The 57,671-nt window shown below is 72.9% G+C and carries 50 protein-coding genes and 1 pseudogene (2 of these 51 running past the window's edge); 16 read left to right on the forward strand and 35 right to left on the reverse strand.

All coding sequences use genetic code 11. From position 1 onward, the window contains the following. Positions 1-928: the 3' portion of a purine-cytosine permease family protein gene (locus GD880_RS14630; protein ID WP_152232348.1), read on the forward strand. Its footprint begins 530 nt before the window's first position; only the last 928 of its 1,458 coding nucleotides appear in the window; its start codon lies beyond the left edge, outside the window; it ends in the stop codon at positions 926-928. Beyond that, positions 925-1,752 (forward strand): annotated as a pseudogene (locus tag GD880_RS14635) (nitrilase-related carbon-nitrogen hydrolase); the annotation flags it as partial. The gene GD880_RS14630 and the pseudogene GD880_RS14635, both read left to right, overlap by 4 nt. 44 nt (positions 1,753-1,796) lie before the next feature. Here GD880_RS14635 and GD880_RS14640 read toward each other — a convergent pair. Beyond that, positions 1,797-2,882: a DNA polymerase IV gene (locus tag GD880_RS14640; RefSeq protein ID WP_152232349.1), complete on the reverse strand. Its 1,086-nt coding sequence runs from the start codon at positions 2,880-2,882 to the stop codon at positions 1,797-1,799. Between the two features lie 199 nt (positions 2,883-3,081). On the opposite strand from GD880_RS14640, the gene GD880_RS14645 reads away from it, so the two are divergent. From GD880_RS14645 to GD880_RS14665, 5 genes are all read left to right on the forward strand, one after another. Next, complete coding sequence (locus tag GD880_RS14645) at positions 3,082-5,424, forward strand: glycosyltransferase (RefSeq protein WP_193314536.1); 2,343 nt, start codon at positions 3,082-3,084, stop codon at positions 5,422-5,424. Then, positions 5,421-7,844: a sensor domain-containing protein gene (locus GD880_RS14650; RefSeq protein ID WP_152232351.1), complete on the forward strand. Its 2,424-nt coding sequence runs from the start codon at positions 5,421-5,423 to the stop codon at positions 7,842-7,844. Before GD880_RS14645 ends, GD880_RS14650 begins: the two co-directional genes overlap by 4 nt. A 437-nt stretch (positions 7,845-8,281) precedes the next feature. Further along, positions 8,282-8,659, forward strand: a complete 378-nt coding sequence (locus GD880_RS14655) for a hypothetical protein (protein WP_152232352.1) — start codon at positions 8,282-8,284, stop codon at positions 8,657-8,659. Between the two features lie 119 nt (positions 8,660-8,778). Continuing rightward, positions 8,779-9,666 carry an alpha/beta hydrolase gene (locus GD880_RS14660; RefSeq protein ID WP_193314537.1) on the forward strand — a complete coding sequence of 296 codons (888 nt, stop codon included), beginning with the start codon at positions 8,779-8,781 and terminating at the stop codon, positions 9,664-9,666. Between the two features lie 50 nt (positions 9,667-9,716). Beyond that, positions 9,717-10,289, forward strand: a complete 573-nt coding sequence (locus tag GD880_RS14665; protein WP_152232354.1) for an MOSC domain-containing protein — start codon at positions 9,717-9,719, stop codon at positions 10,287-10,289. A gap of 28 nt (positions 10,290-10,317) precedes the next feature. On the opposite strand, the gene GD880_RS14670 is transcribed toward GD880_RS14665, so the two are convergent. The 10 genes from GD880_RS14670 to GD880_RS14715 form a co-directional block, all read right to left on the reverse strand. Further along, positions 10,318-11,244, reverse strand: a complete 927-nt coding sequence (locus GD880_RS14670; protein ID WP_226909699.1) for an Lrp/AsnC family transcriptional regulator — start codon at positions 11,242-11,244, stop codon at positions 10,318-10,320. Positions 11,245-11,349: 105 nt separating this feature from the next. Continuing rightward, on the reverse strand, positions 11,350-12,720 hold the full coding sequence (locus GD880_RS14675) for an NAD-dependent succinate-semialdehyde dehydrogenase (protein WP_152232356.1): 1,371 nt from the start codon (positions 12,718-12,720) through the stop codon (positions 11,350-11,352). Between the two features lie 31 nt (positions 12,721-12,751). After that, positions 12,752-14,359, reverse strand: a complete 1,608-nt coding sequence (locus tag GD880_RS14680) for a zinc-binding metallopeptidase family protein (RefSeq protein WP_152232357.1) — start codon at positions 14,357-14,359, stop codon at positions 12,752-12,754. Continuing rightward, on the reverse strand, positions 14,356-16,014 hold the full coding sequence (locus GD880_RS14685) for a thiamine pyrophosphate-binding protein (RefSeq protein WP_264372289.1): 1,659 nt from the start codon (positions 16,012-16,014) through the stop codon (positions 14,356-14,358). Before GD880_RS14685 ends, GD880_RS14680 begins: the two co-directional genes overlap by 4 nt. Positions 16,015-16,023: 9 nt before the next feature. Further along, a complete protein-coding gene (locus GD880_RS14690) occupies positions 16,024-17,724 on the reverse strand; it encodes an amidohydrolase (protein ID WP_152232358.1) in 1,701 nt (566 codons plus the stop codon). 30 nt (positions 17,725-17,754) lie between these two features. After that, a complete protein-coding gene (locus GD880_RS14695) occupies positions 17,755-18,759 on the reverse strand; it encodes a C-terminal binding protein (protein WP_152232359.1) in 1,005 nt (334 codons plus the stop codon). Continuing rightward, complete coding sequence (locus GD880_RS14700) at positions 18,749-19,516, reverse strand: amino acid ABC transporter ATP-binding protein (RefSeq protein WP_152232409.1); 768 nt, start codon at positions 19,514-19,516, stop codon at positions 18,749-18,751. The genes GD880_RS14695 and GD880_RS14700 overlap by 11 nt, the downstream gene beginning before the upstream one ends. Before the next feature lie 29 nt (positions 19,517-19,545). Beyond that, entirely contained in the window at positions 19,546-20,286 is a 741-nt protein-coding gene (locus GD880_RS14705) for an amino acid ABC transporter permease (protein ID WP_152232360.1), read from the reverse strand. Positions 20,287-20,346: 60 nt separating this feature from the next. Continuing rightward, the gene (locus tag GD880_RS14710; protein WP_152232361.1) at positions 20,347-21,222 is read right to left on the reverse strand and encodes an ABC transporter substrate-binding protein; all 876 of its coding nucleotides are present in this window, start codon (positions 21,220-21,222) and stop codon (positions 20,347-20,349) included. Between the two features lie 317 nt (positions 21,223-21,539). Beyond that, positions 21,540-22,775, reverse strand: a complete 1,236-nt coding sequence (locus GD880_RS14715) for a multidrug effflux MFS transporter (RefSeq protein WP_226909693.1) — start codon at positions 22,773-22,775, stop codon at positions 21,540-21,542. A gap of 242 nt (positions 22,776-23,017) precedes the next feature. Between GD880_RS14715 and GD880_RS14720 the strand changes: the two genes are divergently transcribed. The 3 genes from GD880_RS14720 to GD880_RS14730 are packed head-to-tail and all read left to right on the forward strand — an operon-like array spanning position 23,018 to position 26,239. Continuing rightward, complete coding sequence (locus tag GD880_RS14720; RefSeq protein ID WP_152232362.1) at positions 23,018-24,046, forward strand: NAD(P)-dependent alcohol dehydrogenase; 1,029 nt, start codon at positions 23,018-23,020, stop codon at positions 24,044-24,046. 40 nt (positions 24,047-24,086) lie between these two features. Beyond that, positions 24,087-24,677 carry a hypothetical protein gene (locus GD880_RS14725; protein WP_193314538.1) on the forward strand — a complete coding sequence of 197 codons (591 nt, stop codon included), beginning with the start codon at positions 24,087-24,089 and terminating at the stop codon, positions 24,675-24,677. Next, positions 24,674-26,239, forward strand: a complete 1,566-nt coding sequence (locus GD880_RS14730; protein ID WP_152232363.1) for a GMC family oxidoreductase — start codon at positions 24,674-24,676, stop codon at positions 26,237-26,239. The genes GD880_RS14725 and GD880_RS14730 overlap by 4 nt, the downstream gene beginning before the upstream one ends. Positions 26,240-26,260: 21 nt before the next feature. Here the strand turns inward: GD880_RS14730 and GD880_RS14735 are convergent, their stop codons facing one another. The 7 genes from GD880_RS14735 to ctaD form a co-directional block, all read right to left on the reverse strand. Beyond that, a complete protein-coding gene (locus GD880_RS14735; RefSeq protein WP_193314539.1) occupies positions 26,261-27,043 on the reverse strand; it encodes an IclR family transcriptional regulator in 783 nt (260 codons plus the stop codon). A 183-nt stretch (positions 27,044-27,226) separates the two neighbouring features. Continuing rightward, positions 27,227-27,694 carry a DoxX family protein gene (locus tag GD880_RS14740; protein WP_226909694.1) on the reverse strand — a complete coding sequence of 156 codons (468 nt, stop codon included), beginning with the start codon at positions 27,692-27,694 and terminating at the stop codon, positions 27,227-27,229. A gap of 240 nt (positions 27,695-27,934) precedes the next feature. Beyond that, complete coding sequence (locus GD880_RS14745) at positions 27,935-29,302, reverse strand: NAD(P)/FAD-dependent oxidoreductase (RefSeq protein ID WP_152232365.1); 1,368 nt, start codon at positions 29,300-29,302, stop codon at positions 27,935-27,937. Positions 29,303-29,396: 94 nt separating this feature from the next. Then, a complete protein-coding gene (locus tag GD880_RS14750; protein WP_193314540.1) occupies positions 29,397-29,873 on the reverse strand; it encodes a hypothetical protein in 477 nt (158 codons plus the stop codon). 11 nt (positions 29,874-29,884) lie between these two features. Next, positions 29,885-30,313, reverse strand: a complete 429-nt coding sequence (locus GD880_RS14755; RefSeq protein WP_152232366.1) for a carboxymuconolactone decarboxylase family protein — start codon at positions 30,311-30,313, stop codon at positions 29,885-29,887. A 46-nt stretch (positions 30,314-30,359) separates the two neighbouring features. Continuing rightward, complete coding sequence (locus GD880_RS14760) at positions 30,360-30,722, reverse strand: DUF488 domain-containing protein (protein ID WP_152232367.1); 363 nt, start codon at positions 30,720-30,722, stop codon at positions 30,360-30,362. A 72-nt stretch (positions 30,723-30,794) separates the two neighbouring features. Then, positions 30,795-32,585: an aa3-type cytochrome oxidase subunit I gene (gene ctaD, locus GD880_RS14765; RefSeq protein ID WP_152232368.1), complete on the reverse strand. Its 1,791-nt coding sequence runs from the start codon at positions 32,583-32,585 to the stop codon at positions 30,795-30,797. 104 nt (positions 32,586-32,689) lie between these two features. Here ctaD and GD880_RS14770 point away from each other — a divergent pair, with 104 nt between their 5' ends. Together GD880_RS14770 and GD880_RS14775 are read left to right on the forward strand one after the other, a co-directional pair. Further along, positions 32,690-33,364 (forward strand): helix-turn-helix transcriptional regulator, encoded by a 675-nt coding sequence (locus tag GD880_RS14770; RefSeq protein WP_152232369.1) that lies wholly within the window; start codon positions 32,690-32,692, stop codon positions 33,362-33,364. A gap of 352 nt (positions 33,365-33,716) precedes the next feature. Next, complete coding sequence (locus GD880_RS14775; RefSeq protein WP_264372290.1) at positions 33,717-34,031, forward strand: DUF4193 domain-containing protein; 315 nt, start codon at positions 33,717-33,719, stop codon at positions 34,029-34,031. Positions 34,032-34,218: 187 nt separating this feature from the next. Here the strand turns inward: GD880_RS14775 and GD880_RS14780 are convergent, their stop codons facing one another. Then, entirely contained in the window at positions 34,219-34,980 is a 762-nt protein-coding gene (locus tag GD880_RS14780) for an ABC transporter permease (protein ID WP_152232371.1), read from the reverse strand. Beyond that, positions 34,977-35,909: an ATP-binding cassette domain-containing protein gene (locus GD880_RS14785; RefSeq protein WP_152232372.1), complete on the reverse strand. Its 933-nt coding sequence runs from the start codon at positions 35,907-35,909 to the stop codon at positions 34,977-34,979. The genes GD880_RS14780 and GD880_RS14785 overlap by 4 nt, the downstream gene beginning before the upstream one ends. 61 nt (positions 35,910-35,970) lie before the next feature. Here GD880_RS14785 and GD880_RS14790 point away from each other — a divergent pair, with 61 nt between their 5' ends. Beyond that, positions 35,971-36,747, forward strand: a complete 777-nt coding sequence (locus GD880_RS14790; protein ID WP_152232373.1) for a TetR/AcrR family transcriptional regulator — start codon at positions 35,971-35,973, stop codon at positions 36,745-36,747. A gap of 12 nt (positions 36,748-36,759) precedes the next feature. On the opposite strand, the gene GD880_RS14795 is transcribed toward GD880_RS14790, so the two are convergent. The 10 genes from GD880_RS14795 to GD880_RS14840 all read right to left on the reverse strand — a co-directional run bounded on the left by GD880_RS14795 (position 36,760) and on the right by GD880_RS14840 (position 49,425). Further along, positions 36,760-37,077, reverse strand: coding sequence for an antibiotic biosynthesis monooxygenase family protein (locus tag GD880_RS14795; protein ID WP_152232374.1), 318 nt, complete (start codon positions 37,075-37,077; stop codon positions 36,760-36,762). 263 nt (positions 37,078-37,340) lie between these two features. Then, positions 37,341-38,771, reverse strand: a complete 1,431-nt coding sequence (locus GD880_RS14800; protein WP_152232375.1) for an MFS transporter — start codon at positions 38,769-38,771, stop codon at positions 37,341-37,343. Between the two features lie 192 nt (positions 38,772-38,963). Continuing rightward, positions 38,964-40,631 carry a class II aldolase/adducin family protein gene (locus tag GD880_RS14805; RefSeq protein WP_193314541.1) on the reverse strand — a complete coding sequence of 556 codons (1,668 nt, stop codon included), beginning with the start codon at positions 40,629-40,631 and terminating at the stop codon, positions 38,964-38,966. Further along, on the reverse strand, positions 40,624-42,129 hold the full coding sequence (locus GD880_RS14810; protein WP_152232377.1) for an FGGY-family carbohydrate kinase: 1,506 nt from the start codon (positions 42,127-42,129) through the stop codon (positions 40,624-40,626). The genes GD880_RS14805 and GD880_RS14810 overlap by 8 nt, the downstream gene beginning before the upstream one ends. Next, positions 42,126-43,808 carry a glycerol-3-phosphate dehydrogenase gene (glpD, locus tag GD880_RS14815; RefSeq protein ID WP_152232378.1) on the reverse strand — a complete coding sequence of 561 codons (1,683 nt, stop codon included), beginning with the start codon at positions 43,806-43,808 and terminating at the stop codon, positions 42,126-42,128. Before glpD ends, GD880_RS14810 begins: the two co-directional genes overlap by 4 nt. Positions 43,809-43,837: 29 nt before the next feature. Beyond that, entirely contained in the window at positions 43,838-44,737 is a 900-nt protein-coding gene (lsrF, locus tag GD880_RS14820) for a 3-hydroxy-5-phosphonooxypentane-2,4-dione thiolase (protein WP_152232379.1), read from the reverse strand. Next, positions 44,730-45,803 (reverse strand): ABC transporter permease, encoded by a 1,074-nt coding sequence (locus tag GD880_RS14825; protein WP_152232380.1) that lies wholly within the window; start codon positions 45,801-45,803, stop codon positions 44,730-44,732. The genes lsrF and GD880_RS14825 overlap by 8 nt, the downstream gene beginning before the upstream one ends. Beyond that, a complete protein-coding gene (locus GD880_RS14830; protein ID WP_152232381.1) occupies positions 45,800-46,780 on the reverse strand; it encodes an ABC transporter permease in 981 nt (326 codons plus the stop codon). Before GD880_RS14830 ends, GD880_RS14825 begins: the two co-directional genes overlap by 4 nt. Further along, a complete protein-coding gene (locus GD880_RS14835) occupies positions 46,773-48,296 on the reverse strand; it encodes a sugar ABC transporter ATP-binding protein (protein WP_152232382.1) in 1,524 nt (507 codons plus the stop codon). The genes GD880_RS14830 and GD880_RS14835 overlap by 8 nt, the downstream gene beginning before the upstream one ends. A 40-nt stretch (positions 48,297-48,336) precedes the next feature. Then, the gene (locus GD880_RS14840) at positions 48,337-49,425 is read right to left on the reverse strand and encodes a substrate-binding domain-containing protein (protein ID WP_152232383.1); all 1,089 of its coding nucleotides are present in this window, start codon (positions 49,423-49,425) and stop codon (positions 48,337-48,339) included. 361 nt (positions 49,426-49,786) lie between these two features. On the opposite strand from GD880_RS14840, the gene GD880_RS14845 reads away from it, so the two are divergent. From GD880_RS14845 to GD880_RS14850, 3 genes are all read left to right on the forward strand, one after another. After that, a complete protein-coding gene (locus tag GD880_RS14845) occupies positions 49,787-50,539 on the forward strand; it encodes a GntR family transcriptional regulator (RefSeq protein WP_226909695.1) in 753 nt (250 codons plus the stop codon). A gap of 75 nt (positions 50,540-50,614) precedes the next feature. Beyond that, complete coding sequence (locus GD880_RS20425) at positions 50,615-50,770, forward strand: hypothetical protein (RefSeq protein WP_193314542.1); 156 nt, start codon at positions 50,615-50,617, stop codon at positions 50,768-50,770. Positions 50,771-50,855: 85 nt separating this feature from the next. Beyond that, positions 50,856-51,143 (forward strand): hypothetical protein, encoded by a 288-nt coding sequence (locus GD880_RS14850; RefSeq protein ID WP_152232384.1) that lies wholly within the window; start codon positions 50,856-50,858, stop codon positions 51,141-51,143. A 116-nt stretch (positions 51,144-51,259) separates the two neighbouring features. Here GD880_RS14850 and GD880_RS14855 read toward each other — a convergent pair whose 3' ends face one another. From GD880_RS14855 to GD880_RS14875, 5 genes are all read right to left on the reverse strand, one after another. After that, positions 51,260-51,724: a VOC family protein gene (locus tag GD880_RS14855; protein WP_152232385.1), complete on the reverse strand. Its 465-nt coding sequence runs from the start codon at positions 51,722-51,724 to the stop codon at positions 51,260-51,262. Positions 51,725-51,906: 182 nt separating this feature from the next. Further along, a complete protein-coding gene (gene icmF / locus GD880_RS14860) occupies positions 51,907-55,203 on the reverse strand; it encodes a fused isobutyryl-CoA mutase/GTPase IcmF (RefSeq protein WP_152232386.1) in 3,297 nt (1,098 codons plus the stop codon). A gap of 101 nt (positions 55,204-55,304) precedes the next feature. Beyond that, positions 55,305-55,847: an LURP-one-related/scramblase family protein gene (locus tag GD880_RS14865; RefSeq protein WP_152232387.1), complete on the reverse strand. Its 543-nt coding sequence runs from the start codon at positions 55,845-55,847 to the stop codon at positions 55,305-55,307. A gap of 212 nt (positions 55,848-56,059) precedes the next feature. Next, a complete protein-coding gene (locus tag GD880_RS14870; RefSeq protein ID WP_193314543.1) occupies positions 56,060-57,169 on the reverse strand; it encodes an ABC transporter ATP-binding protein in 1,110 nt (369 codons plus the stop codon). Beyond that, on the reverse strand, positions 57,166-57,671 hold the 3' portion of the coding sequence (locus tag GD880_RS14875) for an extracellular solute-binding protein (RefSeq protein WP_152232389.1). The gene runs 811 nt beyond the window's last position; 506 of the gene's 1,317 nt are visible here — the last part of the coding sequence; the start codon falls outside the window, past its right edge — the gene reads right to left on this strand; its stop codon occupies positions 57,166-57,168. The genes GD880_RS14870 and GD880_RS14875 overlap by 4 nt, the downstream gene beginning before the upstream one ends.

Genomic DNA, 57,671 nt, shown 5'->3' on the forward strand with positions numbered 1-57,671 from the left:
CTTCGCCGTCCTCACCGTGGTGGCGCTGGTCAACTTCGCCGGCTCGCCGGGCACCGCCGCCTCCGCCGACGCGGGGTGGAGCACGAGCGCCTTCCTCATCCAGTTCTCGCTCGCCGCCGGGTACAACATCAGCTACGCCGTCTACGTCTCGGACTACACCCGGTACCTGCCCGAGCACGTCCCCGCCCCCAAGCTCATCGGCTGGGTCTACACCGGCGCCGCCGGCTCGGCGGTCTGGCTGATGTCCCTGGGCGCGCTGCTGGCCAGCCACATCCCGGACGCCGACGCCATCGGCGCGATCCGGCACGTCGGCGACCTGTTGTTCCCCGGCTTCGGCACGTTCGCGGTGCTGGTCTCCACCGTCGCGCTCGTGTCGATCATGGGGGTCAACGCCTACGGGGCCATGCTCACCGGCACGAGCGCCGTCGACGGCTTCCGCCCGATCCGGCCCACCGTGCGGCTGCGGGTGGTCGGCCTCGCCGTGGTCGGGCTGGCCACCTTGCTCATCGCGCTGCTCATCCCGGACAACTACCTCGACTCGTTCAACAACTTCGTCATCCTCATGCTGTACTTCCTCGTGCCCTGGACCGCCGTGAACCTGGTGGACTTCTACTTCGTGCGGCACGGGAAGTACGCCATCGCCGAGATCCTCAGCCCGCGCGGCATCTACGGCCGGTGGGCGTGGCGCGGCGTCGTCGCCTACCTCGTCGGGTTCGTCGCGATGATCCCGTTCTTCGCCACCACCTTCTACACCGGCCCGGCCGCCGCGGCGCTGGGCGGGGCCGACCTGTCCTTCGCCGTCGGGCTCGTGGTGGCCGGCGGGCTGTACCTGATCCTCTCGCGCGACCTCGACAAGGGCGCGGAGGCGGCGGCCCGACGGCGCAGCCTGACGGTGCTCGAGGGCAGCCCGGAGGAGGTGGCCCGGTGAGCGCCGCGACTCCGGGCGCCGTCACGATCGCCTGCTGCCAGGTCGCCCCGATGGTCGGGGACCCGGTGGGCAACCGCGCCCTGCTGCGCGAGGCCGTCGCGGCGGCGGCCTCGGCGGGCGCCCGGGTCGTCGTCCTGCCCGAGCTGGCCAGCACCGGCTACATGTTCGCCGACCGCGACGAGGTGCGCGCCGCCGCCGAGCCGGCCGACGGGCCCACCCTCACCGAGTGGGCCGACCTGGCCCGCACGCACGACCTCGTCATCGTCGGCGGCTTCGCCGAGGCCGGCGCCGACGGCGAGGTGCACAACTCGGCCGCGCTCGTGGACGCCACGGGCGTGCGGGCGGTGTACCGCAAGGCGCACCTGTGGAACAGCGAGAAGGCGCTGTTCACCCCCGGGGCCGCGGCGCCGCCGGTGGTGGACACCGCGGTCGGCCGGATCGGCCTGATGGTCTGCTACGACGTCGAGTTCCCCGAGTGGGTCCGCCAGGTCGCCCTGCAGGGCGCCGACCTGCTCGCCGTCCCGGTGAACTGGCCGCTGTACCCGCGGCCGGACGCCGAGCGACCGGGCGAGGTGGTCAAGGTGCAGGCGGCGGCCAGCACCAACCGGATGGCCATCGCGTGCGCCGACCGCGACGGCGAGGAGCGCGGGCAGCGGTGGCTGGGAGGCAGCGTGATCGTCGACGCCGACGGGTTCCCGGTGACCGCCCTCGCCCTGGGGCTCGAGACCCTCGTCGTCGGCACCGTGGATCTCGCAAGCTCGCGGGACAAGGCGATCAGCGAGCGCAACGACGTCCTGGCCGACCGGCGCCCGGAGCTGTACGGGCGGGTCGCGAGGCAGCCCGCGGGGAGTGATTCCTTCGTGGCTGGTCACAGCCGCCCGCGCACCGGGGTGCGCTCGGCCGGGTCGCCCGCCTCGGGCATGACCAGCTCGGCGCGGACCCCGAGCAGCCGGACCTCCCGGCCGGGCTCGAGCCGGTCGGTCAGGGCCAGGGCCGCGGCGACGACGGCGCCGGGGTCCCGGGTGGGCTCGGGCAGCTTGCGGCCCACCACCTTGGTGACGAACGGGGCGTAGCGGACCTTGAGGGTCACCCGGAAGACCGGCCGGCCCTCCCGGGCGGCGTCGTCGGCCACCTGCGCGGCGAGCTCGCGCACGGCCGCCGTGACCTGCTCCGGGGTGGTGAGGTTGTGCTGGTAGGTGGTCTCGCGGCTGTGGCCGCGGGCGATCCAGGGGCTGTCGTCGACGACGGCGGGGCCCAGGCCGCGGCCGAGGTCGCCGTACCAGACGCCCATCCGCGGCCCGAACTCGGCGACGAGGACCTCGCGCGGGGCGGCGGCGAGCTGATCGACCGTCGTGATGCCGTGCGCGGCGAGCCGCTTGGACACCTTCGCCCCCACGCCCCACAGGTCGATGACCGGCCGCTCCCCCATCACCTCGACCCAGTTGTCGGCGGTGAGCCGGAAGATGCCGCGCGGCTTGCCGAACCCCGTGGCGATCTTGGCGCGCACCTTGTTGTCGCCGATGCCGACGGTGCAGTGCAGCCGGGTCGAGGCGAGCACCGCCTCCTGGGCGCGCCGGGCGAACGCCTCGGGGTCCTCGGTGGTCACGCCGAGGAAGGCCTCGTCCCAGCCCAGGACCTCGACGACGACGCCGAGGTCGCGCAGCGCGGCCATCACCTGCTCCGAGGCGGCCTCGTAGGTGGGCGCGTCGACGGGGAGGAAGACGGCGTCCGGCGGCGCCTTGCGGGCGGCGAGCTTGAGCGGCATTCCCGAGCCGATGCCGTACGTGCGGGCGGCGTAGGAGGCGGTGGAGACGACCGCCCGCTCGGTGGGGTCCCCGCGCCCGCCGACGATGACGGGCAGGCCGGCGAGCTCGGGGCGGCGCAGCACCTCGACCGCGGCGATGAACTCGTCGAGGTCGACGTGCAGCACCCACGGCTCGGCGGCGTCGCCCATGGTCCGAGTCTGGCCGGACGAGCGCGCCGTGTCGCCCAGAAGGCCCCGGGGTCCCTCGATCCGACATGCACCGGTCAGCAGGACCACCACCCCTGACCGCGCGGCCGCCTCGCCCGGGGGCTATATCCGGCACGAGGCGACCGATACCCTTTCTCAAGGGGGCGAGCTGGCACGGGGCCGGCATCCCCGGGGAGAGCACGTGGATCTGGGGACCTGGGGCCTGGTCTATTCGGCGACCGTGGTGCTGATCGTCGGGACGGTCTGGCTGGTGCAGCGCGGCCGCCCCGGCTTCGGGCGCCGCACCGGCATCGTCGTCCCGCTGGTGGCCGCCGGGGTGTACCTGACCTGGCGCGTGCTCTTCACCATCCCCCGGGACACGGCGTGGGACACCGCGTTGGGCATCCTGCTCGTCGCCGTCGAGCTCATCGGTTTCGCGCAGGCCGTGGCCTTCGCCGCGGTGACGTGGGAACCGGCGGCCGCCGCCCCGGTGCCGCTCTCGGCCCTGGACCGCCTGCCGTCGGTCGACATCTTCATCGCCACCTACGACGAGCCGGTCGGGACGCTGCGCACCACCGTGGCCGCCGCCGCCGGCGTGCGGTACCCGGGCCGGGTCACCGTGTACCTGTGCGACGACGGTGGCCGTGCTGAGGTCCGCGACCTGGCGGAGACCTTCGGGGCTCGCTATCTCGCCCGCACCGACCATGCGCACGCGAAGGCGGGCAACCTCAACCACGCGCTGGCGCACAGCGACGGCGAGATCGTCGTCACCCTCGACGCGGACATGGCTCCGCGGGCGGAGTTCCTCGAGCGCACCGTCGGGCAGTTCCGCGACCGGCAGCTCGGTTTCGTGCAGGCGCCGCAGGCGTTCTACAACGAGGACCCGTTTCAGTTCAACCTGTTCTCCGGCAAGGCCCTGCCCAACGAGCAGGACTTCTTCATGCGCACCCTCCAGGCCGGCAAGGCCCGCTTCAACGCGGTCATGTACGTGGGCAGCAACGCCCTCTTCCGCCGCACGGCGCTGGAGGACATCGGCGGCTTCGCGACCGGCGTCCTCACCGAGGACATGGCGACCGGGATGGTGCTCCAGGCCGCCAAGTACCGGGCGGCCTTCGTGCCCGACGTGATCGCGGCGGGACTGGCGCCGGAGAGCTTCCCGGACCTGCTCAAGCAGCGCGACCGCTGGAGCCGGGGGAACATCCAGTCCGCCCGCCGGTGGAACCCGCTGACCCTGCGCGGCCTGACGCCCATGCAGCGATGGCTCTACGCCGACGGCGTCGTGTACTGGTTCTTCGGGCTGTTCAAGCTCGTCTACCTCCTCACCCCGCTCGCCTACCTCGTCCTTGGCGTCAGCGCGGTGCATGCGAGCCTGACGACGCTCGCCGTGTTCTGGCTCCCGTACTTCGTCTCCTCCATGCTCAGCTTCTCCATGGTCTCGGACGGCCGGCGCAGCTTCGTCTGGAGCCACGTGTACGAGATCGCCATGGCGCCCGCGATCGCGGTGGCCACCCTCAGCGAGCTCGTAGGCCTGCGCGTCCGCACCTTCGCCGTCACCCCCAAGGGCGCGGTGCGCCGGCAGCGCACCTTCGACTGGCGGGTGGTGTGGCCCCACCTGGCACTCATCGCGCTCTCGCTCTACGGGCTGGTGCACGTGACCGTTTTCGCCCCCGAGCGCTACGGGACGACCGCACTGGTGATCAGCGTGTTCTGGACGCTGTACAACCTCGCCGGACTCGTCATGGCCGTCCTGCTGTGCGTCGAGCGCCCCAGGCTGCGCGGTGCGGAGCGCACCCGCGTCGACCATCCGATGACCGCCCTTTTCCCCGATCTGCCCGCGGTGCCGGGCCGGCTGGTCGACCTCAGCGTCACTGGCGCGCGGTTCGTGCTGCCCTGGTCCGGCTCCTTCGGCCCCGAGCGCTTTCTCGACGCTCCCCGCCGGCCGGAGACGGTCGACATCCCGGGGATCGGCACGATCCGGGGGCAGAGCCGCTGGGTGGCGGACGTGGCCGGCGCGATGATGGTCGGGTTCGAGTTCTCCGGCCTGGACCCCGCTCGCACCGTCGCGCTCGTCCGGACCATCACCGCATCGCCGGGCTGGGTCCGGGACGACCACGAGGACCGTGCCGGGATGGGGGGCGCGGCCGCCCGCGCGCTGTCCGGGACGCTGCGCGGCGCAACCGAATCGAGGCGGGCGGAGGTGCGGGTGGACACCCGGGCCACCGCACGGCTGCACCCGCTCGTGGCACGACCATCGGCCCCGTCCGCCGCGCACGACCGGTCCGGCAGGCATGCCGATCTCAGCGCCATGCCGACCTTCGTGCGCGAGCAACGCGCCTACGTCGGCATCGTCGAGGAGGTCAGCTTCGGCGGCTGCCGCGTGCTGACGGACCAGCGGCTCGAACCCGGGGCGCTGTTCAGCGTGAGCATCGAGGGCCACCTCCACACGGCCGAGGTGGCTCAGGTGCGCTGGGCGCGCCGCCGGTTGAAAGGGTACGTCGCCGGTTTGCAGTTCGGCCGATCGGAGGCACGGGTGGAGGCACGATGAGCATTGACACCGAGCACTTCTTCGCGGAACTGATCCGCTCGACCGACGCCGCCATCGTCGGATGGGGCGAGGACCGCTCGGTCCAGCTGTGGAGCCCGGCCCTCGAGCGGCTCCTCGGGTACCGCGAGGACGAGGCGCTGGGCCGGGACGGGAAGACGTTCCTGGTCGATCCCGACCCGTTGGGTGCCATCGCGGCGCGAGCGGACGTCCAGACGCGCCTGCGCCACCGGGACGGCTCGATCATCGACGTCCTGCTTCGCGCCTACCCCGTCGCCCACCCGATCACCACGGGGCCCGCCCGACCGGTCGCGGTGTGGGCGGTCCTGCACGACATCACCGAGCAGAAGCGGCGTGAACGCCTCGCCGAGTCCACGGCGCGGCGGCTGGCCCAGGCTCAGGAGATGGCGCACGTCGGCAGCTTCGAGATCGACCTCGTCACCCAGGAGCGGTGGTGGTCGGCCGAGTTCTGGCGGATCCTCGGTCTGCGCGCTTCCTCCACACGGCCGGCGCGCGAACTCCACCTCGCGGTGGTCCACCCCGACGACCTGGCGGCCGTCGGCGCCCAGTGGGAGCGGCTCGACCGCGGCGAGCCCGGCGGGGAGATCGAGTACCGCATCGTGCGGCCCTCCGGCGAGGTGCGGTGGGTCCGCACCCGGGCAACCGTGGCGATCTCCGAGCTCAGCGGCCACCCGGTGATCACGGGGACCACGATGGACGTCTCCGACGTGCGCGACGCCTACCGGCAGACGTTCCAGGCCGAGCGCTCCTTTCAGGCGGCCTTCCAGCGAGCCCCCATCGGCATGGCGGTGGTCGACCTCGACATGCGCCTGCAGCAGGTCAACCCCGCCCTGTGCGCCATCACCGGCCTTGATGCGGACGAGCTCGTCGGCGCGCCGACCTCGGCACTGATGCGCCCGAACGACCCGGCAGCGACGACCTTCGAGGAAGAGCTGCCCCACGACCCGGTCAAGGACGTCTCGGTGGAACGCGAAGTGACCCGGCGCGACGGATCGTCCGTCTGGGTAGCCGCGTTCATGTCATTGATGCGTGATGAGCACGGCGAACCCGCACAGTACTTCCTGTGGGTCGAGGACATCTCCGAGCGCAAGCGCCAGGAGCGATCCCTGGTGCACCAGGCCTTCCACGACCCCCTCACCGGGCTGCCGAACCGGAAGCTGCTCACCCGGCGGCTCGAGCGGTCGCTGGAGCGGGCCCGCCGCACCGGGCAGCAGGCGGCGGTACTGTTCATCGACGTCGACGAGTTCAAGATGATCAACGACTCCCTCGGCCACGGCGCAGGCGACCGGTTGCTCGTCGAGCTCACGCAGCGCCTGGCGTCGGTGCTCAGCAGCTCCGACATGCTCGCGCGGTTCGGCGGGGACGAGTTCGTGGCCGTCTGCGACCACGCGGACGCCGAGGACGCCGACCGGCTGGCCGCCCGCATCGCCCAGGTCACCGCGAGCCCGTTCGTCCTCGGCACGCAGGACGTCTTCGTCACGGTCAGCGTGGGCATCACCATGGCCACCGGACACGAGACCATCTCGGCCGTGCTGCGCAGCTCGGACTCCGCGATGTACCAGGCCAAGGCCACCGGCCACGGGCAGTCGCGGATGTACACCGAGGACATCCACGAGCGGGCCACGGCCAAGCTCACCATCGCGTCGCGGCTGGGGCGAGCGCTGGAGCGCGAGGAGCTCTCCGTGGTCTACCAGCCCGTCGTGCGGCTCAGCGACGACCGCCCGGTCGCCCTCGAGGCGCTGCTGCGCTGGCACGACCCGGAGCGTGGTCCCGTCTCACCGCTGGAGTTCGTCCCGGTGGCGGAGGAGACCGGCCTCATCGTCCCCATCGGGGAGTGGGTGCTCCGCCAGGCGTTGACGCAGATCACCACCTGGCGCACCACCCTGCCCGGGTGCCAAGGGCTCGGCATCAGCGTCAACGTCTCCGGTGCTCAGCTGCGTGACCGCGGGTTCGCCCAGGTGGTGGCGGACGCCGCGGAGAAGGCGGACCTCGACCCGGCGGCCATCCATCTCGAGCTCACCGAGTCGATCATCATGGAGGACATCGAGGACGCCGCGGGACAGCTGGAGCGGTTGCGTGCCGTGGGCGCGCAGCTTGCCATCGACGACTTCGGCACCGGCTACTCTGCCCTCGCCTACCTCAGCAAGCTCCCGGCGACGACGCTGAAGATCGACCGCTCGTTCATCGAGCCGCTCGCCCGGGACGCCAGCGCGGTCACGATCCTGCGCGCCATCATCGACATGGCTCGCGCCGCCGGGCTGACCACGGTCGCCGAGGGAATCGAGACGCCGAGCCAGAAGGCCCAGGTGCAGGCGCTCGGCGGGGAGCTGGGGCAGGGGTTCCTGTGGTCGCGGCCCCTGGCCGCCGAGGACGTGCCGGGCTGGCTGGCGCAGCACCGGTAGGCCCGCCGACGAACCGGCCCGCGCACCCGCCGCCACATCAGATCGAGGTCTTGGCTGTCCTCACGGCCAGAACCTGGACCTGGTCAGGCCCTGACGCGCCCACGAGCCGGCAACCGGGCCGCCGCCCGGGAGCAGCGGCTTTGCCTCCGCCCGCATGTGATGTCACCCCGAACGGCTGACGACGGGCGGGCACGAGCAGAACTTGACTGTCTTCCTCCGGCGGATGGGCGGTGCGCGATGGCCAGGAGCGGAGTCCGCGGCGGTCCCGTCCGCGGGCGATCGTCCGTTCGGTCGTCGTCGCGGTGTGCGGGGTGGCGATGTCGGCCGTCGGCGCAGCGAGCACGGCGTAGACGGGGGCCTCGCCTGGTCGGCCGGCGCCCGAGGACGGCGGCATCGCGTGGACGAGCTGCCAGCCGGCATTCGCCGACGACGACCAGTTGCAGTGCGGCACGCTCTCGGTGCCGCTGGACTGGGACCGCCCGAACGGCGAGCACGTCGACCTGGCCGTCATCCGCCATCTCGCCAGTCGCCCGCGGGAGCGCATCGGATCCGCATTCCTCAACCCGGGCGGACCGGGACAGAGCGGCGTCGAGGTGGTCGGGGAAGGAGGGGCGGACTTCGACAAGTGGGGCGGGGGCCGCTTCGACGTGGTGGGCTGGGATCCGAGGGGCACCGGCGCAAGCTCGCCGGTGAGCTGCTTCCGCAGCGACTCCGAACGGGACCAGTTCTGGGCGGGCGTGTCCATCCCCCTCGACCACGGCCGAGTCGCAGGCCTACCAGCGCAAGACCGTCGAGCTCGCGCGCCGGTGCGGTGAGGTGGGCGGGGATCTGCTCAACCACATCTCCACCGCGGACGCCGCCCGCGACCTCGACGCGCTGCGCCAGGCCGTCGGGGACCGCCGGCTGACCTACATCGGCCTCTCCCTACGGGACGATGATCGGCCAGACCTACACCAACCTGTTCCCGGACCGGGTGCGGGCGATGATGCTCGACGGCCTCGTCGAGCCGGTCATGTATTCCGCCGGCGCCGAGACGAGGACCGTCAACGACGTCGCGTTCACCGACGACGTCTTCGGCCAGTTCGTCGCGCTCTGCCAGAGCGCCGGCCCGCACCGCTGTGCGCTCGCCGGCCACGGCGAGACCGTCGAGAAGCGCGTGGCGCGGGTCTTCGCCACGGCGCGCCGGGCGCCGATCCCCGCACCGCACGCCGACCCACCCGGCGAGCTCAGCTACGGCGGCCTGCTCGCCACCACCTTCACGCCGCTGCGGCTGCCGGACGCATGGCCGCAGTTCGCAAAGGACCTGAACGCGGCCGCCGACGGTGACGCCTCGGCCCTGGAGACCGCGGCGCGGCAGCAACGGACACCCCAGGCCTACGCCGAGGCCACGAAGTCGGCGGCGATCTCGTGCCTCGACGGCCCCGCCCACCGGCCCTCCACCGCCTGGCCGCGGGTGATCGACGACCTCACCGACTCCAGCAGGCTCTGGGGACCGGTGCTGGGATGGTGGCTGTGGGCGCCGTGCGCGTCGAGCTGGCCGGCCACGAGCGACGACCGCTACACCGGCCCGTGGAACGCCAGCACCAAGACGCGGATCCTGCTGATCAACAACCGGTACGACCCCGCCACCGGGTACGGCAACGCCCGGGCCGCCGAGAAGCGGCTCGGCAACGCCGTGCTGCTCACCGTGGACGGCTGGGGCCACCCGAGCTACCAGGAACCCAGCACGTGCACCGACCAGGCACGCGAGCGCTACCTCGTCGACCTGGTCACCCCGGCGAAGGGCACCGTCTGCGAGCCCGACCGGCGCCCCTTCCCGTAGGCCCGCGCCGCCCAGGCGGTCGAGCACCGCGGTAGGCGAGACTGGGCGACGTGACCGCGACCTACCGGTACGACGTCGAGATCCTGCACCTGCTCGTCTCGCCCGGGCACGCGTACTTCGGGCGCGCCCGCGACGGCGCCGCGGACGTCCCGACGACGGACGCCGACCGTGTCGAGGTCGTGGCGGGCAAGGGCATCGTCGGCGACCGGTTCTTCGGCAAGGCCGCGCACATGGACGCCGCGGTCACCCTGCTCGCCGTGGAGGGGCTCGAGGCCATGGCCGCCGAGCTCGGCGCCGCCCCCTTCGACCCGCTGCTCACCCGGCGCAACGTCGTCCTGCGCGGGGCCCAGCTGGCCCCGCTGCTCGGCGAGGAGTTCACCGTCGTGTCAGGCGCCGAGCCCGTGCGGCTGCGCGGCGGGCGGCCCGCCAACCCGTGTGCCTGGATGGACCAGGTCCTCGCGCCCGGCGCGCACGCCGCGATGCGCGGACGCGGCGGCCTGCGGTGCCGGCCGCTGTCGGACGGGGTCCTGCACCGCGGGCCGGCGGTGCTGGTCAGCCCGGTGCCGCTGGAGCCGGACCGCGCCGGCGAGGCGGTCTGGCGGCGCCCCTCACGGCTGCCGTAGCCGCCCGCCCCCGGCGCGGGCAGCTCGCTCACTGCATCTCGGCGAGCGGCTCCTGCCGGTCCCTGATCAGCCGGTCCAGGGTGCTCTCGTACCGCTCGCGGACGATGTCCGCGTGGATCCACGTCTCGGCCGAGCTCACCCCGGGGAGCCGGCGCACCGCGCGCAGCAGGTCGTTGTACTCCGCCAGCGACTTCACCGCCACGGTCGCCACCATCGCGTAGCGCCCCACCGTGCGGGCGACGAACTCGACCCCGTCGACCGAGGCGAGCAGGTCCAGCACGGCCGGGACGCCCCCGGCGGGGCTGATGCCCATGCCGAAGACGAACGACGCCGACCCGCCGTGCCGGCTCCGGATCGCCCCGACGCGCATGACGTGGGCATCGAGCAGCCGCAGGACCCGGGTGCGGCAGGCACTGACCGACAGGCCCACCGCCGCGCTGAGCTCGGCGTAGCCCACGCGGCCGTTGTGCTGCAGGATCCGCATGATCTCGATGTCCGTGTCGTCGAGCTCCCAGTCCAGGAGCGACGGCTCCTCGCCGAGGAAGAGGCTGCGGATGACGTGCTCGTAGACGAGGACCTGGACGTCGACGACGTTCGTGAGCTCGCGGACCCGGGCGATGTCCTCGTACAGGTCGGACATCGTCTCCACGCGCAGCTCGGCCACCACCTGGAAGGCGCCGGTGGTCTCGGAGACGAACACCGCCGACGTCATGGCGTCCAGGCGCTCCGTCACCACCCGGGTGTCCCCCGTGACCCGGAGCGCCAGGTGCGCGAGCACGGCGAGGCCGAGGAGACGGGGGTGGACCGCTGCCGTGACGCGCACCTCCCCGGAGCTGAGGAAGTGGTTGACCCGGCTGGCCACGACCGACCGGTTGACGCCCACCTTCTTCGCCAGGTCGCTGTAGGAGGCGCGGCCGTCCTCCTGGAGCAGTCGCAGGAGCGACTCGTCGAGCATGTCCACGGGCACCTCTTCACAGTTCCATCGACGCCGTCATGCGGGCAAGGGGCAGGGGCTGGCCCCCGCCCGGGCGTGCGGCGTGGGCCCGGCCGCGCAGTCCGGCTAGGGCCGCACGTGGATGAGCTTGCGGTTGACGAACTCCTCGATCCCGTAGCGTCCCAGCTCGCGCCCGAAGCCGGACCGCTTGACGCCACCGAAGGGCAGCTCGGGCGCGCTGGCGTCCACCCCGTTGACGTACACCATGCCGACCTCGAGCTGCTCGGCCACGCGCAGCGCGCGGCCCAGGTCCCGGCTGTGGACGGAGGCGCCCAGCCCGTAGGGGCTGTCGTTCGCCACGCGCACCGCCTCCTCGTCCGAGCAGACGCGGTAGACCACCGAGACCGGCCCGAACAGCTCCTGCCGGTAGACGTCCATGCCGGGCTCCACCCCCGTGAGCACGACGGGCGCCATGCACGCGCCGTCAGGAACGAGGTCCCCGGCCACCACCTCGGCGCCCTGGGCCACGGCCCCGGCGACCTGCTCGCGCAGCGTCGCCGCCGCGGCCCCGGACGACAGCGGCCCGAGCTCCGTCGCGGGCGCCTGCGGGTCACCCGGGCGGATCCCGCCGACCGCGGCGGCGAAGCGGGCGACGAATTCCTCGTAGAGGTGGTCCATGACGAGGAACCGCTTCGGCGCGTTGCACGACTGCCCGGCGTTGTACAACCGCCCCGCGGCGGCGAGCGCGACGGTCGCGTCGAGGTCGTCGGTGTCGAGAAGGACGAACGCGTCGGACCCGCCCAGCTCCAGGACCACCTTCTTGAGATGACGGCCGGCGATCTCGGCGACGGCGGCCCCGGCCCGCTCGGATCCCGTCAGCGACACGCCCTGCACCCTCGGGTCGGCGATGACGTCCGCGACCTGCGCGTTGGTGGCGAAGACGTTGACGTACGCGCCGTCAGGCAGGCCGGCGTCGCGGAAGATCTGCGCCATGGCGAGGGCAGACTCCGGGCACTGCGGGGCGTGCTTGAGGAGCAGGGTGTTGCCGGCGGCGAGGTTGGGCGCCGCGAACCGGGCCACCTGGTAGTAGGGGTAGTTCCACGGCATGATCCCCAGCAGCACCCCGAGGGGCTCCTTGCGCACGACGGCGTCCCCGCCGGCGGCGTGCCCGAGCGGCTCGTCGCGCAGGAAGGCCGGGGCGTACTCCGCGTAGTACCGATAGATGTCGGCGACGAGCGCGACCTCCTCGCGGCCCTCGGCGACCGGCTTGCCCATCTCGACCGCGATGATCCGGGCGAGGTCCGCGGCCCGCTCCTCGTACAGCTCGGCGACCCGGGCCAGCCGGGCGCATCGCTCCGCCGCGGCGGTGCCCCGCCCCCAGGTGCGGTGGGTCGCGTCCGCCCGCGCCAGCACCTCGCGGATCTCCTCGTCGGTAGCGGTGGGGTACTCGCGCAGCGTGCGGCCGGTGAGCGGCTCGGTGACGGCGAAGGTGGTCATGACGTCCTTTGCGTGGAGGGGGGATGCGCCGTCAGGGCACCCGGGGGTGCCACACGCGGGCGCCGTCGGGCGCGGTGGCGTAGTCCGGCCAGGCGAGCTCGGTGGGCGGGGTGAAGTCGGCGGGCAGCAGCGGCGGCATCGGCTCCTCCTCGACCCGGCGGCGGAACTCCGCCCGCGCCTGCTCGAGGACCCCGGGCCGGGTGAGCAGGTCCACGAAGGTCCCGGCGACGGTCTTGCCGGCGACCTCGATCGTGGGGTCGATGGTCGCGGGGATGCCGCCCAGTGCGTTCATGACCCAGCCGGGGTAGGCGCCCCGTCCCTGAGCCGGCTTGAGCGCGGGCCGGGAGACGTAGAAGCGCACGGTCGGCGCGTAGTGGGTCATCTCGACGTAGTCGTCGCTGGTCCAGTTCTTCTGCCAGGGCGCGAGATGCTCGCGCAGCGCCGCCTCGGCGTCCCGCGGCGCGATGAGCTGCTCGCACTCGTCGAGGAAGGGCTTCTCCATGGGGGCGATCCCGAGGCTGCGCTGGATCTGCTGGGCGGCGGCCACGGCCTCGGCGCCGTAGCTCGGGGCGCCGACCCCCTCGAGGTTGTCGTAGAGGACCTCGGCGAGCACGTGGTTGGTGCGGCCCGGGCGGTTGCGGGCCACCCAGGTCGTGTGCAGGGTGCAATGCGCCATGGCGGCGGCGTGCTCGGCGTTGCGGTCCAGCACGGCGAGCACGTGCTCGGCCATCTCCAGGCTGGGGCAGCGCCAGGAGTACTGGATCTGCGCCACCCGGGCCGGCAGGTTGTCGGCCGTGGCCTGCCCGCCGGGCAGGATGGCGTCGGAGAGGCTCCAGCCACCGAAGCTGGGCAGCATCGCGTCCTGCATGACGCGGGAGGCCGTGTACATGCTCATCAGGGCCACGTTCGCGCCGGGCGCGCGGGCCGCGGAGTGCGACGCGGGGATGGGCGAGTTGGGGTTGGCGCTGAGCTGCCAGGTCTCGGGCTCGTCGCAGACGAACGTGTAGACCTTGCTGTAGTAGCTCCCGCACTGGGTGTCCCACCGGGCGGTGTTGCACAGCGGCAGCATGTAGAAGGGGTGGAAGCTGACGATGGCGTCGACGCCGTCGTAGTACCCGCGCAGGCCGTGGACCACCTTGGAGCCCTGGACCTTCTCGGCCGGCTCGCCCGTGTACCGCAGCGTGCCGGGGATCTGGTGGACCTCCATGGCGTGCTTGGTGCCCAGCAGGCCGGCGAGCGTGGCCATCCCGAGCGCCGAGTGGGGGTCGGTGTGGCCGGGGGCGTGCGGGCTCAGCCCGTCGCGGGGGCCGGGCTCGACGTCGGCGGCCTGGCAGTTGCCGGGGACGGCGTCGTACTCGGCGTAGGTCAGCAGCGTCGGCCCCTCCCCGTTCGTCCAGGTGGCGCTGAAGGCCGTCGGCATGCCGCCGCTGCCCTCCTCGACGGTGAAGCCCTCCTCGCGCAGGCGCTCGACGTACCACCGGGCGGAGCGGTACTCGCGCCACGCCGGCTCGGCGAGCTCCCAGATGTGGCGGTGCCAGGCGGAGAGCTGGTCCATGTGCTCGTCGATCCACCGCTGGGCGGTGGCCTTGGCGTCCGCCGTCAGCGGCGGCGCGGCGAGGGCGGGTGAGGTCTCGGTCATCGCAGGTCCTCGGTGGTGGTGGGGTCCGCCTGGAAGTGGTGGACGGGGACGTGGAGGAGATGCAGGCCGCCGCGCCGCAGGGCCGCGGCCAGCGCCGGGGCGAGCTCGTCGGCGGAGGTCACCGCGTGGCCGGTGCCGCCGAAGGCGGTGGCCAGCGCCGCCCAGTCGGGCTGGGTGAGGTCGACGCCGACCGGCGGGATGCCGCGGTCGGCCTCGTTCTGCCGGATCTCGCCGTACCCGCCGTTGTCGACGCACACCACGACGAGGTCGAGGCGCTGCTCGACGGCCGTGACCAGCTCCTGGACGGCGAACATCAGCGCGCCGTCGCCGATGACGCACACCACCGGACGGTCGGGGGCCGCGACCTTGGCGCCGATCGAGGCCGGCAGGCCGTAGCCCAGCGTGGCGTAGGCGGGGGTGTAGAGCAGCGAGTGCGGGCGGTCCTGCCGCACGAAGGAGGCGGTGCCCAGGTAGGTGATCTGCGAGGAGTCGCCGCCCAGGATCGTGTCCGGCGGGAGTGCCGCGGCGACCGTCTCGGCGATCCGGGCCAGGGCGGGCGCCATCGCCCGGGCCTCCTCGCGCAGGGCCGCGCGGACCGGCGCCAGGTCGGCCGGCTCCGCCCGGTGGCCCGCGAGCGCGGCCACCAGCTGGGGCACGACGGCGGCGCTGTCGCCGACCAGCGCGAAGGTCGCCGGGACGTTCTTGTCCACCTGCGAGGCCACGATGTCGACGCGGACCACGGCGCCGCCCGGCGCGATCGACCCGCCCCAGAGCTCGGCCTCGCCGATCTTCGAACCGACGACGAGCAGCACCTCCGCCTCGTTGCACACCCGCTGGGCGGTGGCGAGGCGGATGTCCGAGCCGAGGGAGAGTGGGTGGCTCTCGGGCACGGCGCCCTTGCCGTTGAGCGTGGTGACCACGGGCGCCTGCAGCAGCTCGGCCAGGTCGACGAGCGCGGCGCCCGCCCGCAACGACCCGCCGCCGGCGAGGATCACCGTGCGGCCCGAGGCGCGCAGCAGCCGCGCGGCCTCGGCCACCTGGGCGTCCGCGGCGGCCCGCGGGGCCCGGCGCGGGCGCGGGTCGAGCAGGGCGGGCGGGCAGTTGCTGGGCCCCTCGAGGACGTTGAGCGGGATCTCGATGTGCACCGGGCGGGGCCGGCCGTAGCGGAACAGCTCGAACGCCTCGTGGATGGCCTCGACGGCCTCGGTGGCCGAGTGCACCCGGCGGCTCCACTCGACGATGGCCCCGGCGGCGCCGGTGGAGTCCTTCGTCTCGTGCAGGGAGCCGATGTCGGCGAACTCCTCGCCCTCGGGCACCCCGGGGGACAGGACGATGAGCGGGCGGGACTCGCAGTAGGCGGTCCCGGCCGCGGAGAGCGCGTTGAGCAGCCCCGGCCCGGAGGTGGTGATGACCACGCCGGGCAGCCCGGTCTGCTGGGCCCAGCCGTCGGCGGCGTAGCCCGCGCCCTGCTCGTGGCGGGAGGTCACCGGGTGGATGCCGAGGGGGGCCAGGTGCCGGTAGAGCTCGAGGTTGTGGGTGCCCGGGATGCCGAAGACGGTGTCGATGCCGTAGCCGCGCAGCGTCGCCATGACGGCGTAGCCGGCGTTCGCGGTCGCGAGGTCCTGGCCGGTGGTGGGCGCGTAGGTCTGTGTCACGGATCCTCCTTAGGGGGTGACGAGCTCGGGGGCGGTCGCGGCGGTGTGCTGGCGCGCGCCGTCGACCCACGTCTCGAGGACGGGGATGGCGGCGATGGTCTCCGGCGCCACCGTCAGGGGGTCGGCGCCGAGCACGACGAGGTCGGCGCGCTTGCCGGGCCGGAGCGAGCCGAGCTCGTCCTCCCGGCCCAGCGCCCGGGCGGCGTTGAGGGTGTGGGCGAGCAGGGCGTCGCGGGCGGAGATGCGCAGGCTGTCGGGGCCGAGGCGGTGCCCCTGGCGGGTCACGCGGGTGACGGCGGCCTGGATGGCCTCCAGCGGGCGGGGGTCGGCCACGGGGGCGTCGGAGCTGATGGTGACCGGGACCCCGGCGGCGACGAACTCGCCCAGGGGGTTGAACCGCTCCCCCGGCGTGCCGACGGCGGCGGTGACCCCCTCGCCCCAGTTGTAGTAGTGCTGGGGCTGGTTGACGGGGTAGATCCCGGCGCTGGCCATGCGGCCGATCTGCTCGGGCGTGGGCAGCCCGCAGTGCTCGATGCGGTGGCGGGCGTCGGGGTCGGGCCGCTCGGCCAGCGCCGCCTCGATGGCCGAGATCACCATCTCCAGGGCGGTGGGCGACTGCGCGTGGGTGGCGGTCTGCAGCCCGACGGCGTGCGCCCGGCTGATGAGCGCGCCGTACTCGTCGGGCTCGTGGTACATCTGCCCGGTGCGGCACGGGTCGCCGACGTAGCCGTCGGGGAAGTAGGCGGTCCACCCGCCGAGGGTCCCGTCGGCGTAGAACTTGATGCCGGCGAAGCTCAGCCGCGAGTTGCCGAACTGCCCGTGCAGACCCATCTCGAGGGCCTCGTCGAGCAGGTGCGAGAGCAGGTACATGCTCACGCGGACCTTGAGGTCGTCCTCCTCGGTCAGCCGCAGGTACATGTCGAGCTCGCGCCGGGAGACCTGCGCGTCGCCGATGGCGGTGACGCCGCCGGCGAGGAAGGCCTCCTGCGCCGCGCGCAGCTGCCGCAGGTGCTCCTCGGGGGCGTCGGCGAGGTGGAAGTTGGGGCCGTGGTGGCCGACCTTGACGCCCGAGACGCCGGTGAGGATGTTGCACGCGGCGTCCGACAGCTCGCCCGTCAGCTCGCCGTCGGCGTCGCGGAAGAACTCCCCGCCGGGCGGGTTGGGGGTGTCGCGGTCCACCCCGTAGCGGTCGAAGGTGAAGGAGTTGACGACGCCGCCGTGACCGGAGGCGTTCATGAGGTACACCTCGCGGTCGGTGGCGACCTCGTCCAGCTCGAAGCGGGTGGGGTGGCGTCCCTCGACCAGGTTGCGGTGCTCGTAGCCGTAGCCGCGCACCGGCCGGCCCGCCGGCGTGCGGGTGGCGGCCGCGCGGAGCAGGGCCACGATCTCCGGGATGGAGCGGGCCTGGTCCGGGCCGCAGTCCACCCAGGTCATCATCTGGCCGAACATGAGCGGGTGGGCGTGGGCGTCGATGAAGCCGGGCACGATCACCGCGTCGCCGAGGTCACGGACCTCGGCGGGCCGGCCGGCGAGCTCGAGCGCCTGCTCCTGGCACTGGGCGAGGGTGCCGACGGCGGCGATCTGCGGGCCGACGAGGAGCAGCGCCTCGGCCGTGGGCCGGTCGGCGTCGAGGGTGTGGATGGTGCGGGCGGTCAGGACCAGCGGGTCGTGCCCGTAGGGGCGGGCGTCGAAGTGGGCGAGCTTGCGCAAGGTGGGTGTCCCGGGGATCGGTGTGAGAGGTCAGGGGAGCTCGGTGACGGGTGTGTCGGGGCGGCCGGTCGCGTGCCAGGTGAGCACGTTCTGCGCCTGCAGGCGCACGTACTCCCGATCGGTGACGTCCGAGAGGTAAGCGACGTGCGGCGTGACGAGGATCGCCGGGTGCCCGAGGAGGGGGTGGTCCGCCGGGGGCGGCTCCTCCTCGAGGACGTCCAGGCCGGCGCCGGCGAGGTGACCACCGTCGACGGCGGCGCGCACCGCGGGGGCGTCGACCAGCGCGCCGCGGCTGACGTTGACGAGGTAGGCGCCGGCCGGCATGCGGGCGAGGAAGGCGGCGTCGACGAGCCCCTCGGTCTCCGCGGTCAGCGGCATGTGCAGGGAGAGGACGTGCGAGGTGTCGCGCACCTCCTCCAGGCTCGCGCGGCGGACGCCGGCGCGGGCGAGCCGCTCGCGGGTCTCGGCGGTGTCCGGCAGCGCCGGGTCGAAGCCGACGATCTCGCCGAACACCGGCCGGGAGAGCTCGGCGAAGCGGGCGCCGATGCGGCCGAGGCCCAGCACGCCCAGGCGGGCCTGGCTGAGCCGCCGGGGCACGACGGCGTCGCGGACGTTCCACTCCCCGGCCTGCACGCGCTCGCCGTAGAACGGCAGGCGGCGGGTGACGGCGAGCGTGAGGGCGAGGGTGTGCGCGGCGACCTCCTCGGTCGCGGCCCCGGCGATGTGGGTCACCCAGACGCCGCGGCGGCGGGCCGCCTCGACGTCGACGTTGTCGTACCCCATGGACATCAGCGCGATGACCCGCAGCCGCGGCATCCGCGCGATCATGTCCGCCGTGATCTCCGCGTAGCCGACCAGCAGGGCCGTGGCGTCGGCGGCGCCGGCCACGATCGCCTCGGCGTCCTGGGTGTCGAGGTAGTCCACGGCGAACCCGCCGCGGCGCAGGGCGTCGGCGCCGGGGGCGAAGTCGGTGTCGTCCATGTCCGTGTAGACGGCCCTCAGGGTGGCGGTCACGGTGTGCAGGTCAGTGGACATGGCTGAGGAACCGCCGCGTGCGCTCGTGCTGGGGGCTGGTGAAGAACTCCTCCGGGGCGGCTTGCTCCACGATGACGCCGCCGTCGAACAACGTGACCTCGTCGGCCACGCGCCGGGCGAAGCGCACCTCGTGGGTGACGACGATCATCGTCATGCCGCTCTCGGCGAGGCTCTCCATGACGTCGAGCACCTCGCCGACGAGCTCGGGGTCGAGCGCGGAGGTCGGCTCGTCGAAGAGCATCACCGAGGGGTTCATCACCAGGGCCCGGGCGATGGCGACGCGCTGCTGCTGGCCCCCGGACAGCTCGGAGGGGTAGTGCTCGGCCCGCTCGGCCAGGCCGACGCGCTCGAGCATGGCGAGGGACCGCTCGCGCGCCTCGTGGTGGGACACGCCCTGCACGGACGTCAGGCCCAGCATGACGTTGCGGGCCGCGGTCAGGTGCGGGAAGAGGTTGAAACGCTGGAACACCATGCCCACCTCGCGGCGCTGCACGGCGAGCTGGCGCTCGGGCAGGTGGACGGTGCGGCCGCGCTCCTCGCGCGCGCCCACCCGGCGGCCCTTGAGGATCAGCTCCCCGGCGTCGGCCGGCTCGAGCAGGGCCATCAGGCGCAGCATGGTGGACTTGCCGGACCCGGAGGGTCCGAGCACAGCCTTGACCTGGCCCTTGTCGACCTCGAAGTTCACGCCTTTGAGGACGTCGATGCCGTTGTAGGTCTTGTGGAGGTTGCGAACCTGGATGACCGGTTCCTGGGTCATGGTGTGCTCCTGGATCGTCTCGGTGGCGCTCACGACAGCCCGCCCTTGCCCGCCGGCACGGCGGTGCGCGCCCGGACGGTCTTGGGCGCCCGGGCCGAGGTCCACGCGAACTTCCGCTCCACCCAGCCCTGCACGAGGGTGAGCAGGGTGACGATGACGAGGTAGTAGATGATGGCGGCGGCGTAGTACTCCGCGTACCGGAAGGTGATGTTGACGCCCACCTGCGCCGTCGTGAGCAGCTCGCGCAGGGAGATGACCGAGGCCAGCGAGGAGTACTTCACCAGCCCGATGAGCTCGTTGCCGGTGGGGGGCAGGGCGATCCGCACCGCCTGCGGCAGCACCACCTTGACCATGACCTTCGCCGGGGTCATGCCCAGCGCGCGGGCGGCCAGCGCCTGGCCGTCGTCCACGCTGGACAGTGCCGAACGGATGATCTCGGCCATGAACGCCGCCTCGACGATCCCGAGGCCGATGAAGGCGGCGATGAACGGCGTGAACCAGTCCTGGCGCAGCGCGGGGACGAGCTGGGGCAGGGCGTTCCACATGATCAGCAGGACCAGCAGCGCCGGGATGGCGCGGAAGAACCAGACGTAGGCCTTGGCCGGGCCCCGGAGGTACGCCTTGGTCGACGTGCGGCCGAGGGCCGCGAAGAAGCCGATGACGGTGGCGAGCACCAGGGCGAGGACGGCGACGGCGACGGAGAGCAGCGCGCCCTTGAGGTAGTCGGTGCTGAACAGCTGTTGGACGAAGATCGAGAAGTCGAAGATCACGGGCGGGCTCCCTGCAGGGGCCGGGCGGCGCGCGAACGCTCGCGCGCCGCCCGGTGGCGGTCAGTAGACGTCGAGGATCGCGGCGTCGAGGTTGTACTTCTCGGCGATCTCGGCGAGCGTCCCGTCGTCGTACAGCGCCTTGAACGCGTCGGTGATGGCCGGGGAGAGCGGGTCGTCCTTGCGGCTGAAGACCCCGAAGGTGGTGTCGGGGTCGAAGACGCCGTTCGCCACCTCGAGCTTGCCCGCGTTCTGGGTGGCCATGTAGGCGGCGGCGACGTTGGTCTCCACCAGCGCCTCGGCCTTGCCGTTGAGCACCGCCAGGACGGTCTCGGCGGTCTTGGGGTACTCGACCACCTTCGGCGCGTCCTTGCCGGCGGCCTTGCACTCCTCGGCCATCGCCTTGACGGTGGCGGCGTTGCTCGACGCGGCCTGCGTGGCGACGGTGCGCCCGCACAGGTCCAGCTTCTCCTTCAGCTCGCCCACCAGCTCCGGCTTCGCGAGCGCGGCGGGGCCGGCGTTCATGATCGCGCTCGCGTCGGCCACCTGCAGGCGCTCGGCGCTCATGTACAGGCCGCCGAGGATCATGTCGCAGCGGCTGCCCTGCAGGCCCGGCATGAGCCCGTCGAAGGAGGTGATCTCGAACTTGGGCTCGACGCCCCAGTGCTCGGCGAGGGCCCGTCCGGCGTCGGCGTCGAAGCCGACGATGTCCCCGCCCGAACCGTTGGCGTAGTACTCCAGCGGCGGGTACTCGGGGTCGATGCAGAAGGTCACCGCGCCGGGGGCGACGAGGCCCTCGGGCGCGTCGCTCGAGGCGGGTTGGGAGGAACCATCGACGCCTGCGGCGGCCGGCTGCTCGGTGGAGCTCGAGGCCGAACACGCGGCGAGGGCGACGGCAGCGACCGCAGTGGCCGCGGCAAGGGTACGGAGGGTCTTCATGGATGCTCCAGGGGCTCTCGTCGGCAGATGCCCGCACCGTTGTCGGGCCGCTGACTGGGGTGACAACGAGTGTGCGTCAGGCCGCACCGTAAGTCAACATTTTTGCGGTCAGATCACACGCGTGTTGCACGTTTGTTTCCCGAAGCCCCATTCAGGCGGCGGTCCAACGCTGGATGCCCGCTTTGGCGAATGAGTTGCCGGGGGCGAGTGAGCTTCGCGGCGTGCCGCCCCGGGCACCGTTCGGCCGGGGCGCGAGCGCGGAACGGGCCGGCCGGGGGGCGAGCGCGGAATGGGCCGGCCGCGGGAGCGCCCCGCCGTCAGCGGGTGAGCCGCCGTGCGACCAGCGCCGCGGTCATCGCGAGGGTCGAGCACAGGGCCATGAGCACCGCCATGGGGACGGCGGTGTGCTGCCCGGCGAGCCCGGTCAGCGGGCTCACAAGGCCGCCCGTGAGGAACTGCAGCAGGCCGATGACCGCCGACCCGGCGCCGGCCCGCCCCGGCACGCGCGACTGGGCGAGCGCGACGGCGTTGCCCAGGATGAAGCCGTGACAGGTCGGGCTGACGAAGAACTGCACGAGGGTCGGCCACCCGGTGATCCCCGCCGCGATCAGGGCGAGTCCGCCGACGTTGACCGCGCACAGGACGCCGACCGCCACGAGCAGGATCGTGGCGGGGGCGAGCCGGTCGACCAGCCGCGCGTTGACGAGGCTGCCGAGGATGGCGCCGCCGGCGTTGACGGCGAACACCACCGAGTAGGCGAGGGCGGAGAACCCGAGGACGTTCTGCACCACGAACGAGGAGGCGGAGATGTAGGAGAACAGCGAGCCGAACGCCAGCGCGAACGCCAGGGCGTAGGCCATGAACGACGGCGTGCGCAGCACGATCCACGAGTTGCGGGCCGCCGCGGCCAGCCCGCCCCGGTGGCGCCGCGCCGACGGCAGGGTCTCCGGGACGACGAGCACCGAGCAGGCGAGCATGACCAGCCCGAAGCCGGCCAGCACCCAGAACACCGCCTGCCACGGGGCGACGGTGGCGATGACCCCGCCGAGCAGCGGGGCCACCACCGGCGCCAGGGAGGTGATGGTGGCCAGGATCGAGAAGAGCTTCGCGGCCTGCCGGCCATCCGCGATGTCCGAGACGACGGCGCGGGCGATGACGATCCCCGCCGCCCCCGAGACGCCCTGGACCACGCGCAGCGCGATGACCAGGCCGATGCTCGGGGCCAGCACGACGGCGACGGAAGTGAATAGGAACAGGACGTTGCCGGTCACCATGAGCCGGTGCCGGCCCAGGACGTCGGAGACCGGCCCGAGGAGGAACTGGCCCAGCGCCATTCCGACCATGTAGGTGGTCAGGGTCAGCTGCACCGCCGCGGCGGAGGTGCCGAAGTACTCCGCCATGTGCGGCATGGACGCGAGGTACATGTCCGTGGCGAGCGGGCTGACCGCGCTGACGATGCCGAGGGCCCCCACCAGCACCACCCGGTCCGCGGCACCGGGCAGGCGCAGCCGCGAGCGCATCGGCTCGTCGGCGGACTCGGCCGGCCCCGTCACCGGGACACCTCGGGCAGCACAGTGGCGACGATCACTCCCGGCATCCTAGGAAGCCCGGGCCGCGGGGCCCGCGGTGACCACGGCGTGGACACCCCACCGTGCCCGAGGACGCGGGGCCCCGGCCGGCGGCCCGGGCCGCCGCTCTCTCAGCAGCTGATAACGGCTCTGGCTGCGCGGGCGGGGTCCGGCCGACACTGCACCCACGGCATCGAGTCAGTGTTGACCGAGAGGCGGAACGCACCGTGAAAGCTGTCCGGATCCACGCCTACCACGAGACGCCCAAGCTCGACGAGGTCCCCGAGCCCACGGTCGCCGGGCCCTGGGACGTGATGGTCGAGATCGGGGCGGCGGGCCTGTGCCGCACCGACCTCCACATCATCGAGGGGCAGTGGGAACCGATCCAGCACCCCCAGCTGCCGTACATCCTCGGCCACGAGAACGCCGGGTGGGTGCGCGAGGTGGGCAGCGCCGTGAGCAACGTCCAGCCCGGGGACACCGTGATCATGCATCCGCTGGTCACGTGCGGGCTGTGCCTGGCGTGCCGGGCGGGGCAGGACGCCCACTGCGCGAACGCCACCTTCCCGGGCCTCAACGTCGACGGCGGCATGAGCGAGTACCTGCTGACCAACGCCCGCGCCGTGGTCAAGCTCGACCCGAGCCTGCACCCACGCGACATCGCGGCTCTCGCCGACGCCGGCCTCACCGCCTACCACGCGGTCCGCAAGGCCGCCCCGCGCCTGACCCCCGGCACCCAGGTCGTGGTGATCGGGTCCGGCGGGCTGGGGCACATCGGCATCCAGTCCCTGGTCGCCCTGACGACGGCGCACATCACCGTCGTGGACCGCTCCGAGCAGGCGCTGGAGCTCGCGAAGGAGCTCGGCGCCCACGCGACCGTGGTCGCCGGCGACCACGAGAAGGTGCTCCGGGAGGTCCTCGAGATCACCGGCGGCGGCGCCCACGTCGTCTTCGACTTCGTCGCCGAGCAGGGCATGGAGCGGCTGGGCCCGCGCCTGCTCCGCGATCTCGGCGACTACTACGTCATCGGCTACGGCGGGTCGCTGGACCTGCTGACGATCGACATCATCTCGCGCGAGATCAACGTCGTCGGCAACCTCGTCGGCACCTACCTGGACCTCGTCGAGCTCATGACGCTCACCGCGGAGGGGAAGATCTCCCTCCACACCTCCGTGTACCCCCTCGACGCCTACGCCGACGCCATCAACGACCTGGACCAGGGCAGGCTCGTCGGCCGCGGCATCCTCACGCCCTGAGCCCTGCCCGGCAGACCGGTCGACGAATCAGGAGGAGATCGTGACCGACCAAGCCCTCCCGGCCAAGTACCACCAGCTCAACGCCACCCAGATGACCGAGGACGCCAAGCGCGTCCTCGTCCGGGTCATCCGGGTGGCCTTCCCCCACCGGGCGATCCCGGACGGCCCCTACGAGCGCACCGCGCAGAAGATCCTCGACGAGGCCGCCGAGTCGACGTGGTGGCGCGTCGCCCTGACCCAGGGCCTCAACGACCTCAACGTCCTCTCGGGCGGGGACTTCACCGCGCTCGGCGACGCCGAGGCGCTCACGGTGCTCCGGCAGGTGGAGGCCTCCACGTTCTTCGGCTTCGTCCGGCGGACCACGGTCCTCAACTTCTACGACGACGCCGAGGTGCAGGCGTGCCTCGGCTACGAAGGCCCCTCCTTCGACAAGGGCGGCTACGTCGACCGCGGCTTCGACGACCTGGACTGGCTGCCCGAGCCGCGCATCGAGGAGTACGACGGCCCGGAGAAGTTCGTCCCCTACACCCCGGGCCGCTACGCCGTGCCGACTCAGGCGATGCATCGCGAGCCCGACACGGTCACCCAGCCGGGACCGACGGAGACCGAGGCCGGGGAGGTGCGCACATGAGGACCATCGACAAGGACGACGCCGCCGTCGTCGTCGTCGGCTCCGGTGCCGGCGGTGGGACCATCGCCTACGAGCTGACCAAGGCCGGCGTGCCGGTCGTGCTGCTCGAGGCGGGCCCGCACCTGACGAACGAGGACTACGTCAACGACGAGTGGGCAGCCTTCAACCAGATGGCCTGGCTGGACCCGCGGACCACGACCGGCACCTGGCGCATCGCCCGGGACTTCCCGAACCTGCCGGCCTGGATCGTCAAGGCGGTGGGCGGGACGACGACCCACTGGTCCGGCGCCACGCCGCGCTTCCACGCCCACGAGTTCAAGACGCGCAGCATGTACGGCCGCATCGACGGCGCCTCGCTGCTCGACTGGCCCTTCGGCCTGGAGGACCTGGCCCCGTACTACGACGCCGCCGAGATCAAGATCGGCACCACCCACCGCCACGGCCGCCCGCCGCTGCCCGCCAACAACAACTACAAGGTCTTCGCCGCCGGCGCCGAGAAGGTCGGCTACACGTTCTACGCGACCGGCCCCTACGGCACGAACGCCGAGCCGTACGACGGGCGGCCGGCCTCCATCCAGGACGGCTTCAACTTCCAGGGCGACAAGAGCAGGGCGAAGTGGAGCATCCTCGTCAGCGAGCTGCCGAAGGCCCTGAAGACCGACCTGCTGGACCTGCGGCCCCAGTCGCAGGCGGTGCAGATCACCCACGACGACAAGGGCCGCGTCGACGCGGTCCTCTACCTCGACAAGGACGGCAACCTGCACCGGCAGGCCGCCCGGGTGGTGTGCCTGGCGGGCAACGCCATCGAGACCCCGCGGCTGCTGCTGATGTCCGCCAGCCCCCTGTTCCCGGACGGGCTCGCGAACTCCTCCGGGATGGTCGGCAAGAACTACATGCGGCACACCACCGGCTCGGTGTACGCGGCCTACGACAAGCCGGTGCGCATGTGGCGCGGGGAGACGATGGCGGGCCTCATCGCCGACGAGTCACGCCACGACCCCGACCGCGGATTCGCCGGCGGGTACTACATGGAGACCCTCTCCCTCGGGCCGGCGTTCATGGCCAGCTTCGCCGATCCCGGCACCTGGGGCCCGGGGTTCACCGCCCGCCTCGACGCGCTCGAGCGCACCGCCGGCCTGTGGATCGTCGGGGAGGACATGCCGCAGGAGTCCAACCGGGTCACCCTGAACACCACCGTGACCGACCAGCACGGGCTTCCCGTGCCCAACGTCCACTTCGACGACCACCCCAACGACGTCGCCATGCGCGAGCACGGCTACCGCCAGGCCGAGGAGCTCTACCGCGCGGTCGGGGCGGTGGACGTCTGGCGGACGCCCCCGTACCCCAGCACGCACAACATGGGTACCGCGCGAATGAGCCAGCACCCGGCCGACGGCGTCGTCGACGCGTTCGGGCGGGCCCACGACGTGCCGAACCTGTTCGTCAGCGACGGCTCGGTCTTCACGACCGGCGCCGCCGCCAACCCGACCCTCACCATCGTCGCGCTCGCCACCCGGCAGGCGGAGCACATCGTCGACCAGCTCAAGACCGGGGGCGTGTGAGCCGACCGGAAGCCGGTGCCTCTACGCGTCTCGTCCCCGGAGGCACCGGCTCACCCGGCTCGCCGCCGCGCGCAGCGCCCGTTCGACCTCCGGCTCGTGGCGCCGGAGCCCCGGACCGCCCGAGACCGCCACCGACCCGACCATCCGGCCGGCCGCGTCGCGCGCCCCCACCGCGGCGCAGACCAGTCCGGGCTGGAACTCCTCGTACTCCCAGGCGATCCCCACCCGGGACACCTTCTCCAGGTGCTCCTCGAGCTCCTCGGCCGACGTGATCGTCGTGGGCGTCATCGCCGGCATGCCGTGGGCGTCGAGGTACTCCCGGCGCTGCGCAGGGGTCATCCCGGCCAGCATGACCTTCCCGAACGCGGTGCCGTGCGCGCCCTCGTGCAGGCCGAAGTCCAGCAGGCGTATCCGCGGCGCCTCGGGCGAGTCGGCGATGTAGGCGACGACGACGTTCGAGCCCCGGTAGACCGTCCAGTACGCCGCGGCGCCGAGGTCGGCGTGCAGCCGCGCTACCTCGGCCCGCACCACCGGCGGTACGCCGAGCTGACGATGGAGCGACGTCGCCAGGTGGTGGACCTTGAACCCCAGCTCGAAGCGGTGCTCGCTGCGGAGGTGGACGAGGTAGTCCTCCGCGACCAGCAGGCGCACCACGCGGTAGACGGTCGGCAGCGGCAGGTCGGTGATCGCGGCGATCTCCTTGGCGCTGGCGCCGTTGCTGTCCGCCACCGCCTCGAGGATGCTCAGCGCCCGCAGCAGCGCCCCGTCGCTCCCGCGGTCACGCGCCAGGCGGACATCGGTCACGGAAGGATGCACCATCGCCACCACCGTCCCCTCGCGGTGACAGGAGCCTAATCAGTGCTCGCGTGAATCTCCCCGGACGTGCTCACCGGATTCCCGGTCAGGTCCGCCTTGGGCGGGGGTTCGTCGGCAGACGGCGAGGCGAGGCCACCGCCGTGCGGTGACCTCGCCCCTGCCGATCGTGGATCAGCGGCCGGCGGGCACGGCCTCCCGGACGTGCGCGACCTGGCCCGCGGAGCGCTTGCCGAGCACGGCGTCGACGCCGAAGCGACCGGCCCCGGCGGCCGCCAGGGCCAGCGCGCCGGCGGCCAGCGCCAGCACGAGCTCGTAGCCGTTGTCCGTCACCCAGATGCCGTTGGGCAGGTGGACGAGGAGGAGCGCGCCGATCATGTTGATCGCCAGGAGCACCCCGAACACCGCGGTGAGCGCGCCGAGGATCAGCGCGGCCCCGCCGACGGTCTCGACGAGCGCGGCGAACCACGCCGCCAGGGTGGGCGCGGGCACGCCCATCGCGGCGAATCCCTCGGCGGTGGCGCCCATCCCGTTGCTGACGAACTTCTGCAGCCCGTGGGCGAGGAAGACCGCGCCGAGGCCGACGCGCGCCAGGAGGAGGAAGACGTCACGCAGGGCGCGCGGAAGCTTGATGTGGGTCATGGGTGGGTCCTTCGTGTCGTCGGCAACCGGCGCGCGGCGCCGGGTCGGTCAGTGCGGGCACGACGACCGGCGCCGGGCAGAGCGCCTGTGACACCGGTCGGGTTCACGTCCCCGGCTGCGCACGGGGAGGCTCAACGCTTCGCGCCGCACGCCCCCCGGTACCGGCCAGCCACCAGCACCGTAACCCGGCATTAGTTGACGGATCAACAATGCGCGGTGTGGCACGCCGCACCGGCCGCGTCACCGGCCGGCGACGACGTCCGCCACCCGGGCGGCGACGGCGGTGCGCGCCGTCCCGCGCGCCTCCGCGCGGTCCGCGGCCCGGTAGGCGCCGTAGACCGCCCGCACCGCCAGCCACCGCAGCGGCTCGACCTCCCAGCGCCGGGCCCGGCGCCCCACCCACGGCATCCGCACCAGCTCGGTGTCCTCGCCGAGGATGAGGTCGCGCAGCGTGCGGGCGGCGAGGTTCGTCGTCGCCACGCCGGTGCCGACGTACCCGCCGGCCCAGGCCAGCCCGGCGCCGCGGTCCAGCCCCACGGTGGCCTTCCAGTCCCGCGGCACCGCCAGCACCCCGGACCAGGCGTGGTCGACGGCGGCGCCGCGGGTGGCGGGGAACATGTCCTCGAGGACCGCGCGCAGCCCGGCGACGGTGCGCTCCGGCGTCGTCCCGTCCGCGCCGGTGCGCGAGCCGTACCGGTAGGGCACGCCGCGGCCGCCGAGGGCGATGCGGTCGTCGGCGGTGCGCTGGGCGTACATGTACACGTGCGCCATGTCGGCGACGACGTCGCGACCGGCCCAGCCCAGGCGCTCCCACACCTCGGGCGGCAGCGGCTCGGTGGCGATCAGCGAGGAGTTCATCGGCAGCCACAGCCGGTGCAGCCCGGGCAGGTCGGCGGTGAACCCCTCGGTGGCGCGCACGACGACGCCGGCCTCGACGTCGCCGGCGTCGGTGCGGGCCAGGTGCGGGCGGATCTCGCGCACCGCCGTGCCCTCGTAGACCGGCACGCCGAGTCGCTCGACCGCCGCGGCCAGGCCCCGGGCGAGCGTGGCCGGCTGGATCCGGGCGGCGTGCGGGTGGTGCAGGGCGCCGAGCGCGCCGGCGACGTCGAGCCGGGCCCGGGCGGCGGCGGCGTCGAGCAGCACCGAGCCGCCCTCGGGCCACGCGGCCTCGGCGGCGGCGAGCGCGCGCAGCCGGGCCAGCTGGGCCGGGGTGCGCGCGACGGTGAGCTCGCCGCCCTTGGCGACGTCGGCGTCGATGCCCTCCGCGGCGGCGACGGCGATGACCTCGTCGACGGCCTCGTTCATGAGGGTCTGGAAGCGTCCGACGACGGCGCGGCCGTGGGTGCGCGCGTATCCCTCGCGCCCGCCGGTGATGGTGTTGGTCAGCCAGCCGCCGTTGCGGCCGGAGGCGCCGTAGCCGGCGAAGCGGCGCTCGAGGACGACGACGTCGAGGTCCGGCCGGGCCTGCTTGAGGTAGTACGCCGTCCACAGCCCGGTGTACCCGGCGCCGACGATGGCGACGTCGGCGCGCCGGGGGCCGGACAGGGCGGGGCGGGGGGCGGGCAGGTCGCCGCCGTACCAGAAGGAGACGCGGCCGTTGATCGTCACGGGAGCGATCCTGGCATCGAATCAGCCGTTAGCCAACGGAAACCGTCGACCAGGGTCGATCTAGCCACGCTTTTCGCATCATTTCGGTGCCCGCTCAGCCGTGCCGTACGGCGGACAGCACGAGGCCCACCGGGATGCTGACGGCGACGACACCCGCGAGAAGCCGGTAGGCGGTGAGCCATGTGGTCCACCCTGGACGCGGCGCCTTGACCCCGTGGATGAACAGCACGAGCGCGACGACCAGGGCCAGGCCGCCGGCGACGACGGGCAGCACCGCGCCGGCAACGGTCCCGGCCAGCACGGCGACGTTGCCGGCGTTCCACGTCGCGAGCTCCCCGACCACCGTCCGGCGCGTCGGCGGCCGCGCCGGGAGCCACGCCTGCCCCGCGGCCAGTCCGAGCTGGGCCACGCCCGCGACGAGCACGAGATAGGCGGCCGCCCACGAGCCGTGCTGGAAGCCGGTCGGTCCGGTGACGGCGGCGACCAGGCCGCCGATGACGATGCACAGGAAGCCGACCAGCCCGCCCGGCCACATCGCGGCCCATCGGACCCGCAGGTCCTGATCGCTCACCTGGGTGAGCATCAGGCGCGCGCACCCCGTACGGCGCCATCCCGCGCGGCATCCGGATGCCAGACTCCGGCCTCGGCCGGCGTCTCACGATGATCTCCGGCTGCCTCAGGGGCATCTTGGCCGATGGCATGCAGCGCCAAGGTCGCGTGGGCGTAGGCGCCGCCGGCACGCATCTCGGCGGCCACCCAGATGGCCTCCATGATCTCCTCCGGGCTCGCTCCCACGCGCTGGGCGAGCTTGGCGTGGCCGTCGATGCAGTACGGGCACTGGGTCACGTGCGCGACCGCGACAGCGATCAGCTGCTTGATCTTCTCCGGCAGCGCGCCGTCGGCGAACACTGCGCGACTGAACTCCTCGAACGCCGCATGAGTGGCTGGCGCAAGCTCTCGGCGGCGAGCGGCCAGCTCCGGCGTGGTGCGGTGGTACATCGTCTCCTCCATGGGGTCTTTCCACTCGATCCGGGCTTCGTGGTCAGGAACTGGGGAGTCAGCCCTGAAGCAGGGTGGCGAGGACCTGGGCCTCGCTGATGTCGGGGTGCTTGGTGGCGGTGATCAGCGTCAGGGCTCCGTGTCGGGCCAGGTCGCGGAGGTGCTCGAGGGCCGCGGCGCGCTCGGGCTCCTCGAGCTCGCCGCGGTAACGGCGCGCGAACTCCTCGAAACGCGCCGGATCGTGGTCGTACCACTGACGTAGCTCCGTCGACGGTGCGACCGTCTTGCACCACTCGTCCAGAGCGGCCCTGTCCTTGCTCACACCTCGGGGCCACATGCGGTCGACCAGCACGCGGACGCCGTCGCCTCTCGTCGGCTCCTCGTACGCGCGACGGATCTTCACCTCATGCCTGGGCACCATGACCGCCCCTTCTTCCCGGTCACCTCGGAGCGACGGACACCGCAGTGGCTCCACGGCCGTCGGCACGCGCTGCTAGCTGCCATCAGGGCCATCGACGGGGTCTCGCGGCGCGGCGGATGTGCGCTCGCCAAGCACCTGAGCGCGGCCTTCGCCGCCTGCACCGGCGTAGATGGACCCGAGGGGGCCGGGGTTGCGCTCCGAACGGTCCAGGGCCGCCACCTCGGGGTGGTGCAGGTCGAAGGCGGGGCGCTCGGAGCGAATGCGCGGCAGCACGGTGAAGTTGTGGCGCGGGACCGGGCAGGCGGTGGCCCACTCCAGGGAGCTGCCAAACCCCCAGGGGTCGTCGACGAACACGGTGCGGGGGCCGCGCTGGGTCGTGTAGACGTTGTAGAGGAACGGCAGCGTGGACAGTGCCAGGATCGCCGCACCCACCGTGGAGATCTGGTGGTAGAGCTGGACGCCGTCCTCGGGCAGGTAGTCGGCGTACCGCCGCGGCATGCCCTGCACGCCCAGCCAGTGCTGGACCAGGAAGGTCGTCTGGAAGCCGATGAACAGCAGCCAGAAGTTGACCCTGCCCAGGCGTTCGTCGAGCATCCGTCCGGTCCATTTCGGCCACCAGAAGTAGAAGCCGGAGTACATCGCGAAGACCACGGTGCCGAACACGACGTAGTGGAAGTGCGCGACGACGAAGTAGGTGTCGTGCACCTGGAAGTCCATCGGTGGGCTGGCGATGATCACCCCGGTCAGGCCGCCGAAGAGGAACGTCACCAGGAAGCCGAGCGAGAACAGCATGGGCGTCTCGAAGGTGAGCCTGCCGCGCCACAGCGTGCCGACCCAGTTGAAGAACTTGATCCCGGTGGGCACCGCGATGAGCATGCTCATGAACGAGAAGAAGCTCAGCATGACGCCGCCGGTGGCGAACATGTGGTGCGCCCACACGGTCATCGACAGCGAGGCGATCGCGATGGTGGCGAAGACCAGGCCCTTGTAGCCGAAGACCGGTTTGCGGGAGAAGACCGGCAGCACCTCCGTGACGATGCCGAAGAACGGCAGCGCGATGATGTAGACCTCCGGGTGGCCGAAGAACCAGAACAGGTGCTGCCACAGCAGCGCCCCGCCCGCGTCGGGGTTGTAGACCTGGCCGCCCGCGATGCGGTCGATGGCGAGCCCGAACAGGGCCGCGGCCAGCACCGGGAAGGCCATGAGCACCAAGAGGGACGTGATCAAGGCGTTCCAGGTGAAGATCGGCATCCGGAACATGGTCATGCCCGGTGCGCGCATGGTGATGATCGTGGCCACGAAGTTCACCGCACCGAAGATCGTCGCGAAGCCGGTCATCGCCAGGCCGAGGACCCAGAGGTCGCCACCCAGGCCCGGGGAGTAGACGGCGTTGGACAGCGGGTTGTAGGCCGTCCAGCCGAAACTCGCCGCACCCTCGGGGGTCAGGACGCCGGCCACGACGATCAGGCCACCGAAGAGATAGAGCCAGTACGAGAGCATGTTCAGCCGCGGGAAGGCCACGTCCGGGGCGCCGATCTGCAGCGGCACCATGATGTTGGCGATCCCCGTGAACAGCGGCGTCGCGAACAGCAGCATCATGATCGTGCCGTGCATCGTGAACAGCTGGTTGTACTGCTCGTGGGACTGCACGACCTGCAGCCCGGGCTCGAACAGCTCGACCCGGATGAGCAGCGCCAGCACGCCACCGATCATGAAGAACACGAACGAGGTGATCAGGTACAGGTAGCCGATCACCTTGTGATCGGTGGACGTGATCCAGGAGACCAGCGTCTTGCCCCACCCCTGCTTGCGCGGCAGGAGCCCCGGCACGAGGTGAGCGCGAAGCTCAGCGGTGGTAGCCATCATCATCGGCCCCCTCAGGGCTGCTGGCCGGAGCGCGTGAAGCGCACGTGATGGGCCTTGGCACCGACAGGGCTCTGGCCTGTCGTGGATGAGACGATGGACGAGTGAGAGCTACCGGGGAGGTGGACCCAGACCTCACCGGCGCGGTCTCGAGCCGTGTCCGCGTCCTGCGCGCGCTGCGTGACTCGCCGGAAGGTCTCGGCGTGCACGAGCTGGCCACTCGGCTCGGCCTGCACCCGAACACGGTCCGGTTCCACCTCGGCCGGCTCGAGCAGGACGGCCTGGTCCAGCGCCAGGTCGCGCACCCGAGCGTTCCCGGGCGCCCGCCGCTGCACTTCACCGCAACCCCGCACCCCAACGCGCTCGGTACCCGACGTGACTTCCGGGCCCTGGCACAGGTGCTGGCCGATGTCCTCGCCGATCGGGTACATGGGTCGCCCGAGCTGACCGAGCAGGCCGGGCATGCCTGGGCACAGCGCCTGATGCAGGCCTGGACCGGCCCGGCCCCTGACGCGGCGGAGTCGATCACCATGCTGGCGGAGGCACTCGCCAGCATCGGCTTCGACCCCCAGATCACCTCGGACCGCCACCAGCTGTCCCTGGTGCAGCGGCACTGCCCCTTCCTGGAGGTGGCCCAGGAGCACCGCGACGTCGTCTGCTCGCTCCAGCTCGGACTGATCCGCGGGGTGCTCGAACGTCTCGGGGCACCCGTGGAGGTCACCCGGCTGGTGCCCTTCGCCACCCCGCAGGGATGCCTGGTGCAGTTCACGGCGACGTGAGCGCGGCGGACCGACCCACGTCAGGCGATCCGCCAGGCGCTCGTCCCCGCAGACCCGGTTCTGGACGCCCGTGCCCGGGGCACGCATCCCGCAGGTCATGTCCGCCTCCCACCGTCGGCCCTTGCATCCTCCGACTTCCCGAGAGTTAATACAAGGACAGTTCGTGAAAAAGGGGAGCGATGCCCTGAGCATCGGTGGCGAGACCCGACGCGCCACCGTGGGCACGTAGCTACCCCTGGGGGATGGCGCCATGAACGTGAGATCCACGGACGCGACCAAGCCGGCGCGCAGGAACGACGGCCAGACCAAGCCGGTGCCCCACGGCACCCCCCGGCCTCGAAGGCGGCGCCCGGTGAGTCAGGCCGGTGCGGAGATCGACTACGACGCGCCCCGCAAGAGCGAGGACGACGGCGATGTGGACTCCCTCGAGGAGCTGCAGGCCCGAGGCCCGGTGGAGAAGTGGGCAACGGTCGACGAAGAGGACGTCACGGCCGCGGACGAGTTCGAGCTACCCGGAGCGGACCTGTCGGGCGAAGAGCTCGCCGTCGTCGTGGTGCCCCGACAGGCCGATGAGTTCGTCTGCACGCACTGCTTCCTGGTCCATCACCGCAGCCAGCTAGCCAGCGACACCGCCGGGCAGCTGGTGTGCATGGAATGTGCCGCGTAAGAGCAGGCATCGCGACGGCAAGGACCTCGAGGCCCGCATCGGCCAGGGACTTCGAGGCCCGCGTCGGCACAGCGCCGACATCGCTCGTCCACCGGCCGGTGGTGCTCGTCCACCGGCCGGTGGTCCACACCCCCGCCGCGGGACCGGCGGCGGGGGCGCGACAGCTTCGGCGCGGGGCCCCGCGCGCTCAGCGCCCCTTGCGCCGGAACAGCGCGGCGGCCCCCGCGACGCCGAGCAGCGTCAGGCCCAGGCCCCACAGCACCGCGGCCCACGGCTCGCCGCCGGGGGTGCCGACCATGAGCTCGCGCAGGGTGTTGGTCACCGGCGTGACCGGCTGGTGCCCGGCGAAGCCCTGGAGCCAGCCGGGCAGGGTCTCGGTGGGGACGAAGGCGCTGGAGATGTAGGGCAGGAACAGCACGAGGAACGTGAAGCCGCTGGCGGCCTCCGGCGTGCCGGCCAGCAGCCCCATGAGCGCCGAGACCCACGAGATGGCCAGCACGTAGAGGCCGAGCACGCCGGCCGCGGCCAGCCACTCCCCCGCCGTGGCCGTCGGCCCGAACCCGAGCAGCAGCGCCACGCCCACCACGAGCAGGGTCGCGACGGCGTTGCGCGCCAGGCTGGCGACGACGTGGCCGTTGACCACCGCGAAGGCGCTGATCGGCATGGTGCGGAAGCGGTCGATGATGCCGCGGGACATGTCGCCGGCGACGGCGACGGCGGTCTGGGCGGCGCCGTAGCCGGCGCACAGCAGGATGGCCCCGGGCACGATGTAGTCGACGTACTCGCCGCCGGTGTCCAGGGCGCCGCCGAAGACCCACACGAACGTGCACATGAGCATGATCGGCAGCAGCACGGAGACGAGGATCGACTCGACGTCGCGGGCGCTGGCCCGCACGCTGCGCCCGATCAGGGTGGCGTTGTCCTGCAGGGCGTGGGTGATGGCGCTCATTTCTGCTCCTCGGTGGTGGCGGCGTGGCCGGTGAGCTGGAGGAAGACGTCGTCGAGGGTGGGCTCGCGGAGCTGCCAGCGCTCGACGTCGAGGCCGCGGCGCTCGACGTCGGCGAGCACCTCGCGCACGTGGGCGACGGTGCCGTCGGTGGGCACCCGGACCTCGGAGGCGTCGGTCAGCACGAGCTCGACGAAGGCCTGGCCCAGCCCGCTCTTGAGCTCGGCCGCGGTGCCCTGGGCGACGATCGCGCCGCCGTCGAGCACGGCGACGGCGTCGGCGAGGCGGTCGGCCTCCTCGAGGTACTGGGTGGTCAGGAGGATGGTCGTGCCGCGGGCGGCGACGTCGCGGATCATCTCCCACAGCCCCTGCCGCGAGCGCGGGTCGAGGCCGGTGGTGGGCTCGTCGAGGAAGAGCACCTCGGGCGCGGCCAGGAGGCTGGCCGCGAGGTCGAGGCGGCGGCGCATGCCGCCGGAGTACTTCCCAGCGGTGCGGTCCGCGGCGTCGGCGAGGTCGAAGCGCTCGAGGGTCTCGTCCACGAGCGGGCGGATCCGGCGGCGCGGCAGGTGCAGCAGGCGCGCGATCATCGTGAGGTTCTCCCGGCCGGTGAGGCGTTCGTCGACGGCGGCGTACTGGCCGGTCATGCTGATGCGCTCGCGCACGGCCCGGGCCGCGGTGACGACGTCGTGGCCGGCGACGCGCGCGGTGCCGGCGATGGGCCGCACGAGGGTGGAGAGCACCTTGATCGTCGTCGTCTTGCCGGCGCCGTTGGGGCCCAGGAGCGCGAAGAGCTGGCCGCGCGGGACGGCCAGGTCGAGACCACGGAGCACCCGGGTGGCGCCGTAGGCCACCTCCAGGCCGCGGATCTCGACGGCGAGGTCGGCGTTCGCGGCGGCCTCGGGCGGCCGCGAACCGGTTTCTGTGTATGTCATAGACGGTAGTGTGTACGCCATACACGTTTTTGTCTACCCCATAAACAGATAGGCTGGGGGAGTGACGAGATCACCGGGATCGACGGCGGACGGGGGCGGGATGACGCTCCCGCCGGGCACGGCGGAGCTGTGGCAGCCGGTGGGACGACCCCGGCGGGGCCCGCGCCCGGGGCTCAGCGTCGAGGCGATCACGCGGGCCGCGATCGAGATCGCCGACGGCGAGGGCCTGGCGGCCGTCTCCATGGCGCGGGTCGCCAAGGCGCTCGGCGTCACCACCATGGCCCTGTACCGGTACGTCGCGTCGAAGGAGGCCCTGCTCGCGCTCATGCTCGACGCCATCGCGCCCCTGCCCGACGAGCCGGAGGACCCGGCAGCGGGGTGGCGCGCCCGGCTCGAGCGGTGGTGCCGCGACCAGCTCGCGCTGTTCGTCGAGCACCCCTGGATGGCCCAGCTCGTCGGCCCTGTCGCGATGGGCCCGAACCGGGTCGCGTGGATCGAGCGGGGCCTGCGCGCCCTGGCGGACGTCGACGTGTCCGAGGGGCTCAAGACGGCGATCGTGGGCCGGATCAGCCTGCACCTGCTCACCGAGGGACAAATGCTCGTCGCCGTCACGGCGGCGGCCACCGGCGCCGACTCCGACCACCCGGCGCTCATGGACTACAACGCCATGCTGCGCGCCGTCACCAACCCGGACGACCACCCCGCGATCACCGCCGCGCTCGACGCCGGCGCCTTCGGCAGCGAAGGCTCCGGCGACCTCGACGAGGCCGGGCTGGGGCTGACGATCCTGCTCGACGGCGTCGAGGCGGTGCTCGGGCGGGCGGCGCGGGGCGGCTGAGCGCGCCGCTGCTCAGATGCTGTGCCCGAGCTCGTCCCCGGCGATGGCGGCCCGGTCCAGCGTGTGCATCTCGAAGCTGTCCACCAGCTCCCGCATCTTGTCGACGCTGACCTGGAAGACCTCCGAGGCCCGCCACGCCTCGATCTCCCCCAGCGAGTCCCACGGACCGGAGCTGATGAACGTGGTGGGGGTGTCCCGGTCCCGGAGCAGGACGGCACTCGTGCCGGGGAAGTCGCGCTGCGTCAGGTGCGCGAGCTCCTGCCAAGCGGTCACGAAGTCGTCCTCGCGGCCGGCCTTCACCCGCCACAGCCCCACGGTGTAGACGGTCATGACGCACCCCTTCCTGGAGCGGTCCCGCGTCGATGAGGGAGCCGAGCCGGCGAGGGCCGCCGCCGTATGCATACACCCACGCCGCGGGACGGGCACGGCAACCTGTGTGGCAACCGGGCCGCGGCGCCGGCCGGTCAGCGTCGCGGGAGGAACTCACCGAGGGCGGCGAGCGCCAGGTCGGGACGCTCCAGGGTGGGCGTGTGGGGTGTTGGTGGGGCGGACGGCGAGGAGGCACCGGGGCGGGCGCCGGCCGCCCCGGTGCGTCAGTGCGCGGCCGCAGTGCTGTGGCCGGCGGCGGCGCCGCGCGGGACCAGCGCCGTGGGGACGAGCAGCGCGAGCAGGATGACGGCGACGGCGAGGAACGCGCTGGGGTACCCGTCGACCAGCCCGGCCCGCGTGGTGAGGTCACCGCCGACGGCCGTGAGGGTGGCCACGCCGAGCGCCGCGCCGATCTCGTGGCCCGTCATCATCAGGCCCGACGCGAGGCCGGACAGCTCCGGGGGCACCTCGCTCATCGCGGCCACCGAGATCGCGACGAACATCGGGCCGATCCCCGTCCCGAGGACGACGAATCCCGGCAGCACGCCGGCGAGGTAGCCCGAGCCGGCGTCGACGGTGCACAGCAGCGCTGCGCCGGCGGTGGCGATCAGCAGGCCGGCCGCGATGAGCATGCGGGGGCCGAGCCGGGGCAGCAGCCTGGAGGCGACGGCGGCGCTGAGGGTGATCACGGCGGCCAGCGGCAGGAACTGCAGCCCGGCGACGATCGCGGAGGAGCCGAGCACCTGCTGCAGGTACAGGGACGTGAGGAAGATGGCGCCGACGACGGCGCCGGTCACGCCGGCCATCACGGCGGACGCCGAGACGAGCGACCGGACACGCCAGATCCGCGGCGGGACGAGCGGCTGGCGGGCGCGTCGCTCGAGCGCGGTGAACACGCCCAGCAGCGCCGCGGCGGCGGCGAACGCGGCGAGGGTCACCGGGGACCAGCCGCGGGTGCTGGTCTGCTCGATGGCGTACACGAGCGCCACCAGCCCCGTGACCGCCGTGGCGGCACCGGGAAGGTCGAGCTGGCCGAGGCGGGCGCCGGCGGCGCCGGCCGGGGCGACGGTGCGCCGGGTCAGCACCCAGGTGACCACACCGATGGGCACGTTGATGAAGAACACCGCACGCCAGTCGAGGGCGCTGGTGAGGGCGCCGCCGAACAGGACCCCGGCGGCGATGCCCATGCTGGCGATCGTGCCCCAGACCCCGAGTGCGGTGGCCCGCTGCCGGCCCGCGTAGCTGGTCATCACGATCGACATCGCGGCCGGGGTCAGCATGGCTGCCCCGGCCCCCTGCACGGCGCGGGCCGCGATGAGCATGAACGCGGACCCGGCGAGCCCGCTGGCCAGCGACGCCACCGTGAACAACCCGAGCCCGACGAGGAACATCCGGCGTCGGTCGAACAGGTCGGCCAGCCGTCCGCCGAGCAGCAGGAACCCGCCGCTGAACAGCACATAGGCGCTCACCGCCCACTGGTAGTCACCGGCGCTGAGCTGCAGCGCGCGCCCGATGCTGGGCAGCGCCACGTTCACCACGCTGACGTCGAGCACGACCATGAACTGCGCGGCCAGCATCAGGCAGAGCACCGTCCAAGGACGCCGCTCCTCCGCCGCAGGCGGGGTGCCCGCCGCGTCGCGCAACTGGGTGGACATCGGACCTCCAGGGATCTCGGGGACGAACGGCCGCTGCGGCCGGTCTCGAGACTCCCGTTTCCCGTCGGTGGCTCGCGCTGGCGAAACCGCCAGGATCTGCACCGACATCCAGGCCGGCGGTGTGCTGGGCAGAACCCGGTGGTTTCACCGGGGCGAGCACCCCGGCGTGGCGATCCGGGCGGCGCCCGCGCTTCAGGCCACCAGCAGCAATGCCGCCCGCAGCGATGCGACGTCGGCGAGCGCGCCGCGCACCTCGCCCCGTGGGCCGACGACACTGCGGCCCTCGGCGTCCGCGCTGACGACGATCTCGACACCGCCGGCCCACCCGTGACGGAGGACCCGGTGCCCGCGCTCCGCCTCGCCGGGCGTGGCACCGACCTGGCACACCAGGTCCACCCCGCCCCAGGCGGCGACGGCCGCGCTGATCGCCTGTGCCTGCGCGCCGCCGCTCACCACCTGCGCGCCCGCGCCCGCGAGCGCGGCGCGCACGGGCTCCGCGTCGTTGTTGCCGGCCACGATGACCACGGCGACCTGGCCCTCCAGCGGCGTGCGCTCCCCGCCGCGCCGCAGCTTCGCCTGCTCCAGCTCCCAGTACTCGATGTCGAAGAGGTCGGCGTCGCCGACGGACCGGTAGCCACCGAGGGCCTCGGCGTCGCGGATGATCCGCATGGTGTGCCGGTAGATGTCGCGCACCGCCTCGAGCTCGCCGGGGGTCCGTCCGACGGTCACCAGGCCCAGCTCGGCGTCGAGGACCACCCGCGGCGCCGGGTCCAGGGCGGTGAGCCCCTCCGGGTAGCCCGGTGCGAAGCGCGAGAACCGGTCCTCGTACTCCCGCACGAAGGCCCCGACGTCCCGCCCGAGCAGCGGCCAGGGCTTGGTCCGGATGACGTGCTCGAGGGTCGCGGTGCCGTTGCGGGTGACGGCGGCCAGGTTGTCCAGCGCCAGGAACGCGTCGACCTCCGGGTCCCGCTCGGCGCGGACCAGCACGGGGAACCCCGCGGCGCGGCCGAGCTCCGCGCGCAGCGCGGCCAGCGCCTCCGTGTGGTCTCCCGCGGGGGCCGCATCGGCCGGGCCGCCGGTGACCGCGCCGCCCGGCGGGACGTGGGTTGCGCCGCCGCCGTGCGGTTCGTGGGCCGTGTCGCCACGCACGGCGCCCGCCGCCTCGCCCCGCGCCCGGGCGATGCGCTCCTCGGCGGCGTTGATGAGGCCGATGTGCCGCTGGTAGGCCTCCTTGGCCTCGTCGGCGAAGGTGAACAGCCCGTGGTTGCGCAGCACCACCGCGGACGGCGGCACCCCGCCCCGGGCGGCCAGCTCGTGCGCGATCCGGCGGGCCAGGTCGAAGCCGGGCCGGCAGTACGGCAGCACGAGGGCGTCGGGGCCGAACATCTTCCGCAGCTCGGCGTCGGGCAGCGCGGTGTCGGTGAGCGTCACCACGGCGTCGGCGTGGCTGTGCAGGACGAACCGGAACGGCAGCAGGGCGTGCAGCAGCGCCTCGATCGACGCCGTGGGCGCCGCCGCGTCGATGCTGGCGCACCGCAGCTCGTTGACCATCGTGGTGTCGTCCAACGCGGGCAGCGCGGCGAGCTCGCGCAGCCGGTCCAGCCGCAGCGGGGCGAACCCGGCCCGGGTGATCCGCCCGAGGTCGTGGCCGGAGGCCTTGACGTGCACGAGCCCGACCGGCTCGCCGGTGACGTCCCGGGCGAGGGTCTTGACGGAGGTGTTGCCCCCGCCGTGGAGGACGACGGCGGGATCGGAGCCGAGCAGGCGGGAGACGTACACGCACTGGTCGAGGGCGTCGCCCGTCACCACCGCGGCGTCGTCCCACCGGTCGCGCACCTTGACGGCAGTCAGCTCAGGCACTGCGGGCCTCCTGGTGCAGCGTCGCCCACGCGGGCCGCAGGGAGTCGAGCAGCGCGTCGAAGACGAGGGCCTGGCGGGCATACAGCGCCTGGTTGACGCCCGGGTGCACCACGAGGCCCGGGTCCTGCTCCAGCCGCCAGGGGTTCGCCGTCGGGTCCACGGCCGCACGCCCGAGCGAGGCCGCGCCGCGCGCGCCCAGCTCGGTGCCCAGCTGGCGCCGGACCGGATGACCGAGGACGTCGGCGAAGATCTGCGCCCAGACGGGGTTGCGCGCCCCGCCGCCGGCGAGCGTCCAGGGCTCCGCGCTCATCGCGGTCCCGCTGGTGCGCAGCGCCTCGACCTGCACGCGGTGGTACTGGGCGACCCCCTCCGCGACCGCTCGGGCGACGTGGGCGTGGCCGTGCCGGGCACTGGCCCCCACGAGGGTGCCCGAGGCGCCCTGGATCGCCGGGGCGCCGTGGACGAAGGGCAGGAAGTACAGCCCCTCGCTGCCGGGCGGGGCGTCGGCCGCGGCCTCGAGCAGCTCGCGCGGCTCGGCGGCGGCGACCGCCGGGCGGGTCACCGCCGCGGAGAGCCACTCCAGGCTGGCCGAGGAGGTCGGGGCGACCTCCATCGCGAGCATCGTGCCGGGCTCGGGCAGCAGGGCGTTGAGGGTCACCCGGGGCGGCACCGCCGTCGAGGGGACGACGACCGCGTTGATCGCCCAGGTGCCCACGATGACCGTGACGTCACCGGGCGCCGAGGCGGCCGCGCCGAGGGGGCTGGCCACGCAGTCCATGCAGCCCGCCGCGACCGGCAGCCCGGCCGGGAGCCCGGTGGCCGCCGCGGCCTCGGGCGTCACCGTGCCGGCGACCGCGTCGGAGGCGCGCACCGGCGGGAAGAGCCTCGTCAGGTCCCCGGGCAGGCCCACCGCCTCGAGGGCCTCGGGCGCGTAGGCGCGGGAGGACAGGCGCAGCAGCCCCATCGCCGACGCGTCGGAGTAGTCGGCGCTCGGCTCGCCGATCAGCCGGGTGGTCAGCCAGTCCTTGCAGGACAGCGCCCACCGGACCCGCGCGAGCGAGTCCGGCTCGTGGTCGTGGAGCCAGCGCAGGAGCACGGCGGGCTGCGCGGCCCACGGCATGGAGCCGGTCAGGTCGCGCAGCGCCTCGCCCGGGCCGACGAGCGCCTCGGCCGCGAGGTCCTGCGCCCGCGAGTCCGTCGACGCGATCGCGGGCCGCACGGGGCGCAGGTGCTCGTCGACGGGGTACAGGCCGTTGCCGTGGCCGGTGACGGCGAGGCTGACCGGGGTGTGCCCCGTCGCCGCCAGGTGGGCCGTGAGGTCGCGCAGCACGCCAGCCACCACGTCCCACAGGTCGTCCATGTCGACCTCTTGCCGGTCGGCCGACACGGCGATGCGCGGGTTGGACGCGCGTACCGTCCACAGCTCCCGGCCGTCGTCGTCGAAGGCGGCGGCCTTGGCGGCGGTCAGGCCGACGTCCACACCGATGTGGCAGATCATCGAGCAACTCCTGCGTCGGTCGTGAGGTCCTCGTAGTGTCCCGGGGCCGCGGCGCGGGGACGGAAGCGTCTCGTGGCCCGGACGTAGTCCCGCAGCTCCTCGGCGACGCGCGCCTCGCTCCAGCCCAGGTGGGCCCGGGCCACCTCGGCGGCCGCCGGCGCCGCGGCGAGGCCGACGTCGGCGTTGAGCCCCACGAGGATGCGGCGGAGCAGGACGTCCTCGAGCGTGCGCGCGCCTTCCTGCTCGACGGCGAAGACCACCTCGGCCGCCACGGCGCCACTCTCGCGGTCGATGACCGCGCCGAGCTCGGGGGTGGCGACGATCAGCCGCTCGACGAGCGCGGCGCGGGTGCCGTAGACGGAGACCAGCCGGCGGGCCGTGGCGCTGTCCAGGGGCGAGCGGGCGAGGAACACCCGGGCGAAGGACGCGCCGGCGGAACGGCCCGTCCGGGCGGCCCCGGGCAGCGGGGCGGACGCCGTCGGGGAGGCCGTCGCGCCGCGGCCCAGGAAGGCCACGACCTTGTCCACGGCCTGCTCCCCGAGGGCACGGTGGGTGGTGAGCTTGCCGCCGATGACGGAGAACAGGCCCCGGTAGGCGCCGTCGTGGCCGACGATCTGGTGGTCGCGGGTGACCTTGGAGGGGTCCTCCAGGTCGCCGACGTAGGGCAGGGGGCGCACGCCCGAGTAGCTCCACAGCACGTCGCCGGGGCGGAGCCCGGCGCCGGGGATGAGGGCGTTCGCCTCGCCGATGAGGTAGGCGACCTCCTCGTCGGAGGCGACGATCTCCTCGATGCTGCCGTCGTAGGGCAGGTCGGTGGTGCCGATCATGTACCGCCCCTCCCAGGGCAGCACGAACATCGGCCGCTTGTCCGCCCGGGCCTCGAAGAAGACGCACGTGGACGGCGCGCCGGGGAACGGGTCCACCACGACGTGCGAGCCCTTGGTGGGCCCGACGTACCGCTTGCCGACGTCGGTGCCGCGCAGCACGGCGTCCACCCACGGGCCGGCCGCGTTGACCACCACGTCGGCCCGGGCGGTGCGGACGGCGCCGGTCTCGGCGTCGCGGATGGTGACGCCGGAGACGCCGCCGCCGTCGACGGTGAGTTCGACGACCTCGCTGTGGGTGAGCACGTGGGCGCCGTGGTCGGAGGCGGAGACCGCCAGCTCCACGCAGAGCCGCTCCGTCCACGGCACGTTCGCGTCGGCGAAGAGCACGCCCCAGGCGATGCCGCGCCGGTTGAGCCCGGGCCACCGGCGCGCGATGGCCCGGCGGCCGACCGGGCGGTTGAGCGCCAGCGGCTTGCCCACGGACAGGAGGTCGTGGAGCAGCACGCCGCAGGCGATCAGCCAGCCCGGCCGGCTGTTGCCGCGGTAGAAGGGGATGAGCATGGGGTACTCGTGCACGAGGTGCGGCGCCTGCTGGAGGAGCACCTTGCGCTCCCGGATCGACTCCATGACGAGGCGGAAGTCCAGCCGCTCGAGGTACTTCAACCCGCCGTGGATCAGCCGGGTGGAGATGCTCGAGGTCCGGGCGCCGAGGTCGTCGCGCTCGACGAGCAGGACGCTCAGCCCCCGCATCGCCGCCTCGCGGGCGATCGCCAGCCCGTTGATGCCGGCCCCGACGACCGCGAGGTCGTAGTGGTCGGACAGCTGCTCGCGCCGGGTGTCCAGCCTCGCCATGGGTCCATCTCTCCTTCTGTTGCGGGGTGCTACGCGAGCACGGGGGCGGTGTGGGCGAGGTCCTCGTAGAGCGCGAAGGCCTCCGCCGGGGCCAGGTCGTCGTGGACGACGGCGCGGACGGCGGCGAGCATCGCCGCCGGGTGGGCGGACTGGAAGATGTTGCGGCCCATGTCCACGCCGGCGGCGCCGCCCTGGATGGCCCGGTGGGCCAGCTCGAGGGCGTCGCGCTCGGGGATCTTCTTGCCGCCGGCGATGATGATCGGCACGGGGCAGGCGGCGGTGACCGTCTCGAAGCCCTCCTCGACGTAGTACGTCTTGACGAAGTGGGCGCCGAGCTCGGCGGGGATGCGGGTGGCGAGACGGAAGTAGCGGGCGTCGCGCACCAGCTCGCGGCCCACCGCCGTCACGGCGAGGACCGGGATCCCGGCGGCCTGGCCGGCGTCGACGAGGGTGGTCAGGTTGCGCACCGACTTCGTCTCGTGCTCCCCGCCGACGAACACCTGGACCGCCATCGCGGCGGCGTCGAGCCGGACCGCGTCGTCGATCCCCAGGGCGACCTCTTCGTCGGAGAGGTCCTTGAGGATGGAGGGGCCGCCGCTGGCGCGCAGCACCACCCCGGCGCGGGAGTCGGCGGGGATGGTGGAGCGCAGCGCGCCGCGGGTGAGCATGATCGCGTCGGCCTGCGGCACGAGCGGGACGATGTTGAGGTCCAGGCGCTCGAGCCCGGAGGTCGGGCCCTGGAAGTAGCCGTGGTCGAAGGCGAGCATGACGGTGCGCCCGTCGGCGGGCTGGAAGATGCGCGCCATGCGGGAGCGGATCCCCCAGTCGTGGCCCGCCAGGCCCTTGGTGCCCGGCAGGGCCGGCGCCGCGGTGGCAGGGGCGGCGCCGCCGAAGTTCGTTCCGTAGCGCAGGTCGTCGAGGTCAGCCACGAGGCTCTCCTTCTGTCGGGGTGGTCTCCGGGCGCGGGGCCGCGCCGGAGGGGGTCTGGGTCGTGGGGGCGCTCGCCGCGGGCGCGCTGCGCCGCCGCCGCAGCAGCGGCCCGGCGGAGATGACGACGACGAGGACGACGAGGACGCCCTTGAGGATGTTCTGGGCCCCGACGCTCCAGCCGACGAGGTTCAGCAGCCCCGAGAGCAGGCTGAAGAACAGCGCGCCGCCCCACAGCCCGGCCGGGACGGCCCGGCCGCCGGCGATGAGGGTGCCGCCGATGACGACGACGGCGACGGAGTCGAGCAGGTAGGAGCTGCCGAGGTTCTGCGCGGGCGAGATGAAGGCCGCGAGCAGGGACCCGGCGAGACCGGCTGTCACGCCGCTGAGCACGTACGTGGCGGCCCGGGTGGTGCCCACCGGGATGCCCGCCTTGCCCGCGGCGGTGGCGTTCTGCCCGGTGGCGAGCACCGAGCGGCCGTAGACGGTGCGCCGCAGCGCCCAGGCGACGGCGACGGTGAGCAGGGCGACGGCGACCGCGAGCAGCGGGACGCCCGCGACCCGGTGGTTGACGAACGCCCGGAGGCCGGCGTCGGGGTGGGCGGCCATGCCGTCGGCGAGGACGGCCGTGACCGATGCGGCGATCAGGCTGGTGGCCAGCGTGGCGATGATGGGCGGCACGCGCAGCGCGATGATGCTGAGGCTGCTGGCCGCCCCGACGGCCCCGCCCGCCGCGGCGCCGACGAGCAGGCCGAGGACCGCGCTGCCGGTCGCGGCGGCGGCGATGACCGAGACGTAGGAGGCGAGGCTGACGACCGCGCCGACGGACACGTCGATGTTGCCCGGGCCGAGCGTGATGACGAGCATCTGCCCGATGGCGACCAGCACGAGGAACGGGGCGAGGGTGAGGACCTGGGACAGGGCGTTCCACCCCGAGCCGCCGCCGATCGCGACGATGGTCAACCACACGGCGACGGCGCCGAGCACGGACCAGATCCACGGCGGGGCGGTGCGCGGTTGCGCGGGGGCGGCGAGGGAGCGGCGGGTGGGCGAGGTGGTGGTCGTCATCGGGTCAGCCGTTCCGTGAGGACGCGGCCCGCGAGCACCGCGAGGACGATGAGGCCCTGGGCCGCGGACTGCAGGTTGGAGGACAGGCTCATCAGGCTCAGCAGCACGCCGATCAGGCCCAGGGTCATGCCCCCGAAGGCCGTGCCGACGGGCACCGCCTGCCCGCCCGAGAAGGTGCCGCCGCCGAGGATGACGGCCGCGATGGTGATGAGGGCGTAGTTGTTCGCGGAGTTGATGTCCCCGGTGCGGGTCTGGCCCGCCAGCATCAGCCCCGCGACGATCAGCAGGACGGCGGCGAGGACGTAGGCGCCCACGCGGGTGGCCAGCGTCGAGCGGCCCGAGCGGACGAGGGTCCGCGCGTCGGAGCCCAGGGCGCGCAGCCGGACGCCGAACCGGCTGCCGTGGGCGACCAGGGCGACCACGGCGGTGGCGACGGCGATGATCACGAGCGGCGCCGGCACGCTCTCGGGCCGCCAGGACGCCAGGGCGCCCTGCCAGCGCGCGACCGCTCCGCCCGGGGTCGGCAGGATCATCAGCCCCAGGCCGAGCCAGACGAAGCTCATGCCCAGCGTGGTGATGATCGAGGGGACGTTGCGGAGCTGCACGGCGACCGCCATGAGGACGTAGACGGCCACGATCGCCAGGAGGGCGAGGACGCCGAGCGCCGGGGCGGTCGCCAGCCAGGTGGCGGAGATGACCGTCACCAGCCCGACGAGGGCGCCCACGCCGAGGTCGATGTCCCCCACCGCCATGATGATCATCTGGGCGAGGGCGGCGATGACCAGCGGGACGGCGGACATCAGCATCATCGTCATGCCGTGGACGGTCAGGATGGCCGGCTGCAGGTTGGCGCCGACCGCGACCATCGCGACGAGCGTGACGAGGGCGAGGGTCGGCGGCGCCAGGCGGCGGCGCCGCACGCTCAGGGCGTCGCGCAGCTCGGGCAGCCGCGGCGCGGCGGGCGCGGCGCTAGACATGGACTTCCTCCCCGTCCTCGATCGCCGCGAAGGACTCGGCGACGATGCGTTCCTCGGTGATGTCGGGCCTGCGGAGCTCGGCGACGATCTCGCCGGCCCGGAAGACATAGGCGCGGTCGCAGTGGGCCATCTCGGAGTTCTCGGTCGAGTACCAGACGATCGAGCGGCCGCGCTCCGCCTCGGCGCGCATGAGCGCGTAGATCTCGTTCTTGGTCTGCACGTCGACCCCACGGAAGGGGTCGTCGAGCAGGATCAGCCGGGCGTCGGACGCGAACGCGCGCGCCACCAGCACCTTCTGCTGGTTGCCGCCGGAGAGGCTGAGGATGGGCGCGGTGGCGCCGCCCTTGACGGCGAGGCGCTCGACCCAGGTGGCGACGGCGTCCTGCTCACCGGCGCGCGGGATGACCCCGGCGCGGGCGAGCCGACGCATGGTGCCCACCGCGATGTTCTGCGCGACGGTCCACAGCGGCAGGATCCCGGAGGTCTGCCGGTCCCCGGGCACGAAGGCCTTGCTGCGGGGCACGGACGCGCCGGCTCGGGACAGCGCGCGCAGCCCGGGGCGCCACAGCCGCTCGAGGAGCTCCTGCTGGCCCTGGCCGGCCAGACCGGCCAGACCCACGATCTCCCCCGGCCGGACCTCGAGGGTCGCCCCGCCACGGCGACCGACCGGGAAGCGCACCACCGGCTCGCCTGCGGCGGCCGTGGCGGCCGGGGACGGCGCCCGCCGCTCGGCGGCGGCGTGGACCTCCCCGCCCATGAGGCGGAGCACCGTCGGCTCGTCCACCTCGCGCGCGGGCCGCACCGCGGTGACGCGCCCGTCCTGGAGCACCGCCACCCGGTCGCAGTGCCCGAGCACCTCGCCCATGCGGTGGGAGATGAGCAGCACGGACGCGCCCGCGGCGGTCATGCGGTGCACGTGGGCGTACATGCTCGCCGCGGCGTCCGGGCCCAGGGACTCGGTGGGTTCGTCGAGGATGAGCAGGGACACCTCGTCCGCGAGCGTGGCACGGGCGATCTCGACCATCTGCCGCTTGGGCATCGGCAGCTCGCCCACGCGGGCGTGCACGGAGATGCCGTGGCCGGGGAAGATCTCGTCCAGCGCCCGGGCGATCCGCCGTCCCGCGGTGCGCTGCCACGTCAGGCGCGGCAGCGCACCGCGGTAGGAGAGGTAGGCGTTCTCCGCGACCGTGAGGTCCGGGGCGAGGGAGAGCTCCTGGTAGGCCAGGCGCACCCCGGCGGCCTCGGCGGCCGCCAGGGTGTACCCGCGCGAGCGGTCGGCGCCGGCCACGAGCAGCGAGCCGCCGTCGATGGCCTCCAGCCCGGCGATGGCGCGCACCAGCGTGCTCTTTCCGGCGCCGTTGTGGCCGACCAGCCCGAGGATCTCCCCGCGGGCGAGGGTGAGGTCGACCCCGGCCAGCGCCCGGGTGCGCCCGTAGGACTTCGTCACGCCGCGCGCCTCGATCAGTGGGCGCGCGCCGTGCGCCACGGCCGGGTGCTCGGCCAGGGTGTGCGTCACCGCTTGCTCCTCTCCTCGTCGATGGGTGGGTGCGCCGGGATCAGGCGGCCGGTGTCGGCGGGCGCGGGGCCTCGGTGCCGTTCTGGACGGCCTCGATCTGCTCCTGGATGAGCTCGCTGGTCCAGGGGTAGGCGGCGTAGTCGTCGGGGCCCAGAGTGGCGAGCCAGGCGTCGCGGTCCTCCATCGGGATGTAGACGAGCGGGAGGATCAGCTCCTCGGGGACCTCCTTGCCGTCCAGCAGCTCGAGGGCCACGTAGAGCGCGGCGACGGACTGGCCGGGGTCGGTGATCGTGGCGTAGGAGCCGTTGTCGATGCCCGAGTCCTTCCAGTACTGCAGGTTGGCGCCGCTGGTGTCGAAGACGACGACGGGCACCTCCCGGCCGGCGGACTGGAAGGCCTGGGCGACGCCCATGCCGCTGGCGCAGCCGGGGACGGCGGCGATCTCGGGCATCGAGGCCAGGATCCCGACGAGCTCCTGCTGGGTGGTGCCGGAGTCGCAGAAGCCGTTGACCTCGCTGACGACCTTGACGTCGGGGTACTCGGCGAAGATCTCCTGCTGGGTGGCGTAGAAGAGCTGCTCGGGCTGGGAGCCGACGACGCCGCGGTTGTTGATGATGTTGCCCTTGCCGCCGATGGCCTCCAGGGCGTGGACGGTGGACTCCCGGCCCCAGTCGTCGTAGGAGTTACGCACCACGTGAGCGCAGGGGGCGTCGATCTCGGAGTCGAGGACCACGACGGTGATGTCCGCGGCGCAGGCCTCCTCGATGACCGGGACCAGGGCCGTGGGCGAGGCCGGCACGATGAGCAGGGCGTCGGGGTCCTGCAGGATGAGGCTGCGGATCTGGCTGATCTGCTCGGTGGCGTCGTTGTCGCCGGGGGCGTTGACGGCCTGGTAGCCGCTGATGACGCCGTCGGTCTTGAGCTGCTCGGCGGTCTCCTCGAAGGACCGCACGAGGGTCTGGCGCCAGCTGTTGCCGATGAAGCCGTTGCTCAGCGCGATGAAGGGCGCGTCGGACTCGCCGCTCCCGCCGGTCGCGGTCTCCCCCTCGGCCGAGCTGCAGGCGCTGAGGGCGGCCATCGAGACGACGGCCGTGGCGGCGAGGAGCCGCCGCTTCACGTTCTTCTTCACTGTTCCTCCAGGCGACCGCGGCTGTGCGGTCTGGTCGGGGCAGGGCCGACGCGCGCCGGGCGGCGCGGTCTGGATACGGGTGCAGCTGAGGACGGTCGGCCACGTCCCGGTGGCGCGCCGTTGTGCTCCGGCGGTCCGTGGTGAGGCGTCCTCGGGGTGGTCTCAGGGGCTCCGGTAGGAGTCGTGCAAGACCGGTCGGTACGTACCGACCTGTAATGACAGGTGAACCTAGAGGCCGGGCTCCGGCTCTGTCAACACCGGCCGTCTAGCGAGATCCCCAGCCCGACCCGAGGGCCATCAAGGTGGGAGGTATCATGACAAGCCGTCCAAGGCTCCGATACCCGAACCAAGGGGGACCCGCGTGCCACAGCTCGCCACGCGTGGGAACGCGCTCGACCGCGAGTCCAGCGATCCGTTGTGGATGCAGCTCATGCACTCGCTGCGCGACCGCATCACCAACGGCCAGTACGTCGCAGACCAGGCACTGCCTTCCGAGGCTGAGCTGAGCGAGATCTACGGCGTCTCACGGACCGTCGTCCGCGAGGCGCTCGCCGAGCTCGTCCAGGAGCGCCTGATCTACAAGATCAAGGGCAAGGGCGCGTTCGTCGCCCCCGACCGCGCCGAGGTGCGCTTCGTCGGCTCCGTCACCGGCTCGGCCGCCGACCTGCTGGCCAGCGGCAGGCGTGTCATGACAACCGTCCTCGATCAAGGGGGCGGACCGGCGAGCCCGGAAGAGGCGATGGCGCTCAACCTCGGCCAGGACGAGCCAGTGGTGCGCCTGCGCCGCCTGCGCGTGGTGGACGGCGTCCCCTGGCTCCTCGTCCGGACGGCACTGCCCGAGCAGTACGTGCCCGGCCTGGACCGGGCGAAGCTCGAGAACCGGTCGCTGTACGAGACCCTCCGACGGCGTTACGGCATCGAGGCCGCCGGCGCGGACCGGTGGCTGGAGGCGGTCATCCCCACGGCCGAGGAGGCCAACCTGCTCGAGGTGGAGCCGGGCACTCCGCTCCTGGGGATCGAGTCCGTGGCCTGGGACAAGGACGGCAACCGCTTCGAGTGGTACTACGCGCTGCACCGCAGCGACCAGTCGCGGTTCTACGTGGGCATCCGGTAGGGCAGCCCCGGCAGCCCTCGCCCCCTCCCGACGCCTCCGGTCCTACGGACCAACAGCGCCCGTATAGTCCGGCACATGGATGTCGTCGCCGTGCTCGTCCCCTGGCTCGTCGGACTCTTCGTCGCCTACTGGGTGATTCGCCTCGCCGTGCGGCACGGCATCCTCGACGCCGACCACCGCCGCGCCGCCCACCAGAGGGACGCTGCGACGGGAGAGACGTCCGCCCAGTAGCGGTCGCCGAGCTCGGCCGCACCGTCGGCGGCCTCGCCTCGCCGGACCGGTTGCCGTCGCGCCGACCGCAGGCAGCATGGACGGCATGGAGACCTACATCGTCCCCGTGACGTTCCCCGACCTGGACACCGCCAAGCGGGACGCGAGCTCGCTCGTGGACGCGCTGCGCACCGCGGGCCTGCACGCCGAGATGGCCGACGACCCGCGGCTCGAGTCCGAGAACGACGCCGACCGGCTCGACCCCGGACCGACGACCCGGGAGCTGCACGTGCACGCCGAGAGCGTCGAACAGGTCCGCGAGCGCGTGCGGGTGGTCGTGGACGGCCAGTTCCCGCCGGGAATGGTGCTGCTGGGCGTGCCGACCCCGCTCTGACCTGATCACCCGAGCGACCACAATGGCGTTGTGGTCGCTCGTTCACCGCTCATCCGGAGGACCCTCGCCGTACTGCCGCCGTCTTCGCCCGCCCCGACGTTCGACCATCGCCGCCTTCATGACGCCGGGTGAGCCGGCAACCAGGCGGACCAGTCGCCCTCCGGGTCGGTCGTTTGCCCCACCTCGATCAGATACCCGTCGGGATCGCGGATGTAGCAACGAATCTCGAACTGGTGCCGCTTCGGTGGCGTCAGAAATTGAGCACCCCGGGCGCTCCATTCCGCATACTTGGCGCCAATGTCTGCGACCCGAATGTTGAGGAAGCTGCTCACCCGGTCAGGGTCGGATGGCGTCTCCAGAGTGACAGTGGGCTTGTCGTCGGTCGGGCCGCCGCCGACGTTGATGATGATGAACGTGTTGGCGAGTGCCACATAGGTCAGGGATCCTTTGGTGAAGGCCACCTTGCCGCCCAGCACCTCGGTGTAGAAGCGGCGAGAGCGCTCGACGTCGTCCGACACGATGAAGTGAGCCACCATCATTCCCGCTGCGGCCCCTCCCCCAGGCTGCGCCATGTCGGCCATCTGACACCTCCGCTGGTTGGGTTCACACTGCTCCGTTGGTTGGGCTTCACACCCGGTCACGACAGGGTTTGAAGCGACCATCCGTTGTTGAATATTGATCACGAAGAAGCCCGGATCGGCATTCTGGTCACTGCCAGAATGACGTTTTGGTCGCAGCCAGAATGGCAGGTTGGCTGCTGGAGTCAGACGTTGCGGCGGTACTTCCCGCCGACGTCGAAGAGCGCCTGGGAGATCTCCCCCAGCGAGCACACCCGAACCACGTCCATGAGGACGTCGAAGACGTTCGCCCCCGCGAGCGCCGCGGCCCGCAGCCGGGCCAGCGCCGCCGGCCGCTCGGCGGCGTGGGCGGCCTGGAAGGCGCGCAGCCGCTCGACCTGTCCGCGCTTCTCCTCCTCGGTGGAGCGGGCCAGCCGCAGCGGGTCGGTGGGCGCGGCCTCGCCGTCGGGAATCCGGAAGGTGTTGACCCCGACGATGGGCAGCGACCCGTCGTGCTTGCGCTGCTCGTACAGCAGCGACTCGTCCTGGATCCGCCCGCGCTGGTAGCCGGTCTCCATCGCGCCGAGCACGCCGCCGCGGGCGGAGATGCGGTCGAGCTCGTCGAGCACCGCCCGCTCGACCAGGTCGGTGAGCTCGGCGAGGAGGAACGAGCCCTCATTGGGGTTCTCGTTCATCATCGGGCCCCACTCCTGGTTGATGATGAGCTGGATGGCCAGGGCCCGGCGCACCGACTCCGCCGTCGGCGTCGTGACCGCCTCGTCGTAGGCGTTGGTGTGCAGGGAGTTGGCGGCGTCGTACAGGGCGATGAGGGCCTGCAGCGTGGTGCGGATGTCGTTGAACGCCATCTCCTGGGCGTGCAGCGACCGGCCCGAGGTCTGGATGTGGTACTTCAGCCGCTGGCTGCGCGCGTTCGCCCCGTACCGGTCGCGCAGCACGATCGCCCAGATCCGCCGCGCCACCCGCCCGAGCACCGAGTACTCGGGGTCCATGCCGTTGGAGAAGAAGAAGGACAGGTTGGCCGCGAAGTCGTCGATCGCCATGCCGCGGGCGAGGTAGGCCTCGACGTAGGTCAGCCCGTTGGCGAGGGTGAAGGCGAGCTGGCTGATGGGGTTCGCCCCGGCCTCGGCGATGTGGTACCCGCTGATGGACACCGAGTAGAAGCGGCGCACCTCGTGGGCCACGAACCACTCCTGCACGTCGGCCATGACCGTGAGGGCGAAGTCGGTGGAGAAGATGCAGGTGTTCTGCCCCTGGTCCTCCTTGAGGATGTCCGCCTGGACGGTGCCGCGCACGGTGCGCAGCACGTAGGCGCGGATCTCCTCGGCCTCCCCCGGCGACGGCGGCCGGCCCCGCTCGGCGGCGAAGGCCTCCAGCCGCTGGTCGATGGCGGTGGTGAGGAACATTGCCAGGATGGTCGGCGCGGGGCCGTTGATGGTCATCGACACCGAGGTGTTCGGCGCGCACAGGTCGAACCCGGCGTACAGGGCCTTCATGTCCTCCAGCGTCGCGATCGACACCCCGGAGTTGCCGACGCGGCCGTAGACGTCGGGCCGCTCCTCGGGGTCGGCGCCGTAGAGGGTGACGGAGTCGAACGCCGTGGACAGGCGGACGGCGGGCTGGCCCTCGGCGAGCAGGTGGAAGCGGCGGTTGGTGCGGGCGGGGTCGCCCTCGCCGGCGAACATGCGGGCGGGGTGCTCGTCGGTGCGCCGGCGGGTGAACACCCCTGCGGTGTAGGGGAAGTGGCCGGGCAGGTGCTCCCCGCGCAGCCAGGTGAGCAGGTCGCCGTCGTCGTGCAGGCGCGGCAGGGCCAGGCGCGGGACGGGGGTGCCGGAAAGCGACAGCGCCGGCTCGATGGACTGCGCGGCGGCGGCGAGCGTGGGCCACTCGTCGAGCAGGGCGCGGCTGTCCTCGCCGACCCGCTCGGCGGCGTCGGCGACGGCGTCGTCGAGGTCGGGCGGGGCGCCGGCGAGCCGGGTACTCATCAGGTCCCGCGCGGCGGTGAGGCGCTGCAGGTCGCGGGCGGCGCCGGACTGCTCGGCGGTGCGGCGGTGATAGGCGCGCACCGCCTCGGCGGACTCGGCGAGGTAGCCGACCCGGGCGACCGGGACGAGCGGGGCCACCTGGGTGGAGACCCGACCGGGGACCGGGGCCAGCAGCGGCTCGCGCACCGGCAGCCCGCGGGCGGCGAGCAGGTCGCGCAGGTGCTGGTAGAGGGCGGTGACGCCGTCGTCGTTGACCCGGGAGGCGACGGTGCCGAAGACCGGCAGCTCCTCTGGCGGGGCGGCGAAGGCCAGTCGGTTGCGGGCCACCTGGCGGCGCACGTCGCGCAGGGCGTCCTCGGCGCCGCGCCGGTCGAACTTGTTGATGACGACGACCTCGGCGAGGTCGAGCATGTCGATCTTCTCGAGCTGGGTGGCCGCGCCGAACTCGGGGGTCATCACGTAGACGGGCACGTCGACGTGGTCGACGACGCCGGCGTCGCCCTGGCCGATGCCAGGGGTCTCGACGATCACGAGGTCGGCGCCCCAGGCCTTGGCGGCGGCGACCATGTCGTCCAGCGCGGCGGGCAGGTCTCCGCCGGCGCCGCGGGTGGCGACGGAGCGGAAGAAGACGTGCGGGCCCAGGGCGTTCATCCGGATGCGGTCGCCCAGCAGCGCCCCGCCGCCGCGCCGGCGGGTGGGGTCGACGGCGAGCACGACGATCCGCAGCGCGTCGCCCTGGTCCAGCCGGGCCCGGATGAGCAGCTCGTCGGTGAGCGAGGACTTGCCCGAGCCGCCGGTGCCGGTGACCCCTAGCACAGGTGCGGTGGAGCGCGCAGCGGTTTCACGTGAAACTTCGCGATGGTTCTCGGGCAACCGGCCGAGCTCGACGGCGGTGAGGGTGCGGGCCAGCGCGCGGGCGTCGCCGGCCAGCAGGTCGTCGGGGTCGGGCGGGCCGCCGGCGGCGTCGACGGGGTCGACGTCGGCCTCGCGCACGACGGTGTTGACCATGGCCGCGAGGCCCATGCGCTGGCCGTCCTCCGGGGAGAAGATGTGCACGCCGAGCTCGGCGAGCCGGGCGATCTCGTCCGGGACGATCACGCCCCCGCCACCGCCGAAGACCTTGACGTGGCCGCAGCCCTCCTCGCCCAGGCGCTGGACGAGGTAGGCGAAGTACTCCATGTGCCCGCCCTGGTAGGACGAGATGGCCACGGCCTGGGCGTCCTCCTGGACGGCTGCGGTGACGACGTCGTCGACCGAGCGGTCGTGGCCGAGGTGGATGACCTCGCAGCCCTGGGCCTGCAGGATGCGGCGGATGATGTTGATTGCGGCGTCGTGGCCGTCGAAGAGGCTGGCGGCGGTCACCACCCGAACAGGGCGGGCCGGGACGTGGAGCTGGCCCGGCGTTGGTCGCGGGTCGGTCGCGAGCGCGGTCGATGCCGCACCGCCGGAGGTTGTCGCGGCGCGGTGGCGCACGTCTTCTCGCTGTCCGTCGTTGGACATGTCCTGAGGGTACGGCGGCCCGCCCACGGAGGGCGATCAATCGGTCCAGCAGCGAATGCGCAGCCGCCGGGCGCCCTTCCCTCCGCCCTCCGCGGCGGCGGTCATCGTCCTGGCTGGGCCATCATGTCGACCGCCACCGTGGCCGCCAGCACGACCACCGGGTCCTGGCCCGGGGCTATCTCCACGCCGTAGGTGTCGGCCACCCGGAACCACTTCTTCGACACGGTGGCCACCGCGGTGCGCCCGTCCGTGAAGGTGTACTCGTGGTCCAGGATGTTGCCCTGGATGTCCAGGTCCGGGCCGTCGCCGATCTTGACCACCCAACGATCCCGGAGCGGGCTGATGAGAGCCTTCTTCACCAGCGCCATCCGGTGGCCGTCGGCGTCCTCGACCTCCATCGAGTCCTTGACCCGGGCGACCCGCTCCTGGACCTTGGCCAGCTCCCGGCCGTCCGGGTCCTCGAGGATCAGCGTCTTGCGCAGCCGCAACGCCTTGCCGTCGACCTTGTACGCCCGCTCCCCGCGGTCGGTCTCGATCCAGTAGTCGTCGCCGATCGAGACCAGCCGCTGGCGCATCCGGTAGTGCACCCGCTGATCGCCGTCCGTGCGCTCCTCGCGCCGTTCGGCTCGCCTTCCTCGCAACATGGCCGCCGTCCTTCCATCTCGACGCGGCCAGCGTTGCGCGTATGGCCGTTCGGCGACTCGTCCGCGGTGGCCGATTGCTCAGGCGGGTCTCGTCGGCCCGGGCGTGACCGCGCGCGGGCGCCGCAGGAGGTGCCCCTACACCTCCTGCGGCGCCGGTCGTGCCCCGCCGACACCACGGGACTCGGACCACCCGGGCGATCGACGCCCGGACCTCAGACCCCCGCGAGCGCCCCCTCACGCAGGGTCACACCACGCTCACGGGCGTTGCCGAGCCGCTTCTGGGTGGCCCGGGAGTACACGTGCACGTGCTCGCGCTCGCACCAGGCGGTGACATGCTCCCCCACGGCCGGGGCCGCGTCCCCCGGCAGCAGCACCGCGAACGATCCGCCCGCGGGCAGCTGGACGTGCACCACCCGCTCGCGCCCGGTGGGCTCGATGAGCACCACCCGGCCGGAGAGCCGCCACACCGCGGGCGACAGCGGGTCCCCCTCGCCGGGGTAGAGCCGCTCGGGCCGCACCCCCAGCGTGACGGGCCCCGCCTCCCCGCCGTCGTGCCGTCCGAAGGCCGAGGTGCGGTCGGCGTCGTCGACATCGAAGAGGTTCATCGGCGGGGTGCCGACGAAACCGGCCACGAACAGCGTCTCGGGGCGCCGGTACAGCTCGTCCGGTGTGCCGACCTGCTCGATGCGCCCCTTGTTGATCACCGCGATCCGCGAGGCCATGGCCATGGCGTCGGCCTGGTCGTGGGTGACGTTGATGCCGGTGGCGCCTGCGGACTGGAGCAGCCCGGCGATCTCCACGCGCAGCGCGGCGTGCAGCTGGGCGTCGAGCCCGGAGAGCGGTTCGTCGAGCAGCACGATGCCGCTGCGCCGGGCCAGCGCCCGTGCCAGGGCGATGCGTTGGCGCTGCCCACCGGACATCTGCTTCGGCTTGCGGTCCAGCAGGTGCTCGACACGCATGCGGGTGGCGATGTCCGTCGCGCGGACGTCCGCCTCGGCCTTGCTCAGCTTCTTCCCGTGCCGCAGCCCCAGGGTGATGTTCTCGCGGGAGGTCAGGTGCGGGTAGAGGGCGTAGCTCTGGAAGACGATCGCGACGTCCCGCTGCTCGGGGGCGACGCCGTTCTGGAGGACGCCGCCGAAGCGGATCTCGCCGTCGTCGACCTCCTCCAGGCCCGCGATCGCCCGCAGCAGCGTGGACTTGCCCGAGCCGGACGGGCCCAGGATGGCGACGTTCTCGCCGTCCTGGATCTCCAGGCTGATGTCGTCCAGCGCGGTGACGGCGCCGAACCGCTTGGTGACGCCGGCGATCTGGACGACCGTCACTTCGTCCCCACGATGGAGTTGATCGTGCTCACGGCCTGGTCCACGGCCGCCTTGGTCTCGGTGCCGGCCTGGAGCTGCTCGACCATGTACAGCAGCGCGTCGTTGACCTCGGCGGTGTGCGCGCCGTCGAAGCCGCCCCAGGGGGTCAGCTCGGTGTCGAACAGCCAGGCGAACTCCATCTGGGGCGTGGCCTCCGGGGAGGCGAGGAGCTCGTCGCGGGCCTCGGTGTCCACCGGGATATAGCTGCGCTGGGTGCCGGAGGCGAGCATGACCGCCTCGGGGCTGAGGATCTCGCCGACCAGCTCGCTGGCGAACGCGGCGCGGCAGGCGTCCTCGGAGAGGACGATCCAGCCGTTGCCGCCGGCCGGCATCGGCCGGCCGGTCTCGCCGTCGACGCTGGGCACGTGGATCGGCATCCACTCGAAGCCGTCGCCGACGGACTCCTTGAGGGCGGCGATGTTGGAGGTGGTGATCATGGAGACGGCCAGGTCGCCGGTGCCGA

Origin of the sequence: Georgenia ruanii (assembly GCF_009193175.1) — a bacterium.
Lineage (GTDB): Bacteria > Actinomycetota > Actinomycetes > Actinomycetales > Actinomycetaceae > Georgenia > Georgenia ruanii.

Coding starts and splice junctions, on each gene's coding strand:
- GD880_RS14695 (WP_152232359.1), bottom strand. CDS start 18,759: ATGTCCACTGACCTGCACACCGTGACCGCCACCCTGAGGGCCGTCTAC.
- ctaD (WP_152232368.1), bottom strand. CDS start 32,585: ATGGCTACCACCGCTGAGCTTCGCGCTCACCTCGTGCCGGGGCTCCTG.
- GD880_RS14710 (WP_152232361.1), bottom strand. CDS start 21,222: ATGAAGACCCTCCGTACCCTTGCCGCGGCCACTGCGGTCGCTGCCGTC.
- GD880_RS14810 (WP_152232377.1), bottom strand. CDS start 42,129: ATGATCTGCCACATCGGTGTGGACGTCGGCCTGACCGCCGCCAAGGCC.
- GD880_RS14740 (WP_226909694.1), bottom strand. CDS start 27,694: ATGACCCACATCAAGCTTCCGCGCGCCCTGCGTGACGTCTTCCTCCTC.
- GD880_RS14760 (WP_152232367.1), bottom strand. CDS start 30,722: ATGGTGCCCAGGCATGAGGTGAAGATCCGTCGCGCGTACGAGGAGCCG.
- GD880_RS14865 (WP_152232387.1), bottom strand. CDS start 55,847: ATGTTGCGAGGAAGGCGAGCCGAACGGCGCGAGGAGCGCACGGACGGC.
- GD880_RS14670 (WP_226909699.1), bottom strand. CDS start 11,244: ATGCTCGACGAGTCGCTCCTGCGACTGCTCCAGGAGGACGGCCGCGCC.
- GD880_RS14700 (WP_152232409.1), bottom strand. CDS start 19,516: ATGACCCAGGAACCGGTCATCCAGGTTCGCAACCTCCACAAGACCTAC.
- GD880_RS14755 (WP_152232366.1), bottom strand. CDS start 30,313: ATGGAGGAGACGATGTACCACCGCACCACGCCGGAGCTGGCCGCTCGC.
- GD880_RS14675 (WP_152232356.1), bottom strand. CDS start 12,720: ATGACCACCTTCGCCGTCACCGAGCCGCTCACCGGCCGCACGCTGCGC.
- icmF (WP_152232386.1), bottom strand. CDS start 55,203: ATGTCCAACGACGGACAGCGAGAAGACGTGCGCCACCGCGCCGCGACA.
- GD880_RS14780 (WP_152232371.1), bottom strand. CDS start 34,980: ATGAGCGCCATCACCCACGCCCTGCAGGACAACGCCACCCTGATCGGG.
- GD880_RS14850 (WP_152232384.1), top strand. CDS start 50,856: ATGGAGACCTACATCGTCCCCGTGACGTTCCCCGACCTGGACACCGCC.
- GD880_RS14640 (WP_152232349.1), bottom strand. CDS start 2,882: ATGGGCGACGCCGCCGAGCCGTGGGTGCTGCACGTCGACCTCGACGAG.
- GD880_RS14730 (WP_152232363.1), top strand. CDS start 24,674: ATGAGGACCATCGACAAGGACGACGCCGCCGTCGTCGTCGTCGGCTCC.
- GD880_RS14795 (WP_152232374.1), bottom strand. CDS start 37,077: ATGACCGTCTACACCGTGGGGCTGTGGCGGGTGAAGGCCGGCCGCGAG.
- GD880_RS14825 (WP_152232380.1), bottom strand. CDS start 45,803: ATGACGACCACCACCTCGCCCACCCGCCGCTCCCTCGCCGCCCCCGCG.
- GD880_RS20425 (WP_193314542.1), top strand. CDS start 50,615: ATGGATGTCGTCGCCGTGCTCGTCCCCTGGCTCGTCGGACTCTTCGTC.
- GD880_RS14660 (WP_193314537.1), top strand. CDS start 8,779: ATGATCGGCCAGACCTACACCAACCTGTTCCCGGACCGGGTGCGGGCG.
- GD880_RS14800 (WP_152232375.1), bottom strand. CDS start 38,771: ATGTCCACCCAGTTGCGCGACGCGGCGGGCACCCCGCCTGCGGCGGAG.
- GD880_RS14680 (WP_152232357.1), bottom strand. CDS start 14,359: ATGACCGAGACCTCACCCGCCCTCGCCGCGCCGCCGCTGACGGCGGAC.
- GD880_RS14785 (WP_152232372.1), bottom strand. CDS start 35,909: ATGACATACACAGAAACCGGTTCGCGGCCGCCCGAGGCCGCCGCGAAC.
- glpD (WP_152232378.1), bottom strand. CDS start 43,808: ATGGCGAGGCTGGACACCCGGCGCGAGCAGCTGTCCGACCACTACGAC.
- GD880_RS14830 (WP_152232381.1), bottom strand. CDS start 46,780: ATGTCTAGCGCCGCGCCCGCCGCGCCGCGGCTGCCCGAGCTGCGCGAC.
- GD880_RS14650 (WP_152232351.1), top strand. CDS start 5,421: ATGAGCATTGACACCGAGCACTTCTTCGCGGAACTGATCCGCTCGACC.
- GD880_RS14855 (WP_152232385.1), bottom strand. CDS start 51,724: ATGGCCGACATGGCGCAGCCTGGGGGAGGGGCCGCAGCGGGAATGATG.